This window comes from Afipia sp. GW821-FHT04G03 (assembly GCF_059419985.1).
This window is the reverse complement of the sequence record NZ_JBWKSV010000002.1, coordinates 909,673-967,343: the sequence shown is the minus strand read 5'-3', so window position 1 is coordinate 967,343 and position 57,671 is coordinate 909,673. Positions and strand designations below refer to the sequence as shown.

Below are 57,671 nucleotides of genomic sequence, written 5' to 3'. Positions count from 1 at the left end.
TGGTGAGCCGCCGCTCGAATCCGATGCGGGTCTGCACCTCGCGGCTCAGCCGGATGTTGTTGTAGGACACATATCCGAACAGACCGCACAGGATGACGACCAGCGCCACGCCGATCAGCATCACGATAACCGCAAGTTCCTGGGCGCGTGCCGCAGCATTGGTTTTCGCGTAGTAGATCAGGGTCCAGTCCCGCGCGCCGAAGGCCACGACACGCAGCAGCGGTGGATTGTCGGCATCCAGCAAAAGCGGCTCGGAGGTGACGTTTCCTTCCGCGTCGGCGCTCAGATTCTCGGAGGCGTTTCGCGGATCGCGCAGTGCCACGGAAAACAGCGACAGGTCATCGTTGACCAGCATCAGCGGCGCCAGCCGGTAGGATATGGTCAGAAAGCCTGCAACGGTGCTGCTGCCCTCGGTCTGGACGGGTGCAGCCAGCACAACGCCCATGGGACCGCCGTTACGCAACAGCACGAACGGTTCCGAGGAAACCGGCCTGCCTTCCTCCACGGCGCGCACCAGCATGGGCCCGACCACAGGATGACTGTCCAGAATGCGTCCGGCGAAAGGCCTGGTTTCTTCGTTCTGCGGCTCCACATCCATCAGCACGCTTGCCGGATCGCGCACCGTCGCCAGATTGAGCGGACTGTCGTCGGCGTTCCGCGGCGTCGGATTGGGGAAACCCGCGGCCCTCAGTTCGGTCTGCACGCGGCCGAGATCGGACCGCGGAATGCGCGCAATCCAGCTTGCGACAAGGAAATCGGTCTTGAAGGCATAGATCGACGACCGCAACGGCTGCAGCGCATTGGCCATGCTCACAACCGGTGAACGGAAAAGCCCGACGGCGACCCGGGTGAGCAACTCGCGCTCGCTCAAACGCTCCTGAACGAGACTGGCATGGCTATCCACAGCGCGGGCAAGCGCAGTCCGGCCAATCGCCAGTTCCTGATCGTAGACCTTCAATGCCGCAAGACCGGAGATGATCACTCCGATAATTGCCATCAGTCCGATGATGAAGCCGAGACGGAGCACGCACTTACTCGAAAAAAGGGAGATGGAATGAAAACGGCCGCGGGCAAACAATGCGGGCCAGGCGGAAACGGCAATCTAATGCAGCGGCCGAACTAATATTCATGGGTGCTCTGATGCCGCCGGATCGAGAACGGAGCGAGCCGGCGTGGCCTGAATGTATCGTAAATAGATCAATTTAGTCGCGGCGAAATGGTTCCCGGGTCCGGAAAATATACCCATCATGGTAAACTCGGGCCAGCATAGGTGAGCGGCGGAGGTTAACATTCGGACTGTTGCTGCTCGATATGACAATCAGCCGGAGCCGAGCGGGCCGAAGCCATGCTCAGGCCAAGGACCATGACGATGATTCCAAGCAGGACCGCCCCAAGGAAGAGGCCGCTGTAATCTCGTGCGGGAGTTGTTGTCGATTGTTTCATGCAGGCTAACCCCGACAGGAGCCTGCCGTTCCAGAATATCTGATGTCACCTTTCGTCTGACGTCCGGCGTTTCAGTTAACGGCGGCTGGAGCCGGCGCACGAAGACCGCCCTTACTCTCGATGAAGCGGATGATGCGATCGAGACCTTCGCTCTTTTTCAGGTTGGTCATGACGAACGGCCGTTCGCCGCGCATGCGCTTTGTGTCAGTATCCATCTTCTCGAGCGATGCACCGACATAGGGCGCGAGATCGATCTTGTTGATGACCAAAAGATCCGACCGCGTGATGCCGGGGCCGCCCTTGGACGGAATCTTGTCGCCGGCAGCAACATCGATGACATAGATGGTGAGATCGGCGAGTTCCGGCGAAAAGGTTGCCGCGAGATTGTCGCCGCCGGATTCGATCAGCACCAGATCGAGATCGGGGAACTTGAGGCGCATATCGGCGACGGCGGCCAGATTCATCGAAGCGTCTTCGCGGATCGCGGTGTGCGGACAGCCCCCTGTCTCCACGCCTGCGATGCGATCCGGCGTGAGTGAACCTGAACGGACCAGAAACTCCGCGTCCCACTTGGTGTAAATGTCGTTGGTGATGGCCGCGATCTCGTAATGCTCGCGCATCGATTTGCAGAGCAGATCCATCAGCGCCGTTTTACCCGACCCGACGGGGCCGCCGATGCCGACACGAAGCGGTCCATTGAATTTCGTCATGACAAAAGTCTCGTTCCATTGAAAAGCAGAATCGCGAAACCGGCCGCGAGGATCAGGCACAGCGGAGAATAATACCGGCGATCGTAGGTCGCGAACGGCTCGCGCGGAAACCGCGCGCGCCACGCCGGTAGATAACCGGCAATACCGCGCCCCGCGAACACCAGTGTGGCCACCAGTCCCGCGAGCAGAACAATCGACGGCGACACCGATGTGCCGATCAGGCCGGCCAGCATCAGCGCGATGGTGCCCGGAATATAGATCGCGAGCGCTGCAAGATAACACTGGTTGGGCGACGGCATCTTGTCGCTCGCATGACCGACCACGGCGGAGACCAGTTCGGCGTCGGTCTTTCGCGGCCAGCGGACGCCGACGCCCCACGCCACGTGAAGCGCGGCGACCGTGGTCAGAACAACAAAGATCGCAAAGGCAATCGCGCTCATGACCGGAACAGCCTTGTGTACTGGATTTCGTGGCGCATGCTCGCCAGATCCGCGCGGAACGTGGCGCTGCCGAGATCGTCGAGCGTGGCATTCAGCGCCTTTTCCGCCGTCGCAGCGATCACGGATTCGAGCGCGGCCAAAACGCGCTGACTGTCGGTCTGCCCCAGCGGAATGAGACGAACACCCGCCGAAATCCAGTTCGACGTGGTCGCGTGAAGAAAGGCGTGCATTGTCGGGACCAGCGGAAGGCGATGCCCGGCGGCCAGCACGCCGACGGCCACCGGATAGGCAATCGGTCCTGCCAGATGCGGCGTCAGCAGATCCAGCGCCGCGCAGTTCCAGGCGGATCGCGCGATCTCGACGAAGGCGCGTCCTTGCGCCGTCGTTTCCAGATGCCGCTCGCGCGAGGGCGTGAACGCAGCCGCCAGTTCCAGGATTTCGCTCAAGGCCCGGGCGTCCGACGCATGCGCCGCGCGATGCGCATGGCACAGAAAGGTGCCGTCACAGAAGCCGGCCCCTTCGAGCAGCATGACGGTCAGCCAGTCCTGCAACGACGCCCTGTCGTTGATGTCGCCGGCTTCGACCGCCCATTCGATGCCGCTGGAATAGGAGAACGACCCGACCGGAAACGACGGCGACAGCCATGTCATTAATCTAAACAGCGCAGCCGATTCCTCGGCTTCTGCCAAGGCGTCGTCCGCAGCGCGATCAGTGCTCGTGGTCATGAGCATGGGAATGACCGTGGTGATGGTCGTGGTCGTGATGCGCTTGATCGTGACCACTGTGTTTGTGATCGCCGTGATCGTGCTGGCCATGGCCGTGCGCCGCATGACCGCCGCCGGCATAGGCGCCGCCTTCAGGATCAAACGGCGCTTCGATCACGATGACGCGCGCGCCGAGGCCCTTCACCATCTCCTCGATCACATGATCGCGGCGGATGCGCAGTCCCTTGCCCACGATCTGGGTCGGCAGATGGCGGTTGCCGAGATGCCACGCCACCCGCACCAGATGATGCGGATCGGTGCCGCGGATTTCCACCAGCGGCTCCGGTGCTGCGACCACTTCGATCAGCCGCCCGTCATCCAGCACCAGCGCGTCGCCGCCGCGCAACGCTATCGCTTCCTCGAGGTCCAGCAGGAATTCCAGCCCGCGCGTGCCGGTCATCGCCATGCGCCGCCGATGCCGGTCGTCGAAACCGAGAACCACCGTATCGGCGGCGGCTTCGGTCCAGCGAACCTGCGGACGAACCTGCGTGGCGCGGATCATGACAACGCTTTCATAGTTTCTGGACTTCGCCGCCGCTGATGATCTCGATTTCGGTCGGCGAGATCTTGAGCGGCGCCGACAACTCACGCCAAGCCTTCAGGTGCGGCGCGCGGCTGTGGGCGGTGAGATCGTCCCGCGTCTCCCAGCGTTCGACGAACACCAGGGTATTCGGATCGTTCACGCTGGAATGAAGCTCATAGGAGATGCAGCCCTTCTCCTTGTGCGTCTCGGCGATGCAGACCTTCGCGCCGGCGATGAAGGCCTCGCGGCCTTCCGGCTTCACCTTCGTGGTGGCGACGACGTAGATCATCGGACATCCACACTGGCTGGCGTGATGACTTCGATCTTCGGCGGCGCGGTCAGGCAATTCACGACAACACGTCCGAACGTCTTCATGTGCTCGGCCTTGCGATGCGGCACCAGCGCGTCGGCATTGTCCCACTGCTCGACGAACACCAGCTTGGTGGGATCGGTCACGCTCTCGTGCAGGTCGTAGGCGATGTTTCCGGCTTCCTTGCGGGTCTCCGCGATGCAGGCTTTCGCGGCGGCGATCAGCTCTGCGCGCATCTCTGGCTTGATGGTCAAAGTCGCAACAACGTAAATCAAGGCATCCTCCCGGCTTTCTTATTGGTGCCGGGACCCTAGTACATGAAATAGCGCTGCGCCATGGGCAGCACCTCGGCGGGTGCGCAGGTCAGCAATTCGCCGTCGGCGCGCACCTCGTAAGTTTCGGGATCGACCTCGATGTTCGGCGTCGCGCCGTTGTGGATCATGCTCTTTTTCGAGATGCGGTCGCGGGTGTTTGAAACAGCATAGAGCTTCTTGTCGATGCCGAGCTTCTTCGCCAGCCCCGAAGCCACCGCGGCTTTCGACGAGAACACCACCGACGACGCCGTCAGAGATTTTCCGAAGGCGGCGAACATCGGCTGGTAATGCACCGGCTGCGGCGTCGGGATCGAGGCATTCGGATCGCCCATGGGCGCTGCGACAATCGAGCCACCCTTGACGATCAGATCAGGCTTCACGCCGAAGAACGCCGGCGACCACAGCACGAGGTCGGCCATCTTGCCCTTTTCCACGGAACCGATCAGCTTCGAGACGCCATGCGCGATAGCCGGGTTGATCGTGTACTTCGCAATGTAGCGTTTGACGCGGAAGTTGTCATTGTCCTTGCCCTTGTCCTCCGGCAGCGAACCGCGCTGCTTCTTCATCTTGTCGGCGGTCTGCCAGGTGCGGATGATAACTTCGCCGAGCCGCCCCATCGCCTGCGAATCCGACGAGATCATCGACAGCGCGCCGAGATCGTGAAGAATATCTTCCGCCGCGATGGTTTCCTTGCGGATCCGGCTTTCGGCAAACGCGAGATCTTCCGCGATCGACGGATCGAGATGGTGGCACACCATCAGCATGTCGAGATGCTCGTCGATGGTGTTGCGCGTGAACGGCCGCGTCGGGTTTGTCGACGACGGCAGCACGTTCTTGAGGCCCGCGACCTTGATGATGTCCGGCGCATGGCCGCCGCCCGCGCCTTCGGTGTGGAAGGCGTGAATGGTGCGGCCCTTGAAGGCCTTGATGGTGTCCTCGACGAAGCCCGACTCGTTCAGCGTGTCGGAATGCAGCATCACCTGAATGTCGTAGTCATCGGCGACCGAGAGACAATTGTCGATGGCGGCGGGCGTCGTGCCCCAATCCTCGTGCAGTTTGAGCGCGCAGGCACCGGCCTTGATCATTTCCACCAGCGGCGCCGGACGCGAGGCGTTGCCCTTGCCGGAAATGCCGAGATTGACTGGAAACGCGTCGAACGACTGGATCATGCGCGCGATGTGCCACGGCCCCGGCGTGCAGGTGGTCGCGAACGTGCCGTGCGATGGCCCGGTGCCACCGCCGAGCATCGACGTGACGCCGGACATCAGAGCGTGTTCGATCTGCTGCGGGCAGATGAAATGGATGTGGCTGTCGAAGCCGCCGGCGGTGAGAATCTTGCCTTCGCCCGCGATGATGTCGGTGCCGGGGCCGATGATGATCGTGACGCCCGGCTGAATGTCGGGATTTCCGGCCTTGCCGATCGCAGAGATCATGCCTTCCTTGATCGCAACGTCCGCCTTGACGATACCCCAGTGATCCACGATCAGCGCGTTGGTGATCACGGTGTCGGCCGCGCCTTGACGATTGGTGACCTGCGACTGGCCCATGCCGTCGCGGATCACCTTGCCGCCGCCGAATTTCACCTCCTCGCCGTAGGTCGTGAAATCCTTCTCGACCTCGATGATCAGGTCGGTGTCAGCAAGGCGCACGCGGTCGCCCGTGGTCGGGCCGAACATGGCTGCATAGACGGAACGAGAAATTCTGGTGGCCATAATCAATCTTTCGGTGATCGTTCTTTCAGTAGCTCTTGCCGTCGAATTTTTTCACGCTCAGCGAATCAAGATCGACATCGTCGAGACAGCGCACATTGACCGCAACCATCTCGGCCCCGTTCGGCGCCTTGCCATTGGCGAACGACTCGACGCCGCAGGTCGCACAAAAGCGATGCCGAATGACGCCCTTGTTGAATTTGTATTCTGTCGTCGCGTCATCGCCCGACAGCAGCTTGAAATTCTCCGCCGGAACGAATGTCAGCAGCGTTCCCAGTTTCCCGCAGCGCGAGCAGTTGCATGCGATGACATCGCCAATCTCACCGGTCATTTCATAGCGAACCTTGCCGCATTGGCAGCCACCGATATATGTCTGCATCACAGCTTCCCGCTCACATCGCCGCGAAAACCATAAACCACCCGTTTGCCGGCCAGCGCGACCAAATTCACGTCACGGGTCTGTCCGGGCTCGAAACGCACGGCCGTTCCGGCAGCAATATCGAGCCGCATCCCGCGCGCCGTTTTGCGATCGAACTTCAGCGCCGGATTGGTCTCGAAAAAATGATAGTGCGAGCCGACCTGAATGGGCCGGTCGCCGGTGTTCGCCACCGTCAGCGTCGCGGTCTTGCGCTTGGCGTTGAGTTCGATGTCGCCGTCCTTGATGAAGAGTTCACCGGGGATCATGTTGCATCCTCACCGAATGGGTTCGTGAACGGTGACAAGTTTCGTCCCGTCCGGAAACGTCGCCTCGACCTGAATGTCGTGGATCATCTCCGCGATGCCGTCCATGCACTGCTCGCGCGTAATGACTTCCGCGCCGGCTTTCATCAATTCCGCGACGGTGCGCCCGTCGCGCGCGCCTTCGATGATGAAATCCGAAATGATTGCGATGGCTTCAGGATGGTTGAGCTTGACGCCGCGCTCAAGACGGCGCCGGGCAACAATCGCCGCCATGGAAACGAGGAGCTTGTCCTTTTCGCGGGGAGACAAATTCATGCGTGCAATACCTGAATTGGAATTGAGCTAGTTCAGCCAGAGTCTTGGCAAGCCCGACGGGCTCACACATCCCAGCACTTTCATCATATCGGCGCGGAGCCGCGCGGCATCTTGTGCGCAGAAACGCGCCATTGCAAACCCGTTCCACGCCGAGACGCCGACCTCGACGCCGAATGCACCGGACGCCTCGCGGATGCGTGTGACCATGGACTCATCGCCCGGTACGACCAGCGCCGTGCCGATCGCGACGCCGCCATTTGCGACAGCGCGGCTGGCGAGCTTTGCGGCGATATCGCCGTCGAGCCTAATGGTTTCTGCGAACGCGAGCTTTCCGCCGATCTTCATGCGCCAGCGGTCGGTGAAAGATCCGCGTGCCATGACCTCGCCCATCGCCGCGCGTCCGAATACCACGATCTCGCACAACAGCAGCGACGCGCCCTGCGCCAGATCAATATCAATCTTCCGCGACACGCGGGCCTGATCGAACAGGATGGTTTCCTGCGGCAGCCAGCAAAGCCGCGCGTCAGCGCCCCCGCGCAGCGCGATGTTTACCTGGGCGTCCGGCCCATGGGAGCGGTAAATCTTTTCCGCCGCCGCCGTGGTCACGGTCAAATGCGCGCCCTCGCCAGCGGCGATGTCGATATCAAAACGGTCGCCGCCCGCGATGCCGCCCGCGGTGTTGACGAACACCGCGGAGAGGCCCTGCTGTTCCGGCGACGGAAAGCGGACGCGCAACGAGCCGGATTCATGCAGCTCACGCCGCCGCGTCGCTCCGTCTTTCACATGCACATCGAACGTCACCGCGCCAACCGCCCGGTTGGCCGCGAAGGTGTCCGCCGCTGAGGAGTTGATCCCGTTCTGCATTCGCCCGGCTCACGTCAGTTCAGGTCAATCCGCCTCAGAGCGCCATCTGGCGGCTGATCTCGGCGGGGTCGAGGTTGCTGCGGTCGCAGGTGAACTTGACCGCGCCGCGATCCATGACGGCAAAATTGTCGCCGAGCTCGCAGGCAAAGTCGAGATATTGTTCGACCAGCACGATGGCGATGGTGCCGAGGCTGCGCAGATATGAGATGGCGCGACCGATGTCCTTGATGATGGACGGCTGGATGCCTTCGGTCGGCTCGTCGAGCAGCAGCAGCTTCGGCCGCATCACCAGCGCACGACCGATGGCCAGTTGCTGCTGTTGCCCGCCGGAGAGATCGCCGCCGCGCCGCCCCAGCATGGTCTGCAACACGGGAAACAGCGAAAACACATCATCCGGAATGGTGCGGTCGTTGCGCTTGAGCGGCGCGAAACCGGTCTTGAGATTTTCCTCCACCGTCAGCAGCGGAAAAATCTCGCGGCCCTGCGGCACGAACGACATGCCCTTGCGGGCGCGCTCGTAAGGCCGCAGGCTTGAAATGTCCGCGCCGTCGAAGGTGATCGAGCCATCCTTGATCGGATATTGCCCGACCATGGCGCGCAACAAGCTGGTCTTGCCCACACCGTTGCGGCCCAGCACGCACGTCACCTTGCCGGGCTCGGCGACCAGCGACACGCCGCGCAGCGCCTGCGCCGCGCCGTAGTAGAGGGTGATGTTTTTCACATCGAGCATTTCAGCGTCCTAAGTAGACTTCGATGACGCGCTCATTGGACGACACCTGATCGAGCGTGCCTTCCGCGAGAACCGAGCCCTCGTGCAGACACGTCACCCGCACGCCAAGCTCGCGCACGAAGGTCATGTCGTGTTCGACGACCACCACGGTCTTTTCCTTGTTGATCTCTTTCAGCAGTTCGGCGGTCTGATGCGTTTCCACATCAGTCATGCCCGCCACCGGCTCATCGACCAGAAGCAGTTTGGGGTCCTGCGCGAGCAGCATCCCGATTTCGAGCCATTGCTTCTGCCCGTGGGACAAAGCTCCAGCGAGCCGGTCGCGCGAGTCCGTCAAACGAATGGTTTCCAGCACGCGGTCGATCCGCTCGCTTTCGTCCGGTGTCTCGCGCCAGAACAGCGTGCCGCGCACACGGTGATCGACGTTCAGCGCCAGCAGCAGATTGTCCTCGATGGTCTGGCTGTCGAACACCGTCGGCTTCTGGAATTTCCGGCCGATGCCGAGTTCGGCGATCTGGGTTTCATCCAGCCGCGTCAGATCGACCTTGCCGTCGAACAGCACGTCGCCCTCGTCCGGCTTGGTCTTGCCGGTGATGATGTCCATCATCGTGGTCTTGCCGGCGCCGTTGGGACCGATGATGGCGCGCATTTCGCCCGGCGCGATCACCAGCGACAGATTGTTGATGGCGTGAAAGCCGTCGAACGAGACGTGCACGCCGTCGAGATAGAGCATGGCCGATGTGGCGCGGGTGTCCATGACGTTCATGTGCCTACTCCGCCAGACGTGGTTTAGGCAGACCTTGCTCGGTCACACCGTCTTCCGCCGCGGCGCTTGCCGCGTTCGCGTCGATCCGGTCCTGCCGCTTGCCCCACCATTCCTTGACGGTGCCGACGATGCCTTTCGGCAGCAGCAGCGTCACCAGAATGAACAATGCACCCAGCATGAAGAGCCAGTACGGCGCGAGCGCGCCGGACGTGAACACGGTCTTTGCGTAGTTGACGACGATGGCGCCGAGCGCAGCACCCGTCAGCGTGCCACGCCCGCCAACAGCGACCCAGATCACGGCTTCGATGGAGTTGCCCGGCGCGAACTCGCCGGGATTGATGATCCCCACTTGAGGCACGTACAGCGCGCCGGCGACGCCCGCCATGCAGGCGGACAGCGTGAACACGAACAGTTTGTAGTTCTCGACGCGATAGCCGAGGAACCGCGTGCGGGATTCAGCATCGCGAATGGCGATCAGTACCTTGCCGAGTTTGGAGGTGACGATGGCGCGGCAGATCAGGAACGCGGCGGCCAGCGCCATGCATGACAGGATGAACAGCACCGCGCGCGTCCCCTGTGCCTGCACATTGAAGCCGAGGATGTCCTTGAAATCGGTCAGGCCGTTGTTGCCGCCGAAGCCGAAGTCGTTGCGGAAGAACGCCAACAACAAGGCATAAGTCATCGCCTGCGTGATGATCGACAGATACACGCCGGTGACGCGCGAGCGGAACGCGAGCCAGCCGAAGCAGAACGCGAGCAGTCCCGGCACCACCAGCACCATCAGCGCCGCGAACCAGAACATGTCGAAGCCGTACCAGTACCACGGCAGCGCCTTGTAGTTCAGGAACACCATGAAGTCCGGCAGCACCGGGTTGCCGTAAACGCCGCGCGAGCCGATCTGCCGCATCAGATACATGCCCATCGCATAGCCGCCGAGCGCGAAGAACGCGCCGTGGCCGAGCGAGAGAATGCCGCAATAGCCCCATATCAGATCGATCGAGAGCGCGAGAATGGCGTAGCAGAGATATTTGCCGAACAGCGCCATCAGATAGGTCGGCACCTGAAACGGCGAATTCTCCGGCAACAGCAGATTGGATAGCGGCACCAGAACGCCGACCGCCGCGACGATCAGCAGAAAGATCGTCGCGCTCTTGTTGAGCGAGCGGGTGAGAAAATACGGCGTCATGCTTCCACCGACCGGCCCTTGAGGGCGAACAGGCCGCGCGGCCGTTTCTGGATGAACAGAATGATCAGCACCAGAATGGCGATCTTGCCGAGCACCGCGCCCGCCACCGGCTCAAGAAACTTGTTGGCCATGCCGAGCGTCAGCGCGCCGACCAGCGTGCCCCAGAGATTTCCGACGCCGCCGAACACCACCACCATGAACGAGTCGATGATGTAGCTCTGGCCGAGGTTGGGACTAACATTGTCGATCTGTGACAACGCCACGCCGGCGATCCCGGCAATACCGGAGCCGAGGCCGAAGGTCAGCGCGTCGACGCGCGAGGTCGCGATGCCCATGGAGGCCGCCATGCGGCGGTTTTGGGTGACTGCGCGCATCTCCAATCCAAGACTTGTGAAGCGCAGCATGCCGAGCAGGATGAAGAACACCGCGATGGTGAACACCACGATCCAGAGCCGGTTGTAGGTGATCGTCATCTGGCCGATCTCGAACGCGCCGCTCATCCATGACGGATTACCGACCTCGCGATTGGTCGGGCCGAACATCGTGCGCACCGCCTGCTGCAGCACCAGCGAGAGGCCCCATGTCGCGAGCAGGGTCTCCAGCGGGCGGCCGTAGAGAAAACGGATGATGGTTCGCTCGATGATGACGCCGATGATCCCCGCCACCAGAAACGCCAGCGGCACCGCGATCAGCAGCGAATAGTCGAACAGGCCCGGATAGCTGGTGCGGATCGTCTCCTGCACGACGAAGGTGACGTATGCACCGATCATCACCATTTCGCCGTGCGCCATGTTGATGACGCCCATCACGCCGAAGGTAATCGCCAGACCGATGGCAGCGAGCAGCAGCACTGATCCGAGCGACAGGCCATACCAGGCGTTCTGCGCGGTGGCCCATATCGAGAGCGTTCGCTGAATCGAATTGATGCCTGCGGCAGCGGTGCGCGCCAGCGCGGGCGACTGATCCGCAGGCAGCCCGGTCAGGATCGCCAGCGCGTCCTGATCGCCGCGTTCGCGAATAACCGAGATGGCGTCGAGCTTGTCGGCCTCCGACGCCTTGGGATCGAACAGCATGATCGACGCCTTGGCCTCGGAAAACGCCCGCTTCGCGCCGGCGTTGGTTTCCTTCTGCAACGCGCCTTCGATCACCGGCAGGAATGCAAGGTCATGGGTCTTGAACACGGACTGCGCGGCCTGAATACGGGTCGCCGGATCCGGCGAGAGCAGCGTCAGCCCGCCGAGCGCAGCGTCCACGGTCCGGCGCAGGCGGTTGTTGAGACGAACGACGGTCGTGTTCGCGGGCGCATCGGCGACGGCAGCGCCGGTCGCAGCGTCGGTGATCTTGCCGCCCTTGTCCTTGACGAACACCTTCTTGCCCTGCGGATCGGCCAGCAGGCGGCCGTCCTTGAGCGCATCTATGATGGAGAAAGCCAGCGGATTGCCGCTGGTCGCAAGCGCCCCGACGGCGGCTTCGGTATCGGAAAATGAATCGTTCGCGAATTGCGCAACGGCGTCTTCAAAGGGACCGGCCAGCACCGGCACGCCCGAGACGATCACGAGCGCCAGCGCGAGGATCGACGCCCGGCAGCGATTGAGAAAAATGGAAAACACCTGACAACCCCGGCAGAGGCAAGAGGAAGGCGGCGACTGCCGCCGCCTTCATAGTTGTTACAAACTCCAGGAAGTCGTCATTGCGAGCGAAGCGAAGCAATCCATAAGAACGCAAAGGATTGGATTGCTTCGTCGCAAGAACTCCTCGCAATGACGCTCAACTCAAACCTCAGATCAGGAACCCTGACCGCCGCACTTGTTGGTCTTGGTGTTGAAGTTGCCGCACTTCTTGCCGACCCAATCGCCAATCAGGTCCTTGGAGCCATCAAGCTCCTTCGACCATGCATCGCCAGCCACGAGACCGGGGGTCTTCCACACCACGTCGAACTGGCCATCGCCTTTGATTTCGCCGATGAACACAGGCTTGGTGATGTGATGGTTCGGAAGCATTTCCGACACGCCGCCAGTGAGGTTCTTCGCCTTGATGCCCGGGAGCGCGTCGATCACCTTGTCGGCGTCAACCGCACCGGCCTTCTCGACAGCCTTCACCCACATGTCGAAGCCGATCACATGCGCTTCCATCGGATCGTTGGTCACACGCTTCGGATTCTTGGTGTAGGCCTGCCAGGACTTGATGAAAGCCTCGTTCTCCGGCGTCTTGATCGACTGGAAGTAATTCCAGGCGGCAAGATGGCCGAGCAGCGGCTTGGTATCGATGCCGGCGAGTTCTTCTTCGCCGACCGAGAACGCGACAACCGGAATGTCGGTCGCCTTGATGCCCTGATTGCCGAGTTCCTTGTAGAACGGCACGTTGGCGTCGCCGTTGATGGTCGAAACCACCGCCGTCTTCTTGCCGGCCGAACCGAACTTCTTGATGTCGGCCACGATCGTCTGCCAATCCGAGTGACCGAACGGCGTGTAGTTGATCATGATGTCTTCGGCCTTGACGCCCTTCGACTTCAGGTAGGCTTCAAGGATCTTGTTGGTGGTGCGCGGATAGACGTAGTCGGTGCCGGCCAGAACCCAGCGCTGCACCTTTTCTTCCTTGGCGAGATAGTCGACCGCAGGGATCGCCTGCTGGTTCGGCGCAGCGCCCGTGTAGAACACGTTACGCTCGCTCTCTTCGCCTTCGTACTGCACCGGATAGAACAGGATCGAGTTCAGCTCCTTGAACACCGGCAGCACGGACTTGCGCGACACCGAGGTCCAGCAGCCGAACACCACCGAGACCTTGTCCTTGGTGATCAGTTCGCGGGCCTTTTCCGCGAACAGCGGCCAGTTGGAGGCAGGATCGACAACGACGGCCTCGAGCTTCTTGCCGAGAACGCCGCCCTTCTTGTTCTGCTCATCGATGAGGAACAGGATCGTATCCTTCAGCGTCGTTTCGCTGATGGCCATGGTTCCGGACAGCGAATGAAGAACGCCGACCTTGATGGTGTCCTGGGCCTGAGCCTGACCAAACGTAGCGAGGCCCAGAAAAAGGCCCGCGGTCGCAGCCAGCCATTTTCGGCGGCTGAACGGCGCAATTGCAGCGGTATTGAAATGCGGTGTCATGCGATGTCATCTCCCTGACGCAGACGTGAAACGCTGTACGACGGCCCTCGGCCGGCGGCGTTAAGGGAATCGCAAGAACTATGCCATTGCGCAGATTTCACTAAGCAATTGACATATAAAGGGAAAACAATTTCCAGAGACACGGCTTGTGGCGGCTGCTTATTTTCTGAGCTGCGAGACTGGCATTGTTTTTTGCAACTGCATAATTTATAAGCATAATTGTAGTGCTGTCTAAAATTAAAGCAGTAGACGCTGCCGGAACCATAGGTCTCAGGACCATCAAACTTCGTCTGGAAACCAGATCCGCAGGTTTTACCTTGAAAGCGCCGCGTTCTTGTTCCATATGAGCGCCACGACCTTGAGAATCATCAGGTCTTTGCGAGCCGCGTGTTCTGATCCCGTTTACGGTTTCTGGCTTGCCCCTTCAGCTAACCAAAACCGACGCCCCAGACACGCGGGTGTCTCAGACACCCGCCCGCACCTGACATCCCTGTCGGGCGCGCGCCATGACTCATAGAAAGATACCCTTTTGACCTCCTTTCAGGATTTCGGCCTCGCCGATCCAATCTCGCGTGCACTTAAAGAAGAAAATTACGTCACGCCCACCCCAATCCAGGCTCAAACCATTCCCATCGCGATCACCGGCCGAGACGTGATCGGCATCGCGCAAACCGGCACCGGCAAGACCGCGTCCTTCGCGCTCCCGATCCTGCATCGCCTGCTGGAAAACCGCATCAAGCCGCAGCCCAAGACCTGCCGCGTGCTGGTGCTGAGCCCCACCCGCGAACTCTCCGGCCAGATCCTCGAGAGCTTCAACGCCTACGGACGGCATGTGAAGCTGACCTCGGCGCTGGCGATCGGCGGCGTCCCGATGGGCCGTCAGGTCCGCTCCGTCATGCAGGGCGTCGACGTCATGGTGGCGACGCCGGGCCGTCTACTCGACATGGTCCAGGGCAATGCCCTGAAGCTCAATCAGGTCGAATTTCTCGTCCTCGACGAAGCCGACCGTATGCTCGACATGGGCTTCATCAACGACATCCGCAAAATCGTCGCCAAGATGCCGGTCAAGCGCCAGACCCTGTTCTTCTCGGCGACCATGCCGAAGGACATCGCCGACCTCGCCGAACAGATGCTGCACAATCCGGCCCGCGTCGCCGTCACGCCGGTGGCGTCCACGGTGGAACGCATCGCCCAGCGCATCATCCAGGTCGATCACGCGGCCAAGCCCGCCATTCTGGCGCAGTTGCTCAAGTCCGAGCCGGTCAACCGCGCGCTGGTGTTCACACGCACCAAGCACGGCGCCGACAAGGTCGTGAAAGGCCTCGCCCGCGCAGGCATTCCCGCCGACGCCATTCACGGCAACAAGTCGCAGAACCACCGCGAGCGCGTGCTCGCGGCGTTCCGCACCGGCGAGATCCGTACCCTGATCGCCACCGACATTGCCGCACGCGGCATCGATGTCGACGGCATCACCCACGTGTTCAATTTCGACCTGCCGAACATTCCCGAAAGCTATGTCCACCGCATCGGCCGCACCGCGCGCGCCGGCGCCGAAGGCACGGCGATTTCGCTGGTGGCCGGCGGTGAGGAACTCAGCTATCTGCGCGATATCGAAAGACTGATCAAAATCACGCTGCCGAAGGAAGATCGCCGCACACCGGGCGGTCAGCGCACGGCAGCCCCCGCTCCTGCCCCGTCACAGCATCGCGGTGGTGGCCGTCCGCATGGACAGACGCCGCGTTCCAACGATGCCGCGCCCGGGTCGCAGGGTCCGCGCCGCCGCCGCCGTCCGAACGGTGGGATGCCGCAGTCCGACCGTCACGAAGCCGGCCGCCATGAGCAATCTCGGCCATCGCAAAATGCCAAGAGCGAGGGTATTCAGGGGGTCGCCTTCCTGCACCGGGAAAGCCGCCCGGCGCAGAACCAGCCCCGGCGCAATCAGCGCCCGCAACGCTCGTAACCTGATTTCATAAGTACCGATTAGAGGACTTGGAGACTTTATGGCCAAAGAAGAGCTGATCCAGTTCGAAGGACTGGTGACCGAAATTCTTCCCGATGCGCGCTATCGCGTCCAGCTCGATGCCGGACACGAAATCGTCGCCTACACTGCCGGGAAGATGAAGAAGAACCGCATCAAGACACTGGCGGGCGACCGGGTGACCATCGAAATGTCGCCTTACGATCTTGAGAAGGGTCGTCTGATTTTCCGTCACAAGGACGAACGTCCAGGTGGCGGCCCGCCCCGCGGCACTCCTCCGCGTGGGCAGTTCCGCCGCAGGTAACGGCGGCGCTCCGCGCGACCGACAGATTGCGCACGGCACAAGCCGTGCGCGATTCCGGTTTTGGAGCCCTGTCACGCGGACCCAAAAATCCGCGCATGGCAGGATTGTTTTGAACGCGTATTTCGCCTAATATTCACAGATCGATCTTCGGCCGGACGACCTAGCTATCCACCGGTACAGCCGGTTTAGACGCTGACGACCTCATCCAAATTTCGATCTCACCAGCCCATTTGAACGTGGGCTACGACTATAACTATCTTGAGAAGGACTACCTGCGTGAGCATGGGAACTGTGAAGTGGTTCAACGCGACTAAGGGTTTCGGATTCATTCAGCCGGATGACGGCGGAAATGACGTGTTCGTTCACATCAGCGCCGTCGAGCGCGCTGGTCTGGGAACGCTGCGCGAAGGCCAGAAGATTTCCTACGAAATCGTCGCTGATCGCCGTTCGGGCAAGTCGTCGGCCGACAATCTGCGCGCCGCTGGCTAACGGAGGCTCCGCAGCTTCCGCTGCGGAATTCCAGCCGTAGACCAAAATGAAAAGGCCGTGCGGTTCGCACGGCCTTTTTTATTTCTCGCCAGTTTTGACAATCCGATCAGCTCGTCGGGCCTATAACCGTTTCGGATTGACGCGGGCGCGTGAAGCACTCGTCGCTCAGGGGAAATCCCCCCTTCATCACGAAGCCGATGATCGGGATATAGGTATACGTCACCTCGCTCCAGATCAGCTGCGTGTTCGCAACCAGAAGTCCGGGCGGAATGGTGGTGATGACCGTATCCTTCGCATATTCCTTCGTCACGGTGATTGAACTTCCGGCAACGACGCCTCTGTAACTCCAGACCACCTTCGCCACCTTCGATGCATCGATGCTGATCGCCGACACCTTCTGCGTCATGGTCGTCGCCGTCACGGGATAGGGCGACATGATGGCGCTGCCCAACCCGAAGAAGTTTGTGAGCTCGGTTTGCGTCACTTGCGTCCCTTGCGAGACGAGATCGGACAACGACCGCGCAACCAGCGTCACCTTGCGGTCGATCGCCACGCCGCTCGACACTTCGATCGTACCGAATATCAGCGTCAGCATCAGCGGCAGAATGAACGCGAATTCGACCGCGGCCAGACCACGCGCGTCCCGCGCGAAGCGAGTTGCGAGCCTGCGGCCGCGAGGTATGATCTTTGATCTCCCAGTCATCTCATGAGCCATTCGGTTCGACGCGGAATGCAGTTGTAGCCGCCAGCAGGCGCTTGGCGTTGGACGTGTTGGCTCCGATGTTCGCGATGTTGTAGCCGAGCTGGGTGACGTACAGCGGCCACTGATAGAACGCACGGATCAGGACGGTCTCGCCGGATTTCGGCATCTGATAGACGGACGTGTTGACAAAATTTCCGCCGTTGATCGGGGCGGCAAGGTCGGCGGCCGGAATAAGCGTATTCGCCGGATACGCCCTCACGGACACGACAAGCGGACCGGCAGGGTTGCTGTCACACGTGAACAGCGACTTGATGCGGTCGCACAGATTTTGCTGAAACTGCGCCTGCGTCATGTTTGCGCCCTGAGCCTGGTTCGTCAGCATCAGGCGCGCCGCATCCTGCGTCCCGGTTTCCAGAACCTGGGCCGCGAAAAACATCAGCGCGGTTTCGATAATGGCGAACAGCAACGCAAAGAATATCGGAGCGATAAACGCAAACTCGACGGCGGCGGAGCCGTGCCGGTTGCGGCGAAACCGGCGGAGCGTCTTGTTGAGCGCGGTCAGCGATGTCGCAGGCGAGCGCATCGGACTATCCTTGTGATGCAGCGGAAATAACTACCGCCGAGAATAGCCGACAGAGATTGTTGAATGCTTGCGCCGGATCAAAACAACATGCGGCGCGGGATTAACAGATTGTTAACCGAATCATTCCGCGCCGATGCTTCACATCAGGGCTTGGATCCGGCGGCGCTGGCCTGCCCGATCAGATTGCCGGTCTGGCCCAGCGTCTGCGTGAAATAGTCTTGTCCGTCACCCAGCGTGACGCGCCGCTGGCAGGCCGGCGTACAGCTGTAGGATTCACGTTGGAGGCCGCGGAAGACCGTCACCAGCTTGTCGCTCGGGCCTTCGACCTGGATGGAGCGGTCGGTCAGAATGGCGCCGGCGCGATCCATGGCGATCATGTTCGTCGAGCCGTAGCCCTTGCCGGTGACCACCACCATGCCGCCGGGCTGGAGGGTCACATCGGCGATCAAGGGGTTTCCGACCACGATCGTGGCGACCTTCTCCGGCAGCTTGACGACCTTGGCCTGGTCCACAACCACCTCGACCGGACCTTCGCCGGTTCCGGCGAGCGTCACCACCGGACACATCAGGAATCCAGCCACGAGAACCCGCAACGCGACGGACCCGCGCGCGTAACGACGCGAAACATTGGACATACTCTACTCCGGGACGTCTACAAGCCGGCAAAAACGATACGCAACGGTGCCGGCGCCCGACATGGCAAATCTGACGTTAATTGATGAATGAACTGCAAACGGAACGCGTTCGCGGCGCCAGCGCCATCCGGAAACGCGCTTGAAACAACGGCTCGATCGAAGTCATCGCCTTTACGCGATGCCGTTAAATCAGCATTTACCGTTCGCAAGAAGAGCCGAATACCCTGGTCTTTCCGCAATCGAATTAACTGCGCTGCAATTCCTGGCCCTTACGTTGACACCATGGTCACGGTGGTTTCCGCCCCGCAAAGACCAGAGTTCTGCAGCCACGTGTACAAATGGAGTTACTGATGACCAAGCTCATTGCTCGTTTCGTCAAGGACGAATCCGGCGCCACCGCTATTGAATACGGCCTGATCGCTTCGGGCATCGCCCTTGCTGTCATCGCGGCAGTCAATGGCACGGGCACCAAGCTCTCGGGCACCTTCACCAAGATCACTTCGTCGCTCACCAACTAAGCGACCGCGTTCTTACGGACACAAAGGGCTTCGGGAGACCGAAGCCCTTTTTGTTCGTCGACTACCTTTACGCGATCGATGCAAGTTGAGTTGAATTGCGAATGCAGCCCTCCGATGCCCGCAGGCACCCCCATGCAATCCTGCCGCGCCCGGCCCGTTCCCGGCGCGACATAACAATGACGGTTTGCGCGGCGCTGATCCTCGCAACGCTGACAATCCTGTTCCGGATCGCAGAAACTGCCGGGGCTTCGTTTCACGATTGTTCATTTGTGAGCGCTAGTCTGCCCCTGACCGCTCATTGTCCTGAACATCCAATGGCCTCCGACACGCCATGATCCTCGATCTTGCCCGGCTTTTCCTGTTCCCCGCACTGATCGCGTTTGCCGCGGCAAGCGATCTTCTCACCATGACGATTTCGAACCGGGTCTCCTTGCTGCTGCTGGCCGGCTTCTTCGTACTGGCGGCATTCGGCGGCATGCCGATGCAGAGCATCGCGATGCACGCGGGCGCCGGCATCGCCGTTTTGGTGGTCGCCTTCGGGTGCTTCGCCATGGGATGGGTCGGGGGCGGCGACGCCAAGATCGCCGCGACGGCGGCGCTGTGGTTCGGCTTCGAGCACCTGATGAACTTTCTGGTCTATGCGTCCCTGTTCGGCGGCGCGCTGACCCTGCTGCTGCTTGAATTCCGGCAATGGCCTCTGCCCTACATGCTCGGTTCCCAGCAATGGCTGCAACGCCTGCACGACCGGCAAAGCGGAATTCCCTACGGCATCGCGCTCGCCCTGGGAGCGCTGATCGTCTACCCGGACACCGAATGGATGAAGGCAGTCGACCTCGCCCGCTTCATCGGCCAGTGAACGCGTCGGCAACATCTCGTTAACGCGATTTAGATACGCCTCATTAACCATGCTTTGACCTTTAACTGGTCAAATCCCGCCACAGCGACAGGTGCGTCGCGGCGTGATGTGGGAAGTGAGCGTATGAATACCGCGCGGATTGTCGTCCTGACCGTTGCCATTTGTGCCGGCGGCGCTGCAGCCTACCTTGCAAGCGGTTCCGATCCCAAGCCGGTCGCCGAAACGCCCCAGATGGATACGACCGACGTTCTCGTCGCCCGTGGCGATATTCCGCTGGGCCAGACGGTCACGCCGGACGATCTGCAATGGCAATCCTGGCCCACGACTACCGCCAGTTCGAGCTTCATCCGCCGCAATGATCGCGCCGAGGCAATGAGCCAGATCGTCGGGTCCATTGCGCGCTCGCCGTTCATGGCCGGCGAACCGATCCGCGAAACCAAACTCGTGAAGGGCAACGGCTCCGGCTTCATGGCCGCCATCCTGCCGACCGGCATGCGCGCGATCTCGACCGAGATTTCGCCGGAAACCGGCGCCGGCGGATTCATCCTGCCCAACGACAAGGTCGATGTCATTCTAACCAAGCGCGACAAGGTCGCCGACCGAAGCGGCAGCAATGTCGATGTCATCAATTCCGAAACCATTCTGGTCAACGTCCGCGTTCTCGCGATCGACCAGACGGTGGGGGAAAAAGACGGACAGAAGGTCGTGGTCGGCAAGACCGCCACGCTTGAGCTCAAGCCTGAACAGGCGGAATCACTGGCGCGCGCGCGGCAGAGCGGAACATTGTCGCTCGCGCTGCGCAGCCTCGTCGATGCCGGCCAGCAAGACATCATCCTCACCGACAAGGGCGACACGGTGAACGTCGTTCGCTACGGCATTCCAACCACAATGACGACGACACGAAAGTGATCGAGAGGGCGAATAGAATGAGGCGAGAGGGACATCAGGCAGCCGTGCGGACCTTTATGGTGCGTGCCCTGTCGTTTGCCGCGGTCTCGGCGCTGACGCTGAACCCCGCGTTGTCGCCCGTCATCGCGAGCGACTATCGCGCTCCCGTGGCTGCCGTAGCCTCCGCGGGCGGCCAATTGAACGCGCGCTTCCTGCCGCTCGGCATCGGAAAATCCGTCGTCATCGACCTGCCGCGCGACATCAAGGACGTTCTGGTCGCCGATCCGAAAATCGCCAACGCCGTCGTGCGTTCGGCGCAGCGCGCCTACATCATCGGTGCCGCTGTCGGTCAGACCAACATCATCTTCTTCGACAGCACAGGCCAGCAGATCGCCGCTTACGATATCGCGGTCACGCGTGATCTCAACGGCGTCCGCGCCGCGCTGAAGCAGGCATTTCCGAACTCCGACATCCGGATCGAGGGCGTCGGCGACGGCGTCGTGCTGTCCGGCTCGGTCTCCAATCCGCTGGAAGCGCAGCAGGCGCAGGAAATGGCCATGCGGCTGGCCGGAGGCACCGACAAGGTCGTCAACAGCATCGCGGTTCGCGGGCGCGATCAGGTCATGCTCAAGGTCACCGTCGCCGAGGTTCAGCGCGACATCATCAAGCAGCTCGGCATCGACCTGAGCGCGAGCATGAACTACGGCACCGCCGTCGTGAATTTCAACAACAACAATCCATTCACGGCTTTCGGACGCCCGCTGGTCGCCGGCAACTCCGCGAAAGCCGGATTTGGCTCCGGGGTGGGAGGCGTGCCGGCTGTGCAGGCCACCATGCGCGCCATGGAAAGCGCAGGCGTCGTCCGCACGCTTGCGGAACCGAATCTCACCGCGATTTCCGGCGAATCCGCAACCTTCCTCGCGGGCGGCGAATTTCCGCTGCCCAAGGGATACACCTGCGACCCGATTACCCGCGCGTGTACCACACAGATCGATTTCAAGAAGTTCGGCATCGCGCTGAACTTCACGCCGATGGTTCTGTCGGAAGGCCGCATCAGTCTTCGGGTGATGACCGAAGTCTCCGAACTGTCGCCGGACAACGCCATCACGCTGGAACAGGCGGGAAGCACCCTGACCATTCCATCGGTCAAGACCCGCCGCGCGGAAACGACTCTTGAAATTCCATCGGGCGGCTCGATGGCGATGGCCGGCCTGATTCAGGAACAGACCAAGCAATCCATCAACGGCCTGCCCGGACTGGCACAGTTGCCCGTGCTCGGAACGCTGTTCCGCAGCCGCGATTACGTCAACCGCAACACCGAACTCATGGTGCTCGTGACTCCTTACATCGTCCGCGCGGTCGCGCAGAAGGATCTGTCGCGTCCCGACGACGGGTTTGCCGATGCCGCCGATCCGCAGTCGGACCTGCTGGGCAATATCAACCGAATCTACGGCGCTCCCGGACGTGCTGAGCCGGGCCGCAAGTATCGCGGCACCTACGGCTTTATCACCGACTGAGATGGGACAAGGACAGTAGCGATGACGATACGAGTACCCCATCTCAAGCGCAGCCTGCGGGTCGCAGTCGCCCTTCTCGGGGCGTCTGCCGCGTTGGGAGCCTGCACGCATACGGATCAGGACACGGTGACGGGCAGCATTCCGAACGACTACCGCCAGCGCCATCCCATCGTGATTCAGGAAGCCAATCGCACGACAGAAGTCTTCGTCGGCAGCGGGCGAGGCGGTCTCACCTCCGCGCAGCGCTCGGACATCGCGGGCCTTGCGGAAACCTGGCTGCGTGAAGGCACCGGCGGCATCATCATCGATATGCCGGTCAACACCCCGAACGCCCGCGTCGCGACCGACTCGCTGCGCGAAATCCAGGGCATCCTCGCCGCCTCCGGCGTTCCGGCGCGCGGTGTCATCGTCCGGAATTACCGGCCGACCGATCCCCGGCTGTTTGCGACCATCCGCGTGAACTATCCGCGGATCACCGCCGACGCCGGTCCTTGCGGCACCTGGCCGGAAGACCTCGGCCCGTCCGTCAAGAACAAGGGCTATCTGGAAAACCGGCCTTACTACAATCTCGGCTGCGCCACACAGCGCAATATGGCGGCGATGGTCGACAATCCGTCCGATCTCGTTCAGCCACGGTCCGAGACGCCGGCCTATACGCCTCGCCGCAACATTGCGTTCGACAAGTATCGCAAGGGCATGACGACAACGACCGTCTATCCGGAAGCCGACAAGGCCAAACTCAGCGATGTAGGCAAATGATTAGTTACGCGCGTCAAGATCAGGAAGACGGTTCGGCCTCTCCCGCCGCGGACGAACATATCGCGCCGGCGCCGCGCGTCTCCATACAGGCATTCTGCGAAACCGTCGAAACCGCCGCGGCCGTGCAGGCTGCCGGTGAAGACCGGCGTCTGGACAAGGCCCATCTCAAGATTCAAATGGGCGGCATGGCGGCGGCCATAGAGGCCTACCGCACCGCGCCGACGCCGAACGTCATTCTTCTCGAAACCGAGGGCCGGAACGACATTCTGTCCGGCCTCGACCAGCTTGCAACGGTGTGCGACGCCGGCACCCGCGTCGTCGTGGTGGGCCGCGTCAACGACGTCGTGCTGTATCGCGAACTCGTGCGTCGCGGCATCAGCGACTACATGATCGCTCCCGTCGCGCCTCTCGACGTCGTGCGCTCGATCTGCGGCCTGTTCTCGGTCGCCGAAGCGAAAGCCGTCGGCCGGATCATTGCTGTCGTCGGCGCCAAGGGCGGTGTCGGCGCATCCACGGTGGCGCACAACGTCGCCTGGGCGATCGCGCGCGATCTCGCGCTGGATTCGGTTGTCGCCGATCTCGACCTTGCATTCGGAACCGCGGGCCTCGATTACAACCAGGACCCTCCGCAGGGCATCGCCGATGCTGTTTTCTCGCCGGACCGCATCGACACCGCCTTCATGGATCGCCTGCTGTCCAAATGCACCGACCATCTCAGCCTGCTCGCCGCTCCGGCCACGCTCGAGCGGGTCTATGATTTCGGCACCGACGCCTTCGATTCGATTTTCGATACGCTGCGCACCACGATGCCGTGCATCGTGCTCGACGTGCCGCATCAGTGGTCGGGATGGACCAAGCGCGCGCTGGTCGGCGCGGACGACATCCTCATTGTCGCGTGCCCCGATCTCGCCAACCTGCGCAACACCAAGAACATGTTCGATACGCTGAAGGCCGCGCGGCCCAACGACAGGCCGCCGCTTTACTGTATCAACCAGGCCGGCGTGCCGAAACGGCCCGAAATCAATACCAGCGAATTCGCCAAGGCGATCGAAAGCCAGCCGATCGTGACCATTCCGTTCGAGCCGCAGATTTTCGGCGCGGCCGCCAACAACGGACAGATGATCGCGGAAATCGCGGCCAACCATCGCACCTCCGAGATGTTTCTGCAGATCGCGCAGCGCCTGACCGGACGTGGCGAAGCCAAGAAGCCGCGCAGTTCGTTCCTTTCGCCTTTGCTCGAGAAACTTCGGGCAAAATAGACTTTCGCGTGGGGTATCGTCGTGTTTGGTAAGCGTAGCGGATCAGAGGCCGATGTCCGGGCACCAGTGCATGCGGACCGTGGGCAAGACGTAACGCCCGCCGCCGCGCGGTCGAGCACACCTTCCATGGCGAGCGTTGCATCGCCCCCGCTGTCGCCGGCGCGCCCGGCCGCGCCCCCGCCCGTGGCCGAAGCCCGGCGTTCCGATGCCTACTATCAGGTCAAGGCGACGATTTTCGGCGCGCTGATCGAGGCGATCGATCTCGCCCAGCTTGCAAAGCTCGACGTCGAGTCGGCCCGCGAGGAAATCCGCGACATCGTCAACGAGATCATCGCGATCAAGAACATCGTGATGTCGATTTCCGAGCAGGAAGAACTGCTCGACGATATCTGCAACGACGTTCTGGGTTACGGACCGCTTGAGCCGCTGCTGTCGCGCGACGACATCTCCGACATCATGGTCAACGGCGCCGGCACCGTCTACATCGAAGTCGCCGGCAAGATCCAGCGCACAGGAATCCGGTTTCGCGACAATCAGCAGCTGCTCAATATCTGTCAGCGCATCGTCAGCCAGGTCGGCCGGCGCGTCGACGAATCCTCACCGATCTGCGACGCGCGCCTCGCCGACGGCTCGCGCGTCAATGCCATCGTGCCGCCGCTATCGATCGACGGGCCGGCGCTCACCATTCGTAAATTCAAGAAGGACAAGCTGACGCTCGATCAGCTCGTCAAGTTCGGAGCGATCACGCCGGAAGGCGCCCAGATCCTGCAGGTCATCGGACGCTGCCGCGCCAACGTGCTGATCTCGGGCGGCACGGGCTCCGGCAAGACGACGCTGCTGAACTGCCTGACCAACTATATCGACGACGACGAGCGCATCATCACCTGCGAAGACGCCGCGGAACTTCAGTTGCAACAGCCCCACGTGGTGCGACTGGAAACCCGTCCTCCGAATATCGAAGGCGAAGGCCAGATCACCATGCGCGATCTGGTCCGCAACTGCCTGCGTATGCGCCCCGAACGCATTATCGTCGGCGAAGTCCGCGGCCCCGAAGCATTCGATCTGCTGCAAGCGATGAACACCGGCCACGACGGATCGATGGGAACGCTGCACGCCAACAACCCGCGCGAGGCTCTGTCCCGCGCCGAATCCATGATCACGATGGGCGGCTTCTCGCTGCCGTCGCGCACCATTCGCGAAATGATCTGCGCCTCGATCGATATCGTCATCCAGGCGGCCCGCCTGCGCGACGGTTCGCGCCGCATCACCCACATCACCGAGGTGATGGGCATGGAAGGCGACACCATCATCACGCAGGATCTCTTCGTCTACGATCTGATGGGTGAAGACATCAACGGCAACATCATCGGGCGGCATCGCTCGACCGGCATCGGCCGTCCGCGGTTCTGGGACCGTGCGCGCTACTATGGCGAAGAAAAGCGACTCGCCGCGGCGCTCGACGCGGCCGAAGTCGCCAACCCCGGCACATAGGGAGCCTCGCCATGACCATGCAGGCGCTCGCGCTGGCCTTCCTCTCCGCTCTCACCATCGGCGGTCTGGCCTGGGTTTTTGTCTATCCATTGCTCTCCGGCGAAAAGCAGGCGGAGAAACGCCGGGCATCCTTCACGAGCTCGGCACCCGCCTTGCGTGTCGATGACCGGATGCGGTCGCGCCGCGTGCAGGTCGAAGATTCGATGAAGGAGCTCGAGCAGCGCCTTGCGGCAACGAAAAAGGTCTCGCTGTCGATCCGCATTTCCCAGGCCGGACTGACCTGGACGAAACAGCAATTCGTGATCGGCTCGGCCGTTCTGGGCGGAGCCGTTCTGATCGCCGCCTTTATCGGCGGCATGGCGCTTCTGCCCGCGATCGGCTTCGCCGCCGCGATGGGTTTCGGGCTGCCGCGGTGGGTGCTGGGCTTTCTCAAGAAGCGCCGCGAGAAGAAGTTTCTCGACGCCCTGCCCGACGCTGTGGATGTCATCGTGCGCGGCATCAAGGCCGGTCTGCCGCTGTTCGATTCCATCAAGGTCGTCGTGGCCGATGCGCCGGAACCGCTGCGCAGCGAATTCAGCGCCATCGTCGAGACGCAGACCATCGGAATGCCGCTGGGTGACGCATGCCAGCGGCTCTACGAAAGAATGCCGCTGCCGGAAGCAAACTTCTTCGGTATCGTGGTTGCGATTCAGACCAAGTCGGGCGGCAATCTGTCGGAAGCCCTTGGAAACCTCTCGAAGGTGCTTCGCGACCGGCGGAAAATGTCGGCGAAAATTCAGGCGATGTCGATGGAAGCCAAGGCTTCCGCCGGCATCATCGGCTCGCTGCCTCCGATCGTGATGATCATGGTTTACATCATGACGCCCGAATACATCTCGCTGTTGTGGACCCATCCGACCGGGCGGCTGATGCTTGCCGCCTGCGCGTTGTGGATGGCGACCGGCATCTTCGTGATGAAGAAAATGATCAATTTCGATTTCTGACGAGGAACCATGATCGATCTTCTCATCGAAAAATTCCACGACGTCAGATTCATGACCATGCTTCTGGCCGCTATCGCGGCGAGCGCGACCGCCTATACGCTGATCACGCCGATGTTCGCGGGCGAAGGACTTGCCAAGCGCATGAAGGCGGTGGCCAGCGAGCGCGAGCGGCTCCGCCAGCGCGAGCGCGAGCGCATGAACCGCAACGAGAAGGTCTCGCTGCGCCAGAACCCGAAGCAGGTGGTGCAAGGCGTCGTCGGCAAGCTCAATCTGGGAAAATGGCTGGCCCAGGAAGAAGCCCGCGACAAGCTGGTCATGGCGGGCTATCGCGGTCAGGCGCCTTACGTCACGTTTCTTTTCTTCCGTCTCGTCATGCCGATCGTGTTCCTGATCGGCGCGGTGCTCTATGTGTTCGTCATTTCGAACATGCAGCAGACCACGCTGATGAAGATCGGCATATGCATCGGCGCCACCTGGGCCGGCATGCAGGCCCCCATGGTGTTTCTGAAGAATGCGATCACAAAGCGCCAGTTGTCGATCAAGCGCGCATTCCCGGATGCGCTCGATCTGCTGCTGATCTGCATCGAATCCGGCATGTCGATCGAAGCCGCGTTTCGCAGGGTCAGCAATGAAATCGGCACCCAGTCGATCGCGCTGGCCGAGGAATTCTCGCTGACGACGGCGGAACTGTCCTATCTTCAGGACCGCAAGACGGCCTATGAAAACCTCGCCAAACGCACCGGCCTCGAAGGCGTGAAATCGGTCTGTCTCGCCCTGATGCAGTCGGAACGGTACGGCACGCCGCTCGGACAGACGCTGCGCGTCATGGCTCAGGAAAACCGCGACATGCGCATGAACGAAGCCGAGAAGAAGGCCGCCGCGCTGCCGCCGAAACTGACGGTGCCGATGATCGTGTTCTTCCTGCCGGTCCTGTTCGTGGTCATTCTCGGCCCGACCGGCATCAAGGTCACGGAATACATGAGGTAACGCGGCGCGGCGTCCGAATGGACGCTGCACCCTTGCCCTCGATGTGACTGTCTGATTGCCATTCCACGCAGCGCGCTCGCGACAACGCGACCCGCCACTTGCTAATTCTCACGGCTGGATTGTTTCGCGGCGCCATCGGGCGGGCCATAGCGCGTCGAAGACGCGCGTAAACGCGCTTGTGGCGCCGACCCGGCTCGCAATGACGAGGAGCTTACGACCGGTGGGGCTCTGCCACCGCCGTTGTCTGCGGTCCGCGGCCGTCGCGGCTGAGCATCTGCTTCAGATAGGCGACATTGGCTTCAGCTTCCTCAGCCGGCAGGTCGGCCTTCACGATGGCCTCGGCCTCGCTGAAACGGCCTTGCAGCCCGATCACCAGCGCCAGATTCTGACGGACGCGGGCGTCGGTCGAGCCGCGCTGATAGGCCCGGCGCAGCACCGCCTCGGCCTTGGGTAACTCCCTCGAGAGAACATACGACATGCCCAGATTGGACAGCACGGAGGGATCTTCAGGGGCGATCTTCAGGGCGCTCGTGTAGTAGCGGCGCGCCTCGTCGTGCTTGCCCATCTGATCGAGCGTAGTGCCCTGGACCGACAGGATTCGCCAGTCCGGGTTTGCAGGCGTGTGAGAGCGCGTCAGGATGTCGAACGCCTGCTGGAAATTTCCGTTGTCGGCCAGCGCACGGCCATAGGCCGCCAGCAAGGTCTTGTTGCCGGGATTGGCGATGGTCGCCTGCTCCAACACGGCCACGGCCTGCTGGCGCTGCCCGTTCTTGCGCAGCGACTGACCATATTGAAGGGCGGCAGCCGCATCGCGCGGGTTGGCACGATAGCGCTCGCCATAGGCGTCGATCTCGTTGCGCGAAACCTCGGCCGGGCCAGCGTCCGCGCGCGCATTCAGCGAACCGGTGATATCCGGCGAGCCTGCGGTCTGGCAGCCGGCAAGACCGACGGCGAGAACAGCCGCGACGGCGGCAGATCCGAGATGCCGGGAAAAGGACGAATGACGCATGACACATGGACTCGCTTGTCGAGGTTTGGCGAAGCCGATGCGTTCAGCAATAAAGCGTTAACCCTAATGGCTGGTTAACCGCTGATCCGGCGTGCGGGCCCTACTCGGTCAAAAGACGTGTCAAAACGCGATCTTGAGCCTGCCGCACAGCCCTGCGGCGCTGCTATAGTGACCGCCTGTCACCCGCCCTGTCTGGGAACCCCATGCACCCTGCCTTTCAGAGTTCCGCCTCCGCCACTCCCATCACCTTCGCAACCAAATCGACCTGGGAGGCGCTGAGCGCCACCCTTCCCGCCGCCGCCCGGCGTTTCGCGACGGCCAACGCTTTCACCGCGAAGCCCGGCCAATATCTCGCGCTGCCGGCGGACGACGGGTCGCTTGCCCACGTCCTGTTCGGCATCGAGGATCAATCGAGCGAATGGCACGACCTGTTCCGGCCCGGCCAGTTGCCCGGCCTGCTGCCTGCCGGCACCTACAGTTTCGCCAATCCGCCCCACGATGCGCGGCTCGCCACGCTCGCGTTCGCGCTGGGGAGTTATCGCTTCGGCCGGTACAAAAAGAACGATGCGCCTGACGCGCGGCTCGTTCCGCCACCCGACATCGACATGGCGGACATCACCCGCATGGCCGACGCGGCTTCGCTGGCGCGCGACCTGATCAACACGCCCGCCAACGACATGGGGCCAGAAGAACTCGCGCAGGCCGCGCAGACGCTTGCGGACAAATTCGGCGCGGCGTTCTCCTGCATCGTCGGCGACGACCTGCTCAAGCAGAATTTTCCGCTGATCCATGCGGTCGGCATGGCCTCCACCCGCGCGCCGCGCCTGATCGACATCACATGGGGCGATCCGAAGCATCCCAAAATCACGCTGGTCGGCAAGGGCGTGTGCTTCGACACCGGCGGTCTCGATCTCAAGCCGTCCAGCGGCATGCTGATCATGAAAAAGGACATGGGCGGCGCGGCCAACGTGCTTGCGCTGGCGCACATGATCATGGATGCGAAGCTCAAGGTTCGCCTGCGGGTGCTGATTCCCGCCGTCGAGAACGCGGTGGCTGGCAATGCATTCCGGCCGCTCGATATTTTCCGCTCGCGCAAGGGTCTCAACGTCGAGATCGGCAACACCGATGCCGAGGGACGGCTGGTGCTGGCCGATGCGCTGGCGCTCGCCGACGAAGAAAGTCCCGACCTGTTGATCGATCTCGGCACCCTGACGGGCGCAGCCCGTGTCGCGCTGGGGCCGGACCTGCCGCCGTTCTACACCGACGATGAATCCCTTGCATCCGATGTCGCGCGCCACGCCCGCACGGAGAACGATCCGCTGTGGCGGATGCCGCTGTGGATGCCATACGACAAGTGGCTGGATTCCAAGACCGCGAACCTCAACAACGCGCCCGGCGGCGCGTTCGCGGGTTCGATCACCTGCGCGCTGTTTCTGAAGCGGTTTGTCGAGAGCGCCAAAAGCTGGCTTCACGTCGACATCTACGGCTGGACGCCGACGGCGAAGCCCGCCCGCCCCGAAGGCGGCGAGTGCCAGGCCGCGCGCGCGATCTACAAGCTGTTGAGCGAGCGCTATGGCTGATTCACGCCTCACGCCCGCACGGCCGGACCTCGCCGCGAAACATCTCGAAGGCCAGGTGAAAGCCACGCGCTTCGTCGACGGAACGGAATTTGAAATCTTCGATCCGATCGCGCCGCTGCGCCGCGAGCCGTCGCATGACGCCGCGCTCGATACCGAGGCGCTGAAGGGCGAACGCGTCATGATCTACGATCGCGACGCCGAGGGATGGGCGTGGGGACAATTGAAGTCCGACGGCTATGTCGGATGGCTGCCGGACAATGCGCTGGTGCAGCCGCGCTCAACGCCGACGCATAAGGTCACGGCGCTGAAGACGTTTGCCTTCCCCGGCCCGTCGATCAAGCTGCCGCCGGCCGAAAGTCTGCCGCTCGGGGCGCGCGTCCAGATCATCAAGACCGAAGGAATGTTCGCGATCACCAGCCAGCGGCATTACCTGCCTGCGCAGCATGTCGCCCCGCTCGACGCGTATGAGACAGATTTCGTGACAGTCGCCGAACGCTTCGTGGGCACGCCTTATCTGTGGGGCGGCAAATCCAGCCTCGGCATCGACTGCTCGGGACTGGTGCAGGTGTCCCTCGCCGCCGCAGGTATCAAAGCGCCGCGCGACAGCGACATGCAGGAAGCTGCATTGGGCACGGCGGTTCCGTCCGCACAATGGCATGATCTCAAACGCGGCGACCTGATTTTCTGGAAGGGCCATGTGGCCATCGTGCGCGACCGCGACACCATCGTTCACGCCAACGCGCATCATATGGCCACGGCGATCGAGCCTGTGCAGGCCGCCATTGCACGAATCAAAGCCGCGGGCAGCGATGTGACCAGCATCAGGCGGCTGAGCTAGATCTCACATCTCCGGAACGATATTCGGCGCTGCTTCGATGTTGAACGCCGCCGCGAACAGCGCGCGGGTGTAATCGGTCTTGGGATTCTTGAAGAGATCCGCCGCCACACCCTCCTCGACCACCTTGCCGTGCCGCATCACGATCAGGTTGCTCGCCAGTGAGGCCACAACACGCAGGTCGTGAGAAATGAACATGTAGGTCAGGTCGCGTTTGCGTTGCAGGTCGCGCAGCAGATCGACCATCTGGGCCTGAAACAGCATGTCGAGCGCACTGGTCGGCTCGTCCAGCACCACGAAATTCGGCTCCAGCACCACGGCGCGAGCGATGCTGATGCGCTGGCGCTGGCCGCCGGAGAATTCATGCGGATAGCGGAAGCGCGTCGCTGGATCGAGCCCGACCTCCTTCAGCGCCTTGATCACCCGCGCCTCGCGCTCGTCCTCGTTCAGCGACGGCTGATGTACGCCAAGGCCCTCGGCGACGATGTCGCCCACCGACATGCGCGGGCTGAGCGCACCGAACGGGTCCTGAAACACGATCTGCATGTCCCGGCGGACCGGGCGCATCTCCTTGAAATTCAGCCCCTGAATATCCTTGCCGAGAAACACGATCGGCCCCTTCGACGAAATCAGGCGCAACAGCGCGAGACCGAGCGTCGTTTTTCCCGACCCGGATTCGCCGACGACGCCGAGCGTCTCGCCCTGCCGCACCGACACGCTGACACCGTCCACCGCCTTGATGTGTCCGACGGTCTTGCGCAGCAGTCCGCGCTTGATCGGAAACCAGACCTTCAGATCGTCCGATGACATCACCACCGGCGCACCCGGGCGCGGCGGCGCGGGATCCGGCTTCGGCTCCGCCGCGAGCAACGCCTTGGTGTAGGGATGTTGCGCGGCGGTAAACACCTGCTCGACCGGGCCTTGCTCGACGATCTTGCCGTTGTTCATGACGCAGACCACGTCGGCGATGCGCCGCACGATGCCGAGATCGTGGGTGATGAACAACATGCTCATGCCGAGCCGCGTGCGAATGTCGGCAAGCAATTTCAGGATTTGCGCCTGCACGGTGACATCGAGCGCAGTCGTTGGTTCGTCCGCGATCAGCAGATCAGGCTCGTTCGCCAGCGCCATGGCGATCATCACGCGCTGCCGCTGGCCGCCGGACAACTGATGCGGGTAACTCGCCAGACGGGTTTCGGGCTCGGGAATGCCGACCTGCGTCAGCAGTTCGAGCGTTCGTTCGCGCGCCATCGCGCCGCGCACACCGCTGTGCAGGTAGATCACCTCGGCAATCTGCGCCTCGATGGTGTGCAGCGGATTGAGCGACGTCATCGGCTCTTGAAAAATGATCGAGATATCGTTGCCGCGGATGCCGCGAATCTCCCGCTCGCTCATCCCGAGCAGTTCCTGCCCCTTGAAGCGTATGCTGCCCGAGGGATGAAACGCAGTGGGATAGGGCAACAGCTTCAGAACGGACAGCGCGCTGACCGATTTGCCGGAACCGGACTCGCCGACCAGCGCCACGCATTGCCCGCGATCGATCGAGAAAGAAACATGATCGACCGCGACGCTCTCATTGCCGCCCTGACGGAACGCGACCGACAGATCACGCACATCGAGCAAAGGCTGGTTGATCGTGTCCAACATGCCTGCCTCTATCTAAACGTCTTGCGCGGATCGAAGGCGTCGCGCACGCCTTCGCCGATGAAGATCAAAAGCGACAGCATGATCGCGACCGAGAAGAAGCCGGTGAAACCGAGCCACGGCGCCTGCACATTCGACTTGCCCTGAGACAGCAACTCGCCGAGCGATGGCGAACCCGGCGGCAGGCCGAAGCCGAGGAAGTCCAGCGCCGTCAGCGTCATCACTGAGGACGACACGATGAACGGCAGGAAGGTCATGGTCGCGACCATCGCGTTCGGCAGCAGATGCCGGAACATGATGGTGCGGTTCGAGACGCCGAGCGCGCGCGCTGCCTGAATGTATTCGAAGTTGCGCCCGCGCAGGAATTCCGCGCGCACAAGTCCGACGAGCGACACCCATGAAAACAGCAGCAGGATTCCAAGCAGCACGAAGAATCCCGGCACCAAGACGGATGAGAGGATCAGCAGCAGGTACAGCGACGGGATCGCGGTCCACACTTCGATGAAACGCTGAAACATCAGATCGACCCAGCCGCCGAAATAGCCCTGAATGCCGCCGGCTGCGATTCCAATCACCGATGAAATGATCGTCAATGCGAGGCCGAACAGCACCGAAATGCGAAATCCGTAGATCAGCCGCGCGACCACATCGCGGCCCTGATCGTCGGTGCCGAGCCAGTTGTATTCGAGATCGCGGCAGCCCCTGACGCCCTTCTTCTCGACCACCGCCTTGCACTGCTGCTCGGTCAGCATCCATGTCGGCTTCGACGGCGCGGGCGTCGGCAGATCGAGGTTGTGCGTGCTGTAGGAATAGCGGATCAGCGGCCAGAGCACGAAGCCGTTCTTCTCGGCGATCAGCTTTTGCAGATAGGGATCGCGATAATCCGCCGCGGTCTCGAAGTCGCCGCCGAACGTGGTCTCGGAATAGCTCACGAAGGCCGGGAAATAGAGTTTGCCGTCGAACTTGATCAGGAATGGCCGGTCGTTGGCGATCAGTTCGGCGAACAGCGAGATCAGAAACAGAAACGAAAAAATCCAGAACGACCAGTAGCCCCGGCGATTGGATTTGAAATTCCGCCAGCGCCGCTGGTTGAGCGGCGATAGGCTAAGCGGATGGCGCGACGGCGGCACGGCCTCGCCCAACGGCGATAGCGCAGTCGTCTCAACTGGCGGGATCGGAGCCACCGTCATACTTCGCGCGCCTCGAAATCGATTCGCGGATCGATCCACATGTAGGCCAGATCCGAAATCAGATTGACCACAAGGCCGACCAGCGAAAAGATGAACAGCGTGCCGAACACCACCGGATAATCGCGATTGAGCACGCTCTCGAAGCCCAGCAGGCCAAGACCGTCGAGTGAAAAAATCGTCTCGATCAGCAGCGAGCCCGAGAAGAACGCGTGGATGAATGCGCTCGGAAAACCGGCGATCACGATCAGCATCGCGTTGCGGAAGATGTGCCCGTACAGCACCTGCGTCTCGCTGCAGCCTTTGGCGCGCGCGGTCATGACATACTGCTTGCGGATTTCATCAAGAAACGAATTCTTGGTCAGCAGCGTCATGGTGGCGAAGGCGCCGAGCGCCATCGAGATCAGCGGCAGCGTGATGTGCCAGAAGTAGTCGAGAATTTTCTGATACCAGGGAAATTGCGCCCAGCCGTCCGACGTCAGCCCTCGTAAAGGGAAGATGTCGAAGAACGATCCGCCCGCGAACAGGATGATGAGCAGGATCGCGAACAGAAATCCGGGAATCGCAAAGCCGATGATGATGATGCCGGAGGTCCAGACGTCGAACTTTGAACCGTCCTGAATGGCCTTGCGGATGCCGAGTGGAATCGAGATCAGATAGGTCAGCAAGGTCATCCAGATGCCGAGCGACATCGAGACCGGCAGCTTTTCCTTGATGAGCTGGATCACGCTGACGTCGCGGAAATAGCTCTTGCCGAAATCGAAGCGGGCGAAATTCCACACCATCAGGGCAAAGCGTTCCGGCGCCGGCTTGTCGAAGCCGAATTGCTTTTCGAGACTTTTCACGAAATCCGGATCCAGCCCCTGCGCGCCGCGATACTTCGAGCTGACCGCATCCGCGGATGCGCCGGCCTGAGGGCGCGAGGCGAAATCGCCGCCTGACGATCCCGAAATGCGTGAGCTGGCCCCGGTGTCCGAGCCCGACAGTTGCGCGATCACCCGCTCGACCGGTCCGCCGGGCGCGAACTGCACGACCACGAACGACACGAACAGAATGCCCAGCAACGTGGGTATCATCAGAAGGATGCGGCGGGCGATATACGCGCTCATGACTTATTTCGCCTGCTGGGGCTTGTTTGATTCAGGCTTCGTTTGTTCAGGCTTGGCCTGATCGGGCTTTCTGGCTTTCGCCTCGTCGGTCCACCACAGATCCGGCACACCGACGGAGCCCGCATAGCGCGGAATTTTCGGAGGATGGGCGAAGACATCCCAATAGGCAATGCGGTGGCTGCCTGAATACCATTGCGGTACCCAATAGCGGCCCGCGCGGAACACACGATCGAAAGCCCGGCAGGCGGTGCGCAACTCGTCGCGGTTCTCCGCGGCGATGATGCGCTCGATCAGCGCGTCGAGCGCCGGACTCTTGATGCCCGAAAGATTCTGCGATCCCTTGACGTCCGCGACCCGCGAGGAAAAGAACGTCCGCATCGCATCGCCCGGCGTGGACGACATGCTGAATCGCTGGATCGCAAGGTCGAAATCGAAATCGTCGACGCGTGAACGATACTGCACCGGATCGACCAGCCGCACGCTGGCGTCGATGCCGAGCGTTCCGAGGTTTTTGACATAAGGCGCGTGATGGGCCTGAAATGCCGGCTCGTCGAGCAGAAATTCGACCCGGAATGCATCCCCGTTCGGCAACCGCCGCTTGCCGTCCTTGATCGGACAACCCGCGTCCAGCAGGAGTTGCGACGCCTTGCGCAGCAGCGTGCGATCCTGGCCCGATCCATCGGTGACCGGCGCGACGAACGGCGCGCCGAAAACCTCATCCGGCACCTGGCCGCGAAACGGCTCGAGCAGCGCGAGTTCAGCCGCGGGAGGCATTCCTTCCGCCATCAGGTCCGAATTCTGGAACGGCGACTGGGTACGCGCGTAAGCGCCGTACATGATGGTCTTGTTGGTCCACTCGAAATCGAACGCATTGATCAGCGCCTCGCGCACGCGCGGATCCTTGAACTGCTCCCGGCGCATGTTGAGAAACCAGCCCTGCGCGCCCGACGGCGTCTCGTCCGGCAGCGTCTCCTGTTTGACGCGGCCGTCCTTGATCGCGGGGAAATCGTAGCGCGTGTTCCAGATGCGCGCTGTAAACTCCTCGCGATACAGATAGTTGCGGCCGGTGAATCCTTCGAACGCAACGTCGCGGTCGCGATAGAACTCATAACGTACCGCATCGAAATTGAATGCGCCACGCGACACCGGCAGATCCTTCGCCCACCAGTCCTTGACGCGATCGTATTCGATGTAGCGGCCGGACTCGAGGCGGCCGACCTTGTAGGGGCCGGAGCCGAGCGGAACGTCCATGGTGGATTCGTCGAACGGCTTCTTGCTGTAGTAAGCCTGCGAGAAGATCGGCAGCCCCGCGACATAGAGCGGCACATCGCGGCCGCGTTTGGCGGCGAACGTCACCGTCAGCGTCGCGTCGTCGTTGGCTTCCGCCTTGGTCATGTCGCGCAACTGCTGCTGAATGATCGGATGGCCTTTCTCCTTGAGGATATTCAGGGAGAATGCCGCGTCCTTCGCAGTCAGTTTAGTGCCGTCGTGAAATTTTGCCTCCGGCCGCAGCGTGAAACGATACACGAGCTTGTCCGGCGAAATCTTCACGGAGCGCGCGACAAGGCCGTACATCGCATCGGGCTCATCAGCGGCGCGGACCATCAGAGACGCAAAGGTCTGGTCCATGCCAGCCGCGCCGTCCCCCTTGAGGATGAAGCTGTTCAGCGAATTGAACGTTTGGAACGACGTGTTGTAAGACCTCGCCGATGGAACCGTCGAGAACACACCGCCCTTGGGCGCGCTGACATTCACATAGTCAAAATTGGAAAATCCTGCCGGATATTTCAGATCGCCGAACGCCGACATGCCGTGAGAGTCGGGAGCCACCTCGATGCCCTCGCCTGCGGCCCAGACAGGATGCGTCCACGCCGCAGCCATCGCGCTGCCGCCGAGAACAAGAACCCGCCGCCTTGTGACGCTGGTCAAGAACGCCTGCCGATCTTCTCGGCCTTCTCCTTGTCGAACCACCACAGCGTTGGCAGACCGGAGCGGCCGTACTTCGGTAACGGCGCGTGGCTGAAGCGGTCCCATCGCGCGTATCGCATAAAGCCATAGGTGAACTGCGGCACCACGTAATAATGCCAGAGCAGAACGCGATCGAGCGCCTTGGTCGCGGCGACCAGCGTCTCGCGATCGGCCGCGAAAATGATCTTGTCGATCAGCTTGTCCACCACCGGATTCTTGATGCCGACGCTGTTGCGCGATCCCGGCACGTCGGCGGTCTGCGAGCCCCAGAAATCGCGCTGCTCGTTGCCCGGCGACAGCGACTGGCCCCAGAGTTCCGTGATGATGTCGTAATCGAAACTGCGCACACGGTTCTGATACTGCGCGTCATCGACCGTGCGGACGGTCACATTGATGCCGAGACGTTCAAGCGACGGCTTGTAAAACAGGACGATGCGCTCGGCCGGCGGATTCGAGATGAGAAACTCCACCGAGACCTGCTTGCCGTCCTTGTCCACGAGCTTCTGATCGCGAACCTCATAGCCCGCCTCCTTGAGAAGCCGCGTCGCCTGACGCCGGTTTTCACGCACCTTCTCGGGATCGCCGCCGACGGGATTCTCGTAAGGCTTGGCGATCACCTCGGGCGGAATCTCGCCGTAGACTTCTTTCAGGATCTCGAACTCCCGGCCTTGCGGGATGCCGGAACTCGCCAGTTCGGTGCCTTCAAAGTAGCTGTTGATGCGCTTGTACTGGCCATAGAACAGTTGCTTGTTCATTTCCTCGAAATCGAACGCATAGTTGAAGGCGCGGCGAACGCGTTTGTCCTCGAACAATGGACGGCGGATGTTGAAGGCGAAGCCCTGCATCCGGCCGGAATCGTTGATCGGGAATTCCTCCAGCACCACACGTTTTTCGGTCACCGCCGGGAAATCATACGCCGTCGCCCAGCTTTTCGCCGAGGACTCGACGATCCAGTCGGCCTGATCCGCCTTGAACGCTTCGAGCGACACGGTGGTGTCGCGGAAGAATTCATAGCGAAGCTCGTCGAAATTGTTCTGGCCGATCCGCACCGGCGTCTTCTCGCCCCAGTAGTTTTTCACGCGCTCCAGCGTGACGGAGCGGCCCGCGACGAAATCCTTGATGGCGTAGGGACCGGAGCCGAGCGGCTTCTCGAGCGTCGTCGCGCCAACGTCGCGCTTGCGGCCTTCGCTGTCGGTGCCTTCCCACCAGTGCTTCGGCAGCACCGTCAGTTCGCCGACGATGGTCGGAAGTTCGCGGTTGCCCGGCTGATCGAACGTGAACTTGATATCGTGCGGCCCGACCTTCTCCGCCTTCACCACATGCTTGTAGTAGGACGAATACATCGGGCTGTATTTCTTCAGCGACTCCATCGAGAAAAGCACGTCCTCCGGCGTCACCGGCTTGCCGTCGTTCCAGCGCGCTTCCTTGCGCAAGCGATAGATCACCCAGGAATGATCGTCGGGATGCGACACCGACTCGGCGAGCAGGCCGTACTTGGTCGTCGCCTCGTCCTGCGACTGGGTCATCAGGGTTTCGTAGAGCAACCCGACCGCGGGCGCGATGTTGCCCTTCACGCCGGCAACGGCGAGATTGAAATTATCGAAGGTGCCGATCGATATCTGCCGCGCGGTGCCGCCTTTGGGCGCGTCCGGATTGACGTAATCGAAGCGCTTGAAGTCGGCGGGATACTTGATGTCGCCAAACAGCGACAGCGCATGTTGCCACACAGGTTGACCGGCGGACTGGGCGCCCGCGGCATCGATGGCGTTCACGCCCGCGGCTTTCAGCATCGGGGCTGCTGCAACAAAGGCTCCGCTCTGGAGCAGACGGCGGCGGGAAATGCTCAAATTGAAAGTTCCTGCTGCTGGTCGAAAATAGCTGTTGAGGCAACGTCTTGAGGGATTATGTCGGTTTTTGGATATGATGCCAGCCCGTTGCCGCGTGTTCTTTGCGGCCAAACGTCTCCATCGAAAACAGCAGCAATTGCAACGAAAAACGGCCAGGCGAACCTGGCCGTTTCCGGATTAAATTTCTGTCACGCGCAGAAAGCTCATTTGCTCGCGGTGGGCAGCGGCACCGGGGTGTCCGCCAGCGTGCGCAGATAGGCGATCAAATCGGCGCGCTCGCTGTCTTTCTGGATACCGGCAAAGCCCATCGCCGTGCCGGGGACTGCGCCCTTCGGGCTGTTGATGAACTTGTTGAGATTATCATAGGTCCACTTGCCGCCCTTGGCCTTCATCGCAGCAGAGAAGTTGAACCCGCCGCGGCCGTGGCCGACTTCGTCGTCAACGATGCCGTAGAGATTCGGGCCGACCTTGTTGGGGCCGTTCTTCTCGAACGTGTGGCACGACGCGCACTTCTTGGCGGCGGCGGCGCCCTTCTCAACGGAAGCCGTCTGGAGCAGTTTCTCGATCGGCTCGCTTGGTGCGGCGGCCGCAGCAGCGCCGCCTGCGCTGTCCGCTTCCTTCACGGCGATCTCAAAGCCAGGCTTTTCCGGCTTGATCGGCGAAAAAATCGCGTTGGCGGCCATATTCAGCGAGAGCAGAACGAGGCAGGTGCCGAGCACCGCGCCCATGATCTTGTTGAGTTCGAAGGAGTCCATTTTCGATCAGGCCCTAGCCGGAAAGTCGATACGTTTGGCCGCGCAAAGCGACCATGAATTGCTACCGGGAACAGGCGTGCAGCGCAATACTGGCAGCGGGATCGAGATAACGGTTTGCCTGCGTTCTGGCAACCCGTATAAACGCGCGACCCCTTGAAAAGTCCCGTCATTTCCTCATCAATTTGGCTGTCCGAGCCGTGCGCCCCCGATGACAAAAACCCGCGCTTTGGTGCTGATTCCCGCCCGCATGGCCGCGACCCGCCTGCCGGGAAAGCCGCTGCTGGATATCGCCGGCCTGCCGATGATCGTCCATGTGCTGCGCCGGGCGGAAGCTGCGCGAATCGGTCGCGTTGTCGTCGCGACGGATGCACCGGAGATCGTCCGCGCCGTGACGGACCATGGCGGCGAAGCCATCATGACCCGCGCGGACCATCCGTCGGGATCGGACCGGATTTTCGAGGCGCTGGAAGCGCTCGACCCATCGCGTGAGATCGACACCATCATTAATGTGCAGGGTGACCTGCCCACCATCGATCCGGGCGATATTCGCGCCGTGCTGGCGCCGCTCGACGATCCCGCCGTCGATATCGCGACCCTGGCCGCCGTGATCCGGAAGGACGAGGAGCACACCAATCCAAACGTCGTGAAGGTGATCGGGTCGCCCGTCGGCGCGACGCGGCTGAAGGCGCTTTACTTCACGCGCGCGACCGCACCCTACGGCGAAGGCCCGCGCTATCACCATATCGGGCTCTATGCCTATCGCAGGCAGGCTTTGGCGCGGTTCGTCGCCCTGCCACCCTCGCCGCTGGAGATCCGCGAAAAGCTCGAACAACTCCGCGCCCTTGAAGCCGGAATGCGGATCGACGTCACGGTGGTTGACACGGTGCCGCTGGGCGTCGATACGCCACACGATCTGGAGACCGCGCGGCAAATGCTGGCAGAAAAAACATCATGACCAAGCCAATGAAAATCGCCTTTCAGGGCGAGCCCGGAGCGAACTCGCACATCGCGATTGCGGAGGCGTTTCCCGACGCGACGCCGCTGCCCTGCGCCACCTTCGAGGACGCGCTGGCGGCGATTTCGTCAGGCGAGGCTGCACTGGGCATGATCCCCATCGAGAACTCGGTGGCGGGACGCGTTGCCGACATTCATCACCTGCTGCCGCAGTCCGGGCTTTTCATCGTCGGCGAGTGGTTTCTGCCGATCCGTCATCAATTGATGGCGCCGCGCGGCGCAAAGCTCGATGGCATCAAGACCGTCGAGAGCCATGTCCATGCGCTCGGCCAGTGCCGCCGCATCATCCGCAAGCTCGGCATCAAGGCGATCGTCGCCGGCGATACCGCAGGCTCCGCGCGCATCGTCGCCGAGCGCGGCGACAAAAGCTGTGCGTCCATCGCCTCACGTCTCGCTGCGGAGATTTACGGTCTCGATATTCTGGCGGAGGACATCGAGGACGAAAGCCATAACACCACGCGCTTCGTCATCCTGGCGCGCGAGCAGCTCTGGGCCGCGCAGGGCTCCGGCCCGCTGGTGACAACGTTTGTTTTCCGCGTGCGCAACCTTCCGGCGGCGCTCTACAAGGCGATGGGCGGCTTCGCCACCAACGGCGTCAACATGACCAAGCTGGAAAGCTACATGGTCGAAGGCAACTTCTTCGCCACGCAGTTCTATGCGGACGTCGACGGCCATCCCGAGGACCGCAACCTCGCCTTCGCGCTCGAGGAACTGAAATTCTTCTCGAAGGAACTGCGGATCGTCGGCGTCTATCCCGCGCATCCGTTCCGCGTCGCATTCGCGGAAAGGGGCGCGGAATAAGGCTAACTACGCCGCCGCCTGCTTTCCGATCCCGAACGCATCCGCAAGCAGGCTGTACGACCGCTTGCGCGCCTCGTGATCGTAGGTCGCCGTGATCACCATCACCTCGTCGGGCTTGCTGGTCTCGATCAGCGGCGCGATCTGTTGCATCACGGTTTGCGGCGAACCGGTAAACAGCCGCGAGCGGTTGCGCGCGATGCTGGCCCGCTCGGCATCGGTGTACGGGTAGGCCTGCGCCTCCTCGATACTCGGCAGCGGCTGATATTGGCCGCGGTCGCGCAGCAGACGGTTGAGATCGGCCGACGACGCCAGCCGGTCCGCTTCCGCGTCGGTCTCGGCCATGATGACGGCGATCGCCAGAATGGCATGCGGCGTCTCGCGCCAGCGCGATGGCTTGAAGTGCGCGCGGTAGTGAATCATCGCATCTGCCGCGTCATGCGAGGCGAAGTGATGCGCGAACGCGAAGCCCATGCCGATCTGCGCGGATAACTGCGCGCTGTAGTCGCTCGATCCCAATAGCCAGATCGGCGGCAGCGGCGCGTCATCCGGCATCGCAATGACCTTGTTGTACGGATGCCCCTCGGGAAACTCGCGGGTCTCCCACAGGGTCAGTTCGATCAGGCGCTCGATGAAATCGTCGCCGCCGCGCGGATCGAACCGCTGGCGCAGCGCATGCATGGTGGTCTGATCGGTGCCGGGCGCGCGGCCGAGCCCGAGATCGATGCGGCCGGGAAACAGTCCCTCCAGCATCTTGAAGCGTTCGGCCACCATCAGCGGCGCGTGGTTCGGCAGCATCACGCCGCCGGAGCCGACGCGAATGCGCTGCGTTGCCGCTGCGATCTGTCCGATCATAATTTCGGGCGCGGGTGACGCGACCGACGAAAGACTGTGATGCTCCGCCAGCCAGTAGCGGGTGTAGCCGAGACGGTCGGCGTGCTTCGCCAGATCGATGCTGTTGCGCAGCGACTGGGATGGCCTGGTGCCGGTGGTGACGACCGAGAGGTCGAGAACGGAAAGCGGGGTCATGAAACCCAAGCTAGTGGCTTGCGCGCGCCTGACAACGCGGCAGCGGCGCATGTCATCCAGCCGGCCGTCGCAGGATTGATGGGCAGACCATATTGAGCGATGATATTGATTGAATTTCTGCCCACTTCGGTTGAGTGCCGAAGGGGCTATTTGGTCGCTAAATTGCTAGTACCATTAGGAAATTTCAATGAAATTACATCCGGTCACTTGATACAAGGACTTGGGAAGGTCATATCTATAGGAGGTATTGGGCAATTTCCCACGGCAAATGACCCGTCGATGGGCTGTCGGAAATCGCCCGTTTCCCCTATTTTATCCTGCAATGGCGACTGGTGACCGACTTCGCCCCAAAGGGCGGAATCAGGGCACGGCGCATCGCCACAACCGCCCGCCCGGAATTCAGCGCGCCGCCGGTTGGCCATCTAATTCGATCTCTTTGATTCTGGAGTTGTGAAGCGTGACGAGTGAGACAGTTTCCGCCGGATCGCAGGCGCAAAAGCTCCCGACCATTTCCTTCGAGTTCTTTCCTCCCAAGACGGAGGAGATGGAGCGCAATCTTTGGGACGTGATCAACCGGCTTGCGCCGCTGACGCCGAACTTCGTGTCGGTGACCTATGGCGCCGGCGGCTCGACCCGCGAGCGCACCCACTCCACCATCGCGCGCATTCTCAACGAGACCAAGCTGACGCCCGCTGCGCATCTTACCTGCGTCGCCGCCACCAAGGCAGACATCGATGACGTGGTCGCGCGCTATCATGAGGTCGGCGTCCGCCACATCGTGGCGCTGCGCGGCGATCCCACCACCGGAATCGGCACCACCTATGCGGCACATCCCGACGGCTACCAGACATCGGCCGATCTCGTCGCCAGCATCAAGAAGCGTTATCCCGATATCGACGTCACCGTGTCGGCCTATCCGGAGAAACATCCCGAGAGCGCCGACTTCGACGCCGACATCGACGCGCTGAAAGCCAAGGTCGACGCAGGCGCCACCCGCGCCATCACCCAGGTGTTCTTCGACAACGATCTCTACTTTCGTTACCTCGACCGCGTGCGGGCGCGCGGCATCGATATTCCGGTCGTGCCGGGCATCATGCCGATGCACAACTTCAAGCAGGCGCGCAACTTCGTCACCCGCGCCGGCACCACCGTGCCATCATGGCTGGCCGACAAATTCGAAGGCCTCGACGACGACGCCGAAACACGCAAGCTGGTGGCCGCGACCGTAGCCGCCGGGCAAGTGCAGAAGCTTGCCAAGCATGGCGTCGAGAATTTTCACTTCTATACGATGAACCGTGCGGATCTCGTGTTCGCCATCAGTCACCTTTTGGGCATTCGCCCGAGCGGTGCGCAGAAAGCTGCGTGATCCTATGACCGTGAAGACATCTCCGACCGCCGACCATTTCCGCGCGCTCGCCCGCGAACGCATCCTCGTGCTCGACGGCGCGATGGGCACCATGATCCAGGGCCTGCAATTCGACGAAGCGGCGTTTCGCGGCGAACGCTTCAAGGATTTCCATCGCGACGTCAAAGGCAACAACGACCTTCTGATCATCACCCAGCCGCAGGCCATCGAGGACATTCATTTCGCCTATCTCGCGGCGGGCGCGGACATCGTTGCGACCAACACGTTCTCGTCGACCTCCATCGCGCAAGCCGACTACGACATGTCGGACCTTGCCTATGAACTGAATCTTGATGGCGCGAAGCTCGCGCGCAACGCCGCAAACCGCGCAACGGCGAAGGACGGCAAGCCGCGCTTTGTCGCCGGCGCGCTTGGCCCGACCAACCGTACCGCGTCGATTTCGCCGGACGTGGCCAACCCCGGCTACCGCGCGGTGACCTTCGACGACCTGCGGATCGCCTATAGCGAGCAGATCAACGGCTTGCTCGACGGCGGCGCGGATCTGCTGCTTGTCGAGACCATTTTCGACACGCTGAACGCCAAGGCCGCGCTCTACGCCATTGCGGAGATTTCCGAAGCGCGAGGCATCCATGTGCCGGTGATGGTCTCCGGCACCATCACCGACAAGTCGGGACGCCTGCTGTCCGGCCAGTTGCCGGAAGCGTTCTGGTACTCGGTGCAGCACGCCAACCCGATCACCATCGGCTTCAATTGCGCGCTCGGCGCAGAAGACCTCCGCGCGCATATCGCAGATATCGGCCGCGTCGCCGACGCGCTGGTCTGTGCCTACCCGAACGCCGGCCTGCCGAACGAGTTCGGCCAGTACGATGAGTCGCCGGAATACATGGCGCGGCTTGTCGGCGAATTCGCCGCATCTGGCCTTGTCAATGTGGTCGGCGGCTGCTGCGGCACCACGCCGGATCACATCAAAGCCATCGCGGAAGCCTGCGCGCCGCACAAGCCGCGCATCGTTCCTGAAATTCCGCCGCTGCTGCGGCTCTCGGGCCTCGAGCCGTTCAATCTCACATCCGATATTCCGTTCGTGAACGTCGGCGAGCGCACCAACGTCACCGGATCGGCGCGCTTCCGCAAGCTCATCAAGGAAGGCGACTTCACGGCGGCGCTTCAGGTCGCGCGCGATCAGGTCGAGAACGGCGCGCAGGTCATCGACGTCAACATGGACGAGGGCCTGCTGGATTCGAAGCAGGCGATGATCGACTTCCTCAATCTCGTCGCCTCCGAGCCAGACATCGCCAAGGTGCCGGTGATGGTCGATTCGTCGAAGTTCGACGTGATCGAGGCCGGCCTGAAGTGCGTTCAGGGCAAGCCCATCGTCAACTCAATCTCGATGAAAGAGGGCGAGGAGAAATTTATCCACGAGGCGACCATCGCGCGGCGTCATGGCGCGGCCGTGGTCGTGATGGCATTCGACGAGGTCGGACAGGCCGACACCTATGAGCGCAAGATCGAGATCTGCAAGCGGGCCTATGATCTTCTGGTGGAGAAGCTGAACTTCCCGCCGCAGGACATCATTTTCGATCCGAACATCTTCGCCATCGCGACGGGTCTTGAAGAGCACAACAATTACGGCGTCGATTTCATCGAGGCGACGCGCTGGATCCGGCAGAACCTGCCGCACGCGCATATCTCCGGCGGCGTCTCCAACCTGTCGTTCTCGTTCCGCGGCAATGAGCCGGTCCGCGAAGCGATGCATTCGGTGTTCCTGTATCACGCCATCAAGGCCGGCATGGACATGGGCATCGTCAATGCCGGACAGATGGTGATCTACGACGACATCGATCCGGAACTGCGTCAGGTCTGCGAGGACGTCATCCTCAACCGCGATCCCGCAGCGCCGGAGAGGCTGCTGGAACTCGCGGAAAAATTCCGCGGCAAAGGCAAGCAGGTCAAGGAGCAGGATCTCTCCTGGCGCGAGTGGCCGGTGGAAAAGCGCCTGAGCCATGCGCTGGTCAACGGCATCACCGAATACATCGACGCCGACACCGAAGCCGCGCGCCTCACAGTCGAGCGGCCGCTACACGTGATCGAAGGTCCGCTGATGGACGGCATGAACATCGTCGGCGACCTGTTCGGCGCGGGCAAGATGTTCCTGCCGCAGGTGGTGAAGTCCGCGCGCGTGATGAAGCAGGCGGTCGCCTATCTGATGCCGTTCATGGAAAAGGAAAAGGCCGACAATCTTGCCGCTGGCATTGCCGGCGACGGACGCAGTTCCGCCGGCAAGATCCTGCTTGCCACCGTGAAGGGCGACGTGCACGACATCGGCAAGAACATCGTGGGCATCGTGCTCCAGTGCAACAATTTCGAGGTGATCGATCTCGGCGTCATGGTGCCGGCGAGCAAGATCATCGAGACCGCGAAAGCCGAGAACGTCGATATCATCGGCCTGTCCGGGCTGATCACGCCGTCGCTCGACGAAATGGCGTTTATGGCCGCCGAACTTGAGCGCCTCGGCCTCAACCTTCCGCTGATGATCGGCGGCGCGACCACCAGCCGCGTCCACACCGCGGTGAAGATCGATCCTGCCTACAAGAGCGGGCCGGTGATCCATGTCAACGACGCCAGCCGCGCGGTCGGCGTCGCCTCGTCCCTGATGTCTCCCGAGAAGCGCGAGGAATACGCCCGCGAAGTCCGCGCCGACTACGCGAAGATTTCGGCGGCGCATTTCAAGGCGCAGCAGGACAAGAAGCGGCTCAAGCTCGAGGCCGCGCGCGCCAACGCGCATCAGATCGACTGGGCGAACACCAAGCCGACAAAGCCGACCTTCATCGGCACGAAGAGCTTCAGCGACTATTCGCTCGCGGAACTGGCCGAGTACATCGACTGGACGCCGTTCTTCCAGACCTGGGAGCTGACCGGGCGCTTCCCGGCCATTCTCGACGACCCGAAAGTCGGCGAAGTCGCGCGCTCGCTCTATAACGACGCGCGCAAGATGCTCGATCTGATCGTCAAGGAGAACTGGTTCAAGGCCTCGGCCACCATCGGTTTCTGGCCGGCCAACGCGGAAGGCGATGACATCGTTCTCTACAGCGACGAGGCGCGCAAGAAGCCCTTGACCACGCTGCACACGCTGCGCCAGCAGTTGGAGAAGCGCGAAGGCCGCAAGAATGTCGCGCTGTCGGACTTCATCGCACCCACATCGAGCGGCGTGCCCGATTACATCGGCCTGTTCGTGGTCACCGCCGGCATCGGCGAGGATGTCATCGCGGATCGTTTCAAGCACGCCAACGACGACTACTCGTCGATCCTCGTGAAAGCGCTGGCGGATCGCCTCGCGGAAGCCTTCGCCGAGCGGATGCATCAGCGCGTGCGCAAGGAGTTCTGGGGCTACGCGCCGGACGAAGCCCTGAAGCCCGACGAACTGATCCTCGAGCAATACGCCGGCATCCGCCCCGCGCCGGGCTATCCGGCGCAGCCCGATCACACCGAAAAGGCGACGCTGTTCAAGCTGCTCGACGCCGAGCGCACCGCAGGCGTGACGCTGACCGAAAGCTTTGCGATGTGGCCGGGCTCATCGGTATCGGGGCTCTATTTCAGCCATCCGGAAAGCTATTACTTCGGCGTCGGCAAGATCGAACAGGATCAGGTCGAGGACTACGCCGAACGCAAGGGCATGAGCGTCGCGGAGACCGAGCGCTGGCTGGCGCCGATCCTGAACTACATTCCGTCGCGCGAGATGCCGGCCGAGACGGACGATGATGTCGCAGCGCTGCCGCTGGCGAAACATCCGCCGGGGTGCGGCTGTGCCATGCACATGCGCCTGAACCAGAAGCCGCGCGCGGAAGCTGTTCCGAACTGAGCCTGACGTTCGTCATTGCGAGCCAACGGGTCGGCGCGAAGTCGCCGCCCGATGCAGGCCCCCGCGAAGCAATTTCAGAAAACAAGATTGGATTGCTTCGTCGCTTCGCTCCTCGCAATGACACCGCGGGATATATCCCTTTCAATTAAATTTGACGGCGCATGTTGGCCGCGCGATCACACGCGCGTGTGTTCCGACGTGAGGAACTTCTCCTCACGCGCGTGTGACTCCGATTGGCATGGAACCCGGAACAGCATCGTCAATGAGACGTTGATGCGCTGCAACGACCCCACCCACCAAAGGAGCAAAATATGAAAAAGGTGACATTTTTCGCCGCTGCTGCGGCTGTGACCGCATTGGTTGCCTCGCCCGCAATGGCGCAGGATTCCATGAAGCCGCGAGCTGAAAAGCAAATCAGCGCCAAGCACATGAAGAAGCATCATGCGTCGTCCAAGCATATGAAGCGACATCAGGCGCGCGCGCAGCGCACCGATGAACTGGCGTCCGGCGACAACTGGAATGGTCGTGACACCTGGAATAACCGCGACTCCGGCTTCTGGCCTGCTGACGTGGTCGGCGGCGCAATCGGCACCGCGGGCGCAATCGCCGGCACGGCTGTCGGCACCGCAGGCGCGATCGCAACGGCACCGTTCGGTGGCCCGAACTACAATCGCGGGCCTTACTACAGCGACGCGAGCGGTTATCCCTATGGCAACCGTCATCGTTATGGCGGCGGCGCTTACGCCTCGACGAATTACGTCAGCGGCTGGAATGAGCCGGGATACTCCGGCGAGTACACCTATAACGGCATCGCGATGCCTGCAGCCGCGAGCTATGACGCCCGCAATGGCTTCACCTGCCGGCCGGGCAGTGTGACCCGTCTCGCGAACGGCCAGCGCCTGTTCTGTCAGTAACCGTTCTGTCGGTAACGATGAGCGCATGAATCATGGCGGCCGGGGGGGGGCTCCGGCCGCCATTCTTGCGATCCTGCCACTACATGAAGCTGACGCGTCCGGTCGCGAGGTCGTGCATCGCGCCCACGATACGGAGTTGGCCGGATGTCACCAGCCCCTTGAGAACGGGGCTTCGCGACGTCAGGCCGGCGACGGCCATCCGGACATTGGTTTCAGCCACGGCTTGAACGAATGCCGCGTTTTTCGACACTCGCTCGCCACTGGCCTTGCTTGCGGCCACGGCGGGCCTGATGTTGGCGAGAGTCGCCGTCAGATTTCCCAGCTTGACGTTATCGACGGCGCCCTTGATGGCTCCGCAGTCGTTGTGCCCCAGCACGACGATCGCCCGCGCACCCGCGACCTTGGTCGCGAATTCGAGACTGCCGATGATGTCGGTGTTGACAAAATTTCCCGCGACGCGCGCGCAGAACACATCGCCGATACGCTGGTCGAACACCAGTTCGGGCGGCACGCGGGAATCGATGCAGCCGACAATGGCGGCGAACGGCGCCTGTGTCGCCGCGGTCCCCTTCACCTGCTCGATCAGATCGCAATTGATGGTTTTGCCACTGAGGAGCCGCGCGTTGCCCTCCTTCAGGCGGGCCAAAGCCTCATCCGGAGTTTTGGACTGCTGACGATCTGGCGTCATGACCGCGCATTCCACCGGCGCGGCTTGCGCGCGGGCCGCTGCGACCCCCGACACCAAGGCGAGTGAGGCGCAACGGCAAAACGAACGGCGGCTCAACATGAGCAAGCTCCCTGAAAATCGGCGAGCGCCACTCTTGGGTCAAACCCGTTAAAAAGATGCAACCACGCCGTCACGCGCGGCACTATCGCGCGCCTAATCCCCGTCCGGATCGCTGGCGAGCACGCCCTTGACCGCCTGCGACCAGCCCTTGAGTTTGCGCGTGCGCGTGGCGTCGGACATGTTCGGCCGGAAGCGCCGTTCCAGCCGCCAGGAATCCGCAAAGCGCGACGGCTCGGGATAGATGCCCGCGCCGAGACCCGCGAGATAGGCCGCGCCCACCGCAGTGGTTTCCTGAATCATCGGCCGGTCGACCGGCGCATTCAGCAGGTCCGACAGCCGCTGCATGGTCCAGTCCGACGCCGTCATGCCGCCATCGACCCGCAGCACGGTGTTGGTCTCCTTCGCTTCCGGCCAGTCGGCGCGCATCGCGGCCCACAGGTCGTAAGTCTGGTAGCAGACGCTCTCCAGAACGGCGTGCGCAAGCTCCGCCGGCCCGGTATTGCGCGTCAGGCCGAACAGCGCGCCGCGCACCCGCGGATTCCAGTACGGCGCGCCGAGGCCGACGAACGCCGGCACCAGATAAACCGATTGCGTGGAGTCGTTGGCGTCGGCGAGCGGACCGGTCTCGCTGGCGTGCTTGATGAGGCCGAGCCCGTCGCGCAGCCACTGCACGGCGGAGCCTGCGACGAAGATCGACCCTTCCAGCGCGTAGGTGCGCTGACCGTTCAACTGATACGCAATCGTGGTGAGCAGCTTGTTCTTCGAGGCCACCGCCGTGGTGCCGGTGTTGAGCAATGCGAAACACCCGGTGCCGTAGGTGGATTTCATCATGCCCGGCGAAAAACACGCCTGCCCGATGGTGGCGGCCTGCTGATCGCCGGCGATGCCGCGAATGGCGATCGCGCCGCCAAGCAGATGCGGCTCGGTCTCGCCGAAATCCGCCGATGAATCCCGCACATCCGGCAGCATCGAGCGCGGTACGCGCAGCAGCTTCAACAGATCGTCGTCCCACGCGCCGGTGTGGATGTTGAACAGCAGCGTACGCGAGGCATTGGTCGCATCGGTGGCGTGGACCTTGCCGCCGGTCAGCCGCCACAGCAGATACGAATCCACCGTGCCGAACATCAGTTCGCCGCGCTCGGCCCGCTCGCGCGCGCCCGGAACGTGATCGAGTATCCACGCGACTTTCGTGCCGGAGAAATACGGATCGATGATCAGGCCCGTTCGCGCGCTGATCAGCGGCTCGTGACCTTCGGACTTCAACCGCGCGCAGATGTCGGCGGTGCGCCGGTCCTGCCAGACGATGGCGCGATGCACGGCCTGACCGGTGGCGCGATCCCAGACCACGGTGGTCTCGCGCTGATTGGTGATGCCGATGGCCGCGATGTCGGCGGCCTTGACGTCCGCCTTGCTCATGGCCTCGCGGCAGGTCGCCACCGTCGAGGTCCAGATATCCTCCGGTTCGTGCTCGACCCAGCCGGACGCCGGGAAATGCTGCTGGAATTCCTGCTGCGCCTGCGCCGCAATGGAAATGTCCGACCGAAATACAATGGCGCGCGACGATGTCGTGCCCTGATCGATGGCAAGGATATGCGACGCCATTCCGTTTCCTCGAATGCTTTTCGTTTTTGGTTCGAGTCGCAAACAAAGCGATTACGGACGCGCGCGTCAATATGGATGGAGCTATCCCCACCGTCATAAGGGGGAGGGATAAAGCAAAGCTACACCGCCGCCGTGGTGACGCCGCCGTCGATGACGATGGTCTGGCCGGTCATGAAGGTGGAGGCGTCGGAGGCGAGATAGACCACCGCGCCGGCGATTTCATGCGGCTCGCCGATCCGGCGCAGGGGCGTGGTCGCGGTGCGGCGCGCCAGCAGCGCCTCGTCTTCCCACAGCGCGCGGGCGAAATCCGTCTTCACAAGGCCCGGCGCGATGCAGTTCACCCGCACATTTTTCGGGCCCCACTCGCCCGCCAGACTCCGCGCCAGCGAGAAGTCCGCCGCCTTGGAGATGCCGTAGGCGCCGATCACGGTCGAGCCACGCAGTCCGCCGATGCTGGAGATAATGACGACGGAGCCGCCGCCCTGTTCAGCCATTTTCGGCATCGCCAGCTTGCAGAGCCAGATGTTGCTCTTGATGTTGGCGCCCATGATCTTGTCGAAGGCTTCATCGGTAATGTCGAGCAACGGGCCGTAATAGGGATTCACCGCCGCGTTGCAGACGAGAATGTCGATCCGGCCGTAGTGTTTCACGGTGCCGCCGATCAGCGCATCGACCTCGTCGCGGCGGCTGATGTTGCAGGCGATGACATGGGCATCGCCGCCATTCTTGCGGATGCCGTCCGCGACCTCGTTGCAGGCGTCCGCCTTGCGGCTGGAGACGACGACCTTCGCCCCCATCCGCGCCAGCAACTCAGCCGAGGCGCGGCCGATGCCGCGGCTCGAGCCGGTGACGACGGCCACTTTTCCCGCCAGATCAAATGGCGATGTGGTCATGGCCGCGTCTCCAGCTTTGGTTATCAGACCAGATTGCCCGCCTCGCTGACGCGGCGCAGGTGATAGTCCGTGTCTCCGAACGTGCTTTCGATCATGGTCAGCCGCTTGAAGTAATGGCCGATCTTCAGTTCCATGGTCATGCCGACGCCGCCGTGAAGCTGGATCGACTGCTGGCCGACGAACTTAAGCGACTTGCCGATCTGCACCTTCGCCGCAGCGACCGCCTGCGATCGCTCCTTGGCATCCTCGAAATCGGAAGCCATGGTGGCGAACATCGACATGCTGCGCGCCTGCTCAAGGGCGACGAACATATCCGCCGCGCGGTGCTGCAAGGTCTGGAACTGGCCGATGGCCACGCCGAACTGCTTGCGGGTCTTGAGGTACTCGACGGTCGACTTCAGCGACTCGTCCATCGCGCCGACGGCTTCGGCGCACATCGCGATGCGAGCCTCGTCCACCACGCGCTCGATCAGCGGCAGGCCGTTCTCGGCGTCACCGATCACGGCATCCGCGCCGACCTCGACGCCTTCGAACCGGATGTCCGCTGCGCGCATCCCGTCCTGGGTCGCGTAGCCCTTGATGGTGACTCCCTTGGCATTCGCGGGCACCAGAAACGCGCCGATGCCAGTGCGATCGCGCTGGCCACCCTTGGTGCGCGCGGTCACGATCAGCGTGTCCGCCGTCTCGCCGTGCAGCACGACGAATTTCTCGCCGTCGATCACCCAGCCGCTGCCCTTTTTCTTGGCCGTGGTCGTCACGTCCGCGAGGTTATAGCGCGAGCTTTTCTCGAGCTGCGCGAAAGCGAGCGTCTTGCTGCCGTCGATGATCGACGGAATATGCGCCGCCTTCTGTTCGGCCGAACCGCCGAGGCGCAGGAAGCTACCGCCGAGCACGACGGTCGCGAGATAAGGCTCCAGCACCAGCGCCTTGCCGAGCGCTTCCATCACGATAGCGGTTTCCACCGCGCCCGCGCCGAAGCCGCCGTCATCTTCCGAGAACGGCAGGCCGAGCAGACCCTGCTCCGCGAGCTTGCTCCAGACCGTCTTGCTCCAGCCGCCCTTTTCCTTGGCGTACTTCTTGCGCTGGTCGAAATCGTACGAGTTGGCCAGAAGGCCGTCGACGCTGTCTTTCAGGAGCCGCTGCTCCTCGGACAAATCAAAATCCATTTCCTGCCTCCAATTGCACCCGGTGATCCACCGGCGCATCAACAAAACAAATCGTCATGCCCGCGCTTGTCGCGGGCATCCACGTCTTTCTGTCCCGAAGCAAGACGTGGATGGCCGGGTCGAGCCCGGCCATGACGGCATATGAGTTCCTCTCCCCGCAAGAGCGGGGCGAGGGAGAAGCCTTACAGACCCAGCACGGCCTTGGTGATGATGTTGCGCTGAATCTCGTTCGAGCCTCCATAGATGGAGACCTTGCGATAGTTGAAGTAGCCCGGCGCGACATGGGTCGCCCAGCTCGCTTCCTCGTTGCTCTTGTCGTCTTCCGGCGCGTAAGGCAGCGCGAACGGCCCGGTGATCTCGAGCAGCAGTTCGGTGATGGTCTGCTGGATCTCGGAGCCCTTGATCTTGAGGATCGAGGAGGCCGGGTCCGGCTTGCCCTTGCCGTTCTTGTGCTCGTTGGCGACGACGCGCATCTGCGTCAGTTCAAGCGCCTTGAGTTCGATCTCGGTCGCGGCCAGCTTTTCACGGAACCGCGAATCCTCGATCAGCGGCTTGCCGTCCTGTTCGACCTTGGATGCAAGGTCGCGAATGCGGCGGATGCGCTCCTTCGACATGCCGACGCGCGCGATGTTGGTGCGCTCGTTGCCAAGCAGGAATTTTGCGTAATCCCAGCCCTTGTTCTCCTCGCCGACGAGGTTTTCCACCGGCACCTCGACGTCGTCGAAGAACACTTCGTTGACTTCCGCGCCGCCGTCGATGGTCTGGATCGGGCGCACGGTGACGCCGCGCGATTTCATATCAAACAGGATGAACGAAATACCCGACTGCTTCTTCGCATCGGGGTCGGTGCGGCAGAGACAGAAAATCCAGTCGGCGTGCTGCGCCAGCGTGGTCCATGTCTTTTGGCCGTTGATGATGTAGACGTCGCCCTTGCGCTTGGCGGTGGTCTTCAGCGAGGCAAGGTCAGAGCCTGCGCCCGGCTCGGAGAAGCCCTGGCACCACCAGTCGTCGAGGTTCGCGATGCGCGGCAGGTAATGCTTCTTCTGCGCCTCGTTGCCGAAGGTGTAGATCACCGGACCGACCATGTTCACGCCGAACGGCAGCGGCGATGGCGCCGGCGCGGCCTGCAACTCTTCGAGAAAGATATACTGCTGCACCGGCGTCCAGCCCGTGCCGCCGTATTCCTTCGGCCAGTGCGGAACGGCCCATCCCTTCTTGTTCAGGATGCGCTGCCAGTTCACCAGATCTTCCTTGCTGGTGTGACGGCCTTCCACCAGCTTCTTGCGGATGTCGGCCGGGAGACTTTCCTTGAAGAAGGTCCGCACCTCGTCGCGAAATGCCAGTTCTTCCTTGCTGAAACTAAGATCCATCGGACCCTCCTTGGGCAATTTATCGTTGTGCTCACCTCCCCTTTTCAGGGGAGGTGAAAGCTCTCAAAAGTTTACTGAAGGATCTCGAACAGGCCGGCCGCACCCTGGCCCCCGCCGATGCACATGGTCACGACGCCATACTTCGCCTTGCGGCGACGGCCTTCGATCAGAACGTGGCCCGCGAGGCGCGAACCGGTCATGCCGTAAGGATGGCCGACCGCGACGGAGCCGCCGTTGACATTCAGCTTCTCCGGATCGATTCCCAGCTTGTCGCGGCAATAGATCACCTGCACCGCGAAGGCTTCGTTCAACTCCCAGATGTCGATATCGTCGATCTTGAGGTTGTGACGCTTGAGCAGGCGCGGAATCGCGAAAACCGGACCGATGCCCATTTCATCCGGCTCGCAGCCGGCGGACACGAAGCCGCGGAAGATGCCAAGCGGCTTGAGGCCCTTCTTCGCGGCCATCTCGCCGCTCATGATCACAGCGGCGCTGGCGCCGTCCGACAACTGGCTGGCGTTGCCCGCAGTGATGAAGCCGCCTTCGCGCACCGGCTTCAGGCCGGCGAGGCCTTCCGCGGTGGTCTCGGGACGCGGACCTTCGTCCTGCGACAGCGTGATCTCCTTGAACGAAATTTCCTTGGTGACCTTGTCGGCGACCGCCATCTTGGTGGTCATCGGCGCGATTTCTTCCTTGAAGCGGCCGCCCTGTTGCGCAGCAGCGGTACGGCGTTGGCTCTCGAGCGAGTATTCGTCCTGCTTCTCGCGCGAAATACCATACCGCTTCGAGACGACTTCGGCGGTGTCGAGCATCGCCATGTAGACGTCGCCCTTGATCTTCACCAGTTCAGGATCGACCGCGTGAAACTTGTTGATGTGATCGTTCTGCACGAGGCTGATCGATTCACCGCCGCCGGCAACGGCGATCTCGACGCCGTCGTAGATCACCGAACGTGCTGCGAGCGCGATGGCCTGCAAGCCCGAGGCGCACTGGCGATCGATGGTGGTGCCGCCGACAGACACAGGAAGACCGGCGCGAAGCGCGGCCTTGCGCGCGATGTTACCGCCGGTGGTGCCCTGCTGCATGGCAGCGCCCATCACCACGTCCTCGATCTCGGCGCCGTCGATGCCGGCGCGCTTCACGGCGTGCTCGATCGCGTGGCCGAGCAACGTCGCGCCTTCGGTGTTGTTGAACGCGCCGCGATAGGCCTTGCCGATCGGCGTGCGGGCGGTGGAAACGATAACGGCTTCGGTCATGAACGACCTCCTGTTGCAAGTTTGGGTTGTTGTTGAATGTGATGGCGTTGCTGGTTGCGCAATTCGTGGCGCGAGAGTTTTCCGACGCTGGTGCGCGGCAATTCTTTCATGAACTCCACCGCCACCGGCAGTTCGTGCTTGCCGAGCTTGCCGGTCAGGAATGCGCGAAGCTCGTCGATGGTGAACGGCTGCGCGTTGGCGCGCAGGGTCACGAAGGCTTTGGACGCTTCGCCGCGATAGTCGTCGGGGATTCCGATCACGATGACTTCCTGCACCGACGGATGCTGATAGATCGCCTGCTCGATCATCTGCGGATAGACGTTGAAACCGCCGGAGATAATCAGGTCTTTCTTGCGGTCGACCAGATAGAAATAGCCGTCGCTGTCCATATAGCCAATGTCGCCGGTGAGAAAACGGTCGCCGACAAACGACTCGGCGGTTTCCGCCTCGCGATTCCAGTAACCCTTTGTGACGTTCGGACCGCGAATGCGGATTTCGCCGGTCTCGCCGACAGGCATGACCTTTTTCGGATCGTCCAGCGAGACCACATCCATCTCGATACCGGGCAGCATCAGCCCGATGGAGCCCGGCTTCTCCGGGCCTTCCGGCGGATGGCCGGTGCCGGGCGAGCAGGTTTCGGTCATGCCCCACCCGCTTTTCAGCGTGATGTTGGTCTTGCGCTGGAAAACCTTCGCGACCTCCACCGGCAGCGGCGCGCCGCCCGAGCCGCAAAACGCCAGCGACGACAGATCGCGGCTGTCGAGATCAGGCAGGCTCGCGATGGCGATCCACATGGTCGGGACACCGGGGAACGCGGTGGCGCGCTTGACCTCGATGTCGCGCATCACGGCATCCAGATCAAAGCGCTGGTGCAGCGAAATCAGGTCGCCGTTCTTCAGCGTGCGCAGCAGGACGACCGTGAGCGCGTAGATATGAAACAGCGGCAGCACCAGGATGACGCGCTCGATGGTATTGCGCTCGGCCTTCTGCTTCGCGCTCCACACGTCGTAGATCGATACCGCCGAGGTGAGATTGCCGTGGGTCAGCATCGCGCCTTTCGGCAGGCCTGTGGTGCCGCCGGTATATTGCAGCAACGCGATGTCATCGGCGCTGACGTCGGGCCATTTGACGGGTGGCTGCGCGCCTTTGACGAAATCCTTGAACGTCATGATCGCAGGATTTGACGGGATCGCGGCCTGCGGATTGCCCACCGCCCCCCATGTCTCGTCCTCGCAGACGATCAGGCGATCGAGCAGGCCCTTGTCGAAAAATTTCAGCGCCGTGGGCAACAGCGTCGACAGGCTGCTGGTGACAAGGATGCGCGCGCCGGAATCCTTCAGCTTGTGGGTGAGCGCGATCTCGCCGTCCAGCGGACTGAGATGCACCACGCGCGCGCCGGCCTTCAGCGCGCCGAAGAAATTCACCGGATGATCCGGCGAATTTCCCAGAAACAACGCAACAGATGCGCCCGTGGACGCACCCGCGCGAAGAAACGCCGATGCCGCGACATCGACCATATCCTGCAACTGGACGAAGCTGATGGTGCGGTCGCGATATTCGATCGCCGGGCGCGATCCGAAATCCGCAGCCGCCTTGGACAACAGATCCGGCAGCGTGCCGCGTGAGATCGGTGAATCCCAGCGGACGCCCTCCGGATAATATTGTTCCCCGGGACGGGTCATGACATCAGCCCTTGGCGAGGGACGCGAATGTCTTGCCTTCGTCAGCCAGACGCTTGAGCAGCGGCGTCGGCTCCAGCGACGGATCGTTGGTCTGCTTGGCGTAGAACGACAGCCGTTCCGCGATCTTCTTCAGGCCGACCTGATCGGCGTAGAACATCGGGCCGCCGCGATAGATCGGCCAGCCGTAGCCGTAGAGCC

Annotated in this window: 55 protein-coding genes (2 of these 55 only partly in view); 19 read left to right on the top strand and 36 right to left on the bottom strand. The window is 62.1% G+C overall.

From position 1 onward, the window contains the following. The 17 genes from AC07UB_RS13845 to urtA form a co-directional block, all read right to left on the bottom strand. On the bottom strand, positions 1-1,027 hold the 5' portion of the coding sequence (locus AC07UB_RS13845; RefSeq protein ID WP_494653494.1) for a CHASE domain-containing protein. Its footprint begins 629 nt before the window's first position; only the first 1,027 of its 1,656 coding nucleotides appear in the window; it begins with the start codon at positions 1,025-1,027; its stop codon lies off the left edge, out of view. 487 nt (positions 1,028-1,514) lie between these two features. Further along, a complete protein-coding gene (ureG, locus tag AC07UB_RS13840) occupies positions 1,515-2,153 on the bottom strand; it encodes an urease accessory protein UreG (protein ID WP_492790947.1) in 639 nt (212 codons plus the stop codon). Beyond that, positions 2,150-2,593, bottom strand: coding sequence for a DUF3995 domain-containing protein (locus tag AC07UB_RS13835; protein WP_494653493.1), 444 nt, complete (start codon positions 2,591-2,593; stop codon positions 2,150-2,152). The genes ureG and AC07UB_RS13835 overlap by 4 nt, the downstream gene beginning before the upstream one ends. Beyond that, the gene (locus AC07UB_RS13830; protein WP_494653491.1) at positions 2,590-3,408 is read right to left on the bottom strand and encodes an urease accessory protein UreF; all 819 of its coding nucleotides are present in this window, start codon (positions 3,406-3,408) and stop codon (positions 2,590-2,592) included. The genes AC07UB_RS13835 and AC07UB_RS13830 overlap by 4 nt, the downstream gene beginning before the upstream one ends. Further along, positions 3,302-3,859 carry an urease accessory protein UreE gene (locus AC07UB_RS13825; protein ID WP_492790950.1) on the bottom strand — a complete coding sequence of 186 codons (558 nt, stop codon included), beginning with the start codon at positions 3,857-3,859 and terminating at the stop codon, positions 3,302-3,304. Before AC07UB_RS13825 ends, AC07UB_RS13830 begins: the two co-directional genes overlap by 107 nt. Before the next feature lie 10 nt (positions 3,860-3,869). Continuing rightward, entirely contained in the window at positions 3,870-4,169 is a 300-nt protein-coding gene (locus AC07UB_RS13820; protein ID WP_494653488.1) for a putative quinol monooxygenase, read from the bottom strand. Further along, complete coding sequence (locus tag AC07UB_RS13815) at positions 4,166-4,465, bottom strand: putative quinol monooxygenase (protein WP_492790953.1); 300 nt, start codon at positions 4,463-4,465, stop codon at positions 4,166-4,168. The genes AC07UB_RS13820 and AC07UB_RS13815 overlap by 4 nt, the downstream gene beginning before the upstream one ends. Before the next feature lie 35 nt (positions 4,466-4,500). After that, positions 4,501-6,216 (bottom strand): urease subunit alpha, encoded by a 1,716-nt coding sequence (gene ureC, locus AC07UB_RS13810; RefSeq protein ID WP_494653486.1) that lies wholly within the window; start codon positions 6,214-6,216, stop codon positions 4,501-4,503. A gap of 25 nt (positions 6,217-6,241) precedes the next feature. Beyond that, entirely contained in the window at positions 6,242-6,595 is a 354-nt protein-coding gene (locus AC07UB_RS13805) for a GFA family protein (protein WP_492790956.1), read from the bottom strand. Next, positions 6,592-6,897: an urease subunit beta gene (locus AC07UB_RS13800; protein WP_494653484.1), complete on the bottom strand. Its 306-nt coding sequence runs from the start codon at positions 6,895-6,897 to the stop codon at positions 6,592-6,594. The genes AC07UB_RS13805 and AC07UB_RS13800 overlap by 4 nt, the downstream gene beginning before the upstream one ends. Positions 6,898-6,906: 9 nt before the next feature. Then, entirely contained in the window at positions 6,907-7,209 is a 303-nt protein-coding gene (locus AC07UB_RS13795) for an urease subunit gamma (RefSeq protein ID WP_024576934.1), read from the bottom strand. Between the two features lie 27 nt (positions 7,210-7,236). After that, positions 7,237-8,073 (bottom strand): urease accessory protein UreD, encoded by an 837-nt coding sequence (locus AC07UB_RS13790; protein ID WP_494653482.1) that lies wholly within the window; start codon positions 8,071-8,073, stop codon positions 7,237-7,239. 34 nt (positions 8,074-8,107) lie between these two features. Further along, positions 8,108-8,803, bottom strand: a complete 696-nt coding sequence (gene urtE / locus AC07UB_RS13785) for an urea ABC transporter ATP-binding subunit UrtE (protein ID WP_494653480.1) — start codon at positions 8,801-8,803, stop codon at positions 8,108-8,110. 1 nt (position 8,804) lies between these two features. Further along, entirely contained in the window at positions 8,805-9,566 is a 762-nt protein-coding gene (urtD, locus tag AC07UB_RS13780) for an urea ABC transporter ATP-binding protein UrtD (protein ID WP_492790961.1), read from the bottom strand. 4 nt (positions 9,567-9,570) lie between these two features. Then, positions 9,571-10,752, bottom strand: a complete 1,182-nt coding sequence (gene urtC / locus AC07UB_RS13775; RefSeq protein ID WP_494653478.1) for an urea ABC transporter permease subunit UrtC — start codon at positions 10,750-10,752, stop codon at positions 9,571-9,573. Next, positions 10,749-12,362: an urea ABC transporter permease subunit UrtB gene (gene urtB / locus AC07UB_RS13770; RefSeq protein ID WP_492790964.1), complete on the bottom strand. Its 1,614-nt coding sequence runs from the start codon at positions 12,360-12,362 to the stop codon at positions 10,749-10,751. Before urtB ends, urtC begins: the two co-directional genes overlap by 4 nt. A gap of 174 nt (positions 12,363-12,536) precedes the next feature. Then, the gene (gene urtA, locus AC07UB_RS13765; RefSeq protein ID WP_492790965.1) at positions 12,537-13,856 is read right to left on the bottom strand and encodes an urea ABC transporter substrate-binding protein; all 1,320 of its coding nucleotides are present in this window, start codon (positions 13,854-13,856) and stop codon (positions 12,537-12,539) included. 529 nt (positions 13,857-14,385) lie between these two features. On the opposite strand from urtA, the gene AC07UB_RS13760 reads away from it, so the two are divergent. The 3 genes from AC07UB_RS13760 (at position 14,386) to AC07UB_RS13750 (ending at position 16,627) form a co-directional block, all read left to right on the top strand. Beyond that, complete coding sequence (locus AC07UB_RS13760) at positions 14,386-15,816, top strand: DEAD/DEAH box helicase (protein ID WP_492790966.1); 1,431 nt, start codon at positions 14,386-14,388, stop codon at positions 15,814-15,816. A 40-nt stretch (positions 15,817-15,856) separates the two neighbouring features. After that, complete coding sequence (infA, locus tag AC07UB_RS13755) at positions 15,857-16,138, top strand: translation initiation factor IF-1 (RefSeq protein WP_492790967.1); 282 nt, start codon at positions 15,857-15,859, stop codon at positions 16,136-16,138. Between the two features lie 276 nt (positions 16,139-16,414). After that, positions 16,415-16,627, top strand: coding sequence for a cold-shock protein (locus tag AC07UB_RS13750; RefSeq protein ID WP_011474122.1), 213 nt, complete (start codon positions 16,415-16,417; stop codon positions 16,625-16,627). A gap of 106 nt (positions 16,628-16,733) precedes the next feature. Here the strand turns inward: AC07UB_RS13750 and AC07UB_RS13745 are convergent, their stop codons facing one another. From AC07UB_RS13745 to AC07UB_RS13735, 3 genes are all read right to left on the bottom strand, one after another. Further along, complete coding sequence (locus AC07UB_RS13745) at positions 16,734-17,330, bottom strand: TadE/TadG family type IV pilus assembly protein (protein ID WP_494653473.1); 597 nt, start codon at positions 17,328-17,330, stop codon at positions 16,734-16,736. A gap of 1 nt (position 17,331) precedes the next feature. Next, positions 17,332-17,913: a TadE/TadG family type IV pilus assembly protein gene (locus AC07UB_RS13740; RefSeq protein ID WP_492790969.1), complete on the bottom strand. Its 582-nt coding sequence runs from the start codon at positions 17,911-17,913 to the stop codon at positions 17,332-17,334. A 143-nt stretch (positions 17,914-18,056) separates the two neighbouring features. Continuing rightward, complete coding sequence (locus tag AC07UB_RS13735) at positions 18,057-18,548, bottom strand: pilus assembly protein N-terminal domain-containing protein (RefSeq protein WP_492790970.1); 492 nt, start codon at positions 18,546-18,548, stop codon at positions 18,057-18,059. Positions 18,549-18,898: 350 nt separating this feature from the next. Here AC07UB_RS13735 and AC07UB_RS13730 point away from each other — a divergent pair, with 350 nt between their 5' ends. From AC07UB_RS13730 to AC07UB_RS13690, 9 genes are all read left to right on the top strand, one after another. After that, entirely contained in the window at positions 18,899-19,066 is a 168-nt protein-coding gene (locus tag AC07UB_RS13730; protein ID WP_492790971.1) for a Flp family type IVb pilin, read from the top strand. Positions 19,067-19,397: 331 nt separating this feature from the next. After that, positions 19,398-19,922 (top strand): A24 family peptidase, encoded by a 525-nt coding sequence (locus AC07UB_RS13725; protein WP_494653470.1) that lies wholly within the window; start codon positions 19,398-19,400, stop codon positions 19,920-19,922. A 123-nt stretch (positions 19,923-20,045) separates the two neighbouring features. Beyond that, on the top strand, positions 20,046-20,831 hold the full coding sequence (cpaB, locus tag AC07UB_RS13720) for a Flp pilus assembly protein CpaB (protein WP_492790973.1): 786 nt from the start codon (positions 20,046-20,048) through the stop codon (positions 20,829-20,831). A 17-nt stretch (positions 20,832-20,848) separates the two neighbouring features. Beyond that, on the top strand, positions 20,849-22,327 hold the full coding sequence (locus tag AC07UB_RS13715) for a type II and III secretion system protein family protein (RefSeq protein WP_494653468.1): 1,479 nt from the start codon (positions 20,849-20,851) through the stop codon (positions 22,325-22,327). Positions 22,328-22,348: 21 nt separating this feature from the next. Beyond that, on the top strand, positions 22,349-23,086 hold the full coding sequence (locus AC07UB_RS13710; RefSeq protein WP_494653466.1) for a CpaD family pilus assembly protein: 738 nt from the start codon (positions 22,349-22,351) through the stop codon (positions 23,084-23,086). After that, positions 23,083-24,345, top strand: coding sequence for a CpaE/TadZ family protein (locus AC07UB_RS13705; protein ID WP_492790976.1), 1,263 nt, complete (start codon positions 23,083-23,085; stop codon positions 24,343-24,345). Before AC07UB_RS13710 ends, AC07UB_RS13705 begins: the two co-directional genes overlap by 4 nt. A gap of 21 nt (positions 24,346-24,366) precedes the next feature. Next, entirely contained in the window at positions 24,367-25,836 is a 1,470-nt protein-coding gene (locus AC07UB_RS13700) for a TadA family conjugal transfer-associated ATPase (protein ID WP_494653464.1), read from the top strand. 11 nt (positions 25,837-25,847) lie between these two features. Beyond that, positions 25,848-26,819, top strand: a complete 972-nt coding sequence (locus AC07UB_RS13695; RefSeq protein WP_492790978.1) for a type II secretion system F family protein — start codon at positions 25,848-25,850, stop codon at positions 26,817-26,819. A 9-nt stretch (positions 26,820-26,828) separates the two neighbouring features. Continuing rightward, entirely contained in the window at positions 26,829-27,806 is a 978-nt protein-coding gene (locus AC07UB_RS13690; RefSeq protein WP_492790979.1) for a type II secretion system F family protein, read from the top strand. A gap of 211 nt (positions 27,807-28,017) precedes the next feature. Here AC07UB_RS13690 and AC07UB_RS13685 read toward each other — a convergent pair whose 3' ends face one another. Next, positions 28,018-28,815, bottom strand: a complete 798-nt coding sequence (locus AC07UB_RS13685; RefSeq protein ID WP_492790980.1) for a tetratricopeptide repeat protein — start codon at positions 28,813-28,815, stop codon at positions 28,018-28,020. 203 nt (positions 28,816-29,018) lie between these two features. Between AC07UB_RS13685 and AC07UB_RS13680 the strand changes: the two genes are divergently transcribed. Together AC07UB_RS13680 and AC07UB_RS13675 are read left to right on the top strand one after the other, a co-directional pair. Next, on the top strand, positions 29,019-30,395 hold the full coding sequence (locus tag AC07UB_RS13680) for a leucyl aminopeptidase family protein (protein ID WP_492790981.1): 1,377 nt from the start codon (positions 29,019-29,021) through the stop codon (positions 30,393-30,395). Then, a complete protein-coding gene (locus tag AC07UB_RS13675) occupies positions 30,388-31,233 on the top strand; it encodes a C40 family peptidase (RefSeq protein WP_494653460.1) in 846 nt (281 codons plus the stop codon). Before AC07UB_RS13680 ends, AC07UB_RS13675 begins: the two co-directional genes overlap by 8 nt. 3 nt (positions 31,234-31,236) lie before the next feature. Here AC07UB_RS13675 and AC07UB_RS13670 read toward each other — a convergent pair whose 3' ends face one another. From AC07UB_RS13670 to AC07UB_RS13645, 6 genes are all read right to left on the bottom strand, one after another. Then, positions 31,237-32,874 carry an ABC transporter ATP-binding protein gene (locus AC07UB_RS13670; RefSeq protein WP_492792706.1) on the bottom strand — a complete coding sequence of 546 codons (1,638 nt, stop codon included), beginning with the start codon at positions 32,872-32,874 and terminating at the stop codon, positions 31,237-31,239. Between the two features lie 11 nt (positions 32,875-32,885). Beyond that, positions 32,886-34,064, bottom strand: coding sequence for an ABC transporter permease (locus tag AC07UB_RS13665; RefSeq protein WP_492790983.1), 1,179 nt, complete (start codon positions 34,062-34,064; stop codon positions 32,886-32,888). Further along, on the bottom strand, positions 34,061-35,170 hold the full coding sequence (locus AC07UB_RS13660) for a microcin C ABC transporter permease YejB (protein WP_492790984.1): 1,110 nt from the start codon (positions 35,168-35,170) through the stop codon (positions 34,061-34,063). Before AC07UB_RS13660 ends, AC07UB_RS13665 begins: the two co-directional genes overlap by 4 nt. A 3-nt stretch (positions 35,171-35,173) precedes the next feature. Beyond that, positions 35,174-37,099 (bottom strand): extracellular solute-binding protein, encoded by a 1,926-nt coding sequence (locus tag AC07UB_RS13655; RefSeq protein WP_494653459.1) that lies wholly within the window; start codon positions 37,097-37,099, stop codon positions 35,174-35,176. After that, positions 37,096-38,985: an extracellular solute-binding protein gene (locus tag AC07UB_RS13650; RefSeq protein ID WP_494653457.1), complete on the bottom strand. Its 1,890-nt coding sequence runs from the start codon at positions 38,983-38,985 to the stop codon at positions 37,096-37,098. The genes AC07UB_RS13655 and AC07UB_RS13650 overlap by 4 nt, the downstream gene beginning before the upstream one ends. A gap of 203 nt (positions 38,986-39,188) precedes the next feature. Beyond that, the gene (locus AC07UB_RS13645) at positions 39,189-39,740 is read right to left on the bottom strand and encodes a c-type cytochrome (protein WP_492790987.1); all 552 of its coding nucleotides are present in this window, start codon (positions 39,738-39,740) and stop codon (positions 39,189-39,191) included. Between the two features lie 208 nt (positions 39,741-39,948). On the opposite strand from AC07UB_RS13645, the gene AC07UB_RS13640 reads away from it, so the two are divergent. Further along, complete coding sequence (locus AC07UB_RS13640) at positions 39,949-40,695, top strand: 3-deoxy-manno-octulosonate cytidylyltransferase (protein ID WP_494653454.1); 747 nt, start codon at positions 39,949-39,951, stop codon at positions 40,693-40,695. Continuing rightward, positions 40,692-41,555, top strand: coding sequence for a prephenate dehydratase (locus AC07UB_RS13635; RefSeq protein ID WP_494653452.1), 864 nt, complete (start codon positions 40,692-40,694; stop codon positions 41,553-41,555). Before AC07UB_RS13640 ends, AC07UB_RS13635 begins: the two co-directional genes overlap by 4 nt. Before the next feature lie 6 nt (positions 41,556-41,561). Here the strand turns inward: AC07UB_RS13635 and AC07UB_RS13630 are convergent, their stop codons facing one another. Further along, positions 41,562-42,581 (bottom strand): LLM class flavin-dependent oxidoreductase, encoded by a 1,020-nt coding sequence (locus AC07UB_RS13630; RefSeq protein WP_494653450.1) that lies wholly within the window; start codon positions 42,579-42,581, stop codon positions 41,562-41,564. A gap of 457 nt (positions 42,582-43,038) precedes the next feature. Between AC07UB_RS13630 and metF the strand changes: the two genes are divergently transcribed. From metF to AC07UB_RS13615, 3 genes are all read left to right on the top strand, one after another. Beyond that, positions 43,039-43,947, top strand: coding sequence for a methylenetetrahydrofolate reductase [NAD(P)H] (metF, locus tag AC07UB_RS13625; RefSeq protein WP_494653448.1), 909 nt, complete (start codon positions 43,039-43,041; stop codon positions 43,945-43,947). 4 nt (positions 43,948-43,951) lie between these two features. Further along, on the top strand, positions 43,952-47,803 hold the full coding sequence (gene metH, locus AC07UB_RS13620; RefSeq protein WP_492790992.1) for a methionine synthase: 3,852 nt from the start codon (positions 43,952-43,954) through the stop codon (positions 47,801-47,803). A 311-nt stretch (positions 47,804-48,114) separates the two neighbouring features. Further along, positions 48,115-48,717 carry a hypothetical protein gene (locus AC07UB_RS13615; protein WP_492790993.1) on the top strand — a complete coding sequence of 201 codons (603 nt, stop codon included), beginning with the start codon at positions 48,115-48,117 and terminating at the stop codon, positions 48,715-48,717. Positions 48,718-48,796: 79 nt separating this feature from the next. Here AC07UB_RS13615 and AC07UB_RS13610 read toward each other — a convergent pair whose 3' ends face one another. The 8 genes from AC07UB_RS13610 to AC07UB_RS13575 form a co-directional block, all read right to left on the bottom strand. Next, entirely contained in the window at positions 48,797-49,504 is a 708-nt protein-coding gene (locus AC07UB_RS13610; protein ID WP_492790994.1) for a carbonic anhydrase family protein, read from the bottom strand. A gap of 93 nt (positions 49,505-49,597) precedes the next feature. Beyond that, positions 49,598-51,106 carry a glycerol kinase GlpK gene (gene glpK / locus AC07UB_RS13605; protein WP_492790995.1) on the bottom strand — a complete coding sequence of 503 codons (1,509 nt, stop codon included), beginning with the start codon at positions 51,104-51,106 and terminating at the stop codon, positions 49,598-49,600. A 119-nt stretch (positions 51,107-51,225) separates the two neighbouring features. Further along, complete coding sequence (locus tag AC07UB_RS13600; RefSeq protein WP_492790996.1) at positions 51,226-51,999, bottom strand: SDR family NAD(P)-dependent oxidoreductase; 774 nt, start codon at positions 51,997-51,999, stop codon at positions 51,226-51,228. A 23-nt stretch (positions 52,000-52,022) separates the two neighbouring features. Beyond that, positions 52,023-53,165, bottom strand: coding sequence for a pimeloyl-CoA dehydrogenase small subunit (pimD, locus tag AC07UB_RS13595; RefSeq protein ID WP_492790997.1), 1,143 nt, complete (start codon positions 53,163-53,165; stop codon positions 52,023-52,025). A 182-nt stretch (positions 53,166-53,347) separates the two neighbouring features. Next, positions 53,348-54,535, bottom strand: a complete 1,188-nt coding sequence (gene pimC / locus AC07UB_RS13590) for a pimeloyl-CoA dehydrogenase large subunit (protein WP_492790998.1) — start codon at positions 54,533-54,535, stop codon at positions 53,348-53,350. Between the two features lie 71 nt (positions 54,536-54,606). Next, complete coding sequence (locus AC07UB_RS13585) at positions 54,607-55,791, bottom strand: acetyl-CoA C-acyltransferase (protein WP_492790999.1); 1,185 nt, start codon at positions 55,789-55,791, stop codon at positions 54,607-54,609. Next, complete coding sequence (gene pimA / locus AC07UB_RS13580) at positions 55,788-57,473, bottom strand: dicarboxylate--CoA ligase PimA (protein WP_492791000.1); 1,686 nt, start codon at positions 57,471-57,473, stop codon at positions 55,788-55,790. The genes AC07UB_RS13585 and pimA overlap by 4 nt, the downstream gene beginning before the upstream one ends. A gap of 4 nt (positions 57,474-57,477) precedes the next feature. Next, on the bottom strand, positions 57,478-57,671 hold the 3' portion of the coding sequence (locus AC07UB_RS13575) for a 3-hydroxyacyl-CoA dehydrogenase NAD-binding domain-containing protein (protein WP_492791001.1). It continues 1,894 nt past the right edge of the window; the window shows 194 of its 2,088 coding nt (coding positions 1,895-2,088); its start codon lies off the right edge, out of view; its stop codon occupies positions 57,478-57,480.

What these genes read in the sequence shown, in the direction of transcription:
- AC07UB_RS13725 (WP_494653470.1), top strand. Translation starts at nt 19,398, where the DNA reads ATGATCCTCGATCTTGCCCGGCTTTTCCTGTTCCCCGCACTGATCGCG.
- AC07UB_RS13795 (WP_024576934.1), bottom strand. Translation starts at nt 7,209, where the DNA reads ATGAATTTGTCTCCCCGCGAAAAGGACAAGCTCCTCGTTTCCATGGCG.
- ureC (WP_494653486.1), bottom strand. Translation starts at nt 6,216, where the DNA reads ATGGCCACCAGAATTTCTCGTTCCGTCTATGCAGCCATGTTCGGCCCG.
- AC07UB_RS13705 (WP_492790976.1), top strand. Translation starts at nt 23,083, where the DNA reads ATGATTAGTTACGCGCGTCAAGATCAGGAAGACGGTTCGGCCTCTCCC.
- AC07UB_RS13640 (WP_494653454.1), top strand. Translation starts at nt 39,949, where the DNA reads ATGACAAAAACCCGCGCTTTGGTGCTGATTCCCGCCCGCATGGCCGCG.
- AC07UB_RS13665 (WP_492790983.1), bottom strand. Translation starts at nt 34,064, where the DNA reads ATGACGGTGGCTCCGATCCCGCCAGTTGAGACGACTGCGCTATCGCCG.
- AC07UB_RS13585 (WP_492790999.1), bottom strand. Translation starts at nt 55,791, where the DNA reads ATGACCGAAGCCGTTATCGTTTCCACCGCCCGCACGCCGATCGGCAAG.
- AC07UB_RS13600 (WP_492790996.1), bottom strand. Translation starts at nt 51,999, where the DNA reads ATGACCACATCGCCATTTGATCTGGCGGGAAAAGTGGCCGTCGTCACC.
- AC07UB_RS13680 (WP_492790981.1), top strand. Translation starts at nt 29,019, where the DNA reads ATGCACCCTGCCTTTCAGAGTTCCGCCTCCGCCACTCCCATCACCTTC.
- AC07UB_RS13790 (WP_494653482.1), bottom strand. Translation starts at nt 8,073, where the DNA reads ATGCAGAACGGGATCAACTCCTCAGCGGCGGACACCTTCGCGGCCAAC.
- AC07UB_RS13715 (WP_494653468.1), top strand. Translation starts at nt 20,849, where the DNA reads ATGAGGCGAGAGGGACATCAGGCAGCCGTGCGGACCTTTATGGTGCGT.
- pimC (WP_492790998.1), bottom strand. Translation starts at nt 54,535, where the DNA reads ATGGATCTTAGTTTCAGCAAGGAAGAACTGGCATTTCGCGACGAGGTG.
- infA (WP_492790967.1), top strand. Translation starts at nt 15,857, where the DNA reads ATGGCCAAAGAAGAGCTGATCCAGTTCGAAGGACTGGTGACCGAAATT.
- AC07UB_RS13695 (WP_492790978.1), top strand. Translation starts at nt 25,848, where the DNA reads ATGACCATGCAGGCGCTCGCGCTGGCCTTCCTCTCCGCTCTCACCATC.
- glpK (WP_492790995.1), bottom strand. Translation starts at nt 51,106, where the DNA reads ATGGCGTCGCATATCCTTGCCATCGATCAGGGCACGACATCGTCGCGC.
- urtA (WP_492790965.1), bottom strand. Translation starts at nt 13,856, where the DNA reads ATGACACCGCATTTCAATACCGCTGCAATTGCGCCGTTCAGCCGCCGA.
- AC07UB_RS13690 (WP_492790979.1), top strand. Translation starts at nt 26,829, where the DNA reads ATGATCGATCTTCTCATCGAAAAATTCCACGACGTCAGATTCATGACC.
- AC07UB_RS13710 (WP_494653466.1), top strand. Translation starts at nt 22,349, where the DNA reads ATGACGATACGAGTACCCCATCTCAAGCGCAGCCTGCGGGTCGCAGTC.
- cpaB (WP_492790973.1), top strand. Translation starts at nt 20,046, where the DNA reads ATGAATACCGCGCGGATTGTCGTCCTGACCGTTGCCATTTGTGCCGGC.
- AC07UB_RS13735 (WP_492790970.1), bottom strand. Translation starts at nt 18,548, where the DNA reads ATGTCCAATGTTTCGCGTCGTTACGCGCGCGGGTCCGTCGCGTTGCGG.
- AC07UB_RS13825 (WP_492790950.1), bottom strand. Translation starts at nt 3,859, where the DNA reads ATGATCCGCGCCACGCAGGTTCGTCCGCAGGTTCGCTGGACCGAAGCC.
- AC07UB_RS13800 (WP_494653484.1), bottom strand. Translation starts at nt 6,897, where the DNA reads ATGATCCCCGGTGAACTCTTCATCAAGGACGGCGACATCGAACTCAAC.
- AC07UB_RS13730 (WP_492790971.1), top strand. Translation starts at nt 18,899, where the DNA reads ATGACCAAGCTCATTGCTCGTTTCGTCAAGGACGAATCCGGCGCCACC.
- urtC (WP_494653478.1), bottom strand. Translation starts at nt 10,752, where the DNA reads ATGACGCCGTATTTTCTCACCCGCTCGCTCAACAAGAGCGCGACGATC.
- pimD (WP_492790997.1), bottom strand. Translation starts at nt 53,165, where the DNA reads ATGGATTTTGATTTGTCCGAGGAGCAGCGGCTCCTGAAAGACAGCGTC.
- urtD (WP_492790961.1), bottom strand. Translation starts at nt 9,566, where the DNA reads ATGAACGTCATGGACACCCGCGCCACATCGGCCATGCTCTATCTCGAC.
- urtE (WP_494653480.1), bottom strand. Translation starts at nt 8,803, where the DNA reads ATGCTCGATGTGAAAAACATCACCCTCTACTACGGCGCGGCGCAGGCG.
- AC07UB_RS13830 (WP_494653491.1), bottom strand. Translation starts at nt 3,408, where the DNA reads ATGGCCAGCACGATCACGGCGATCACAAACACAGTGGTCACGATCAAG.
- metH (WP_492790992.1), top strand. Translation starts at nt 43,952, where the DNA reads ATGACCGTGAAGACATCTCCGACCGCCGACCATTTCCGCGCGCTCGCC.
- AC07UB_RS13740 (WP_492790969.1), bottom strand. Translation starts at nt 17,913, where the DNA reads ATGCGCTCGCCTGCGACATCGCTGACCGCGCTCAACAAGACGCTCCGC.
- ureG (WP_492790947.1), bottom strand. Translation starts at nt 2,153, where the DNA reads ATGACGAAATTCAATGGACCGCTTCGTGTCGGCATCGGCGGCCCCGTC.
- AC07UB_RS13630 (WP_494653450.1), bottom strand. Translation starts at nt 42,581, where the DNA reads ATGACCCCGCTTTCCGTTCTCGACCTCTCGGTCGTCACCACCGGCACC.
- AC07UB_RS13635 (WP_494653452.1), top strand. Translation starts at nt 40,692, where the DNA reads ATGACCAAGCCAATGAAAATCGCCTTTCAGGGCGAGCCCGGAGCGAAC.
- AC07UB_RS13685 (WP_492790980.1), bottom strand. Translation starts at nt 28,815, where the DNA reads ATGCGTCATTCGTCCTTTTCCCGGCATCTCGGATCTGCCGCCGTCGCG.
- AC07UB_RS13675 (WP_494653460.1), top strand. Translation starts at nt 30,388, where the DNA reads ATGGCTGATTCACGCCTCACGCCCGCACGGCCGGACCTCGCCGCGAAA.
- AC07UB_RS13745 (WP_494653473.1), bottom strand. Translation starts at nt 17,330, where the DNA reads ATGACTGGGAGATCAAAGATCATACCTCGCGGCCGCAGGCTCGCAACT.
- AC07UB_RS13835 (WP_494653493.1), bottom strand. Translation starts at nt 2,593, where the DNA reads ATGAGCGCGATTGCCTTTGCGATCTTTGTTGTTCTGACCACGGTCGCC.
- pimA (WP_492791000.1), bottom strand. Translation starts at nt 57,473, where the DNA reads ATGACCCGTCCCGGGGAACAATATTATCCGGAGGGCGTCCGCTGGGAT.
- AC07UB_RS13645 (WP_492790987.1), bottom strand. Translation starts at nt 39,740, where the DNA reads ATGGACTCCTTCGAACTCAACAAGATCATGGGCGCGGTGCTCGGCACC.
- AC07UB_RS13820 (WP_494653488.1), bottom strand. Translation starts at nt 4,169, where the DNA reads ATGATCTACGTCGTCGCCACCACGAAGGTGAAGCCGGAAGGCCGCGAG.
- AC07UB_RS13660 (WP_492790984.1), bottom strand. Translation starts at nt 35,170, where the DNA reads ATGAGCGCGTATATCGCCCGCCGCATCCTTCTGATGATACCCACGTTG.
- AC07UB_RS13610 (WP_492790994.1), bottom strand. Translation starts at nt 49,504, where the DNA reads ATGTTGAGCCGCCGTTCGTTTTGCCGTTGCGCCTCACTCGCCTTGGTG.
- AC07UB_RS13615 (WP_492790993.1), top strand. Translation starts at nt 48,115, where the DNA reads ATGAAAAAGGTGACATTTTTCGCCGCTGCTGCGGCTGTGACCGCATTG.